Source organism: Agrobacterium sp., assembly GCF_059499945.1.
Genome location: NZ_JCABZP010000014.1, coordinates 1125122 through 1169098, shown reverse-complemented (window position 1 = coordinate 1169098; position 43977 = coordinate 1125122). Strand labels below are relative to the sequence as shown.

Annotated in this window: 45 protein-coding genes and 1 tRNA gene (1 of these 46 running past the window's edge); 22 read left to right on the top strand and 24 right to left on the bottom strand. The window is 58.0% G+C overall.

Annotated elements, in window-relative coordinates:
* Positions 1 to 153: 153 nt before the first annotated feature.
* Complete coding sequence (locus tag AC5I5B_RS17505) at positions 154 to 483, bottom strand: hypothetical protein (protein ID WP_162687144.1); 330 nt, start codon at positions 481 to 483, stop codon at positions 154 to 156.
* A 17-nt stretch (positions 484 to 500) separates the two neighbouring features.
* Between AC5I5B_RS17505 and AC5I5B_RS17500 the strand changes: the two genes are divergently transcribed.
* A tRNA-Val gene (locus AC5I5B_RS17500) sits at positions 501 to 576 on the top strand.
* A 20-nt stretch (positions 577 to 596) separates the two neighbouring features.
* Here the strand turns inward: AC5I5B_RS17500 and AC5I5B_RS17495 are convergent.
* From AC5I5B_RS17495 to AC5I5B_RS17480, 4 genes are read right to left on the bottom strand one after another with little or no spacing between them, the layout of a single operon-like run.
* A complete protein-coding gene (locus tag AC5I5B_RS17495; RefSeq protein WP_495752768.1) occupies positions 597 to 1736 on the bottom strand; it encodes a tyrosine-type recombinase/integrase in 1140 nt (379 codons plus the stop codon).
* Positions 1736 to 1990 (bottom strand): helix-turn-helix transcriptional regulator, encoded by a 255-nt coding sequence (locus tag AC5I5B_RS17490; protein ID WP_495752767.1) that lies wholly within the window; start codon positions 1988 to 1990, stop codon positions 1736 to 1738. Before AC5I5B_RS17490 ends, AC5I5B_RS17495 begins: the two co-directional genes overlap by 1 nt.
* A gap of 2 nt (positions 1991 to 1992) precedes the next feature.
* The gene (locus AC5I5B_RS17485; RefSeq protein ID WP_495752766.1) at positions 1993 to 2280 is read right to left on the bottom strand and encodes a hypothetical protein; all 288 of its coding nucleotides are present in this window, start codon (positions 2278 to 2280) and stop codon (positions 1993 to 1995) included.
* Positions 2277 to 2579, bottom strand: coding sequence for a hypothetical protein (locus AC5I5B_RS17480; protein ID WP_495752765.1), 303 nt, complete (start codon positions 2577 to 2579; stop codon positions 2277 to 2279). Before AC5I5B_RS17480 ends, AC5I5B_RS17485 begins: the two co-directional genes overlap by 4 nt.
* A 306-nt stretch (positions 2580 to 2885) precedes the next feature.
* On the opposite strand from AC5I5B_RS17480, the gene AC5I5B_RS17475 reads away from it, so the two are divergent.
* The 3 genes from AC5I5B_RS17475 (at position 2886) to AC5I5B_RS17465 (ending at position 4754) form a co-directional block, all read left to right on the top strand.
* Positions 2886 to 3434: an Arc family DNA-binding protein gene (locus tag AC5I5B_RS17475; RefSeq protein ID WP_129566831.1), complete on the top strand. Its 549-nt coding sequence runs from the start codon at positions 2886 to 2888 to the stop codon at positions 3432 to 3434.
* Between the two features lie 203 nt (positions 3435 to 3637).
* Positions 3638 to 4213 carry a HigA family addiction module antitoxin gene (locus tag AC5I5B_RS17470; RefSeq protein ID WP_495752764.1) on the top strand — a complete coding sequence of 192 codons (576 nt, stop codon included), beginning with the start codon at positions 3638 to 3640 and terminating at the stop codon, positions 4211 to 4213.
* Positions 4214 to 4283: 70 nt separating this feature from the next.
* Positions 4284 to 4754: a hypothetical protein gene (locus AC5I5B_RS17465; protein ID WP_495752763.1), complete on the top strand. Its 471-nt coding sequence runs from the start codon at positions 4284 to 4286 to the stop codon at positions 4752 to 4754.
* Here AC5I5B_RS17465 and AC5I5B_RS17460 read toward each other — a convergent pair.
* From AC5I5B_RS17460 to AC5I5B_RS17435, 6 genes are all read right to left on the bottom strand, one after another.
* Positions 4704 to 5411 (bottom strand): hypothetical protein, encoded by a 708-nt coding sequence (locus AC5I5B_RS17460; protein WP_495752762.1) that lies wholly within the window; start codon positions 5409 to 5411, stop codon positions 4704 to 4706. The genes AC5I5B_RS17465 and AC5I5B_RS17460 overlap by 51 nt on opposite strands.
* Positions 5408 to 7339 carry a tape measure protein gene (locus AC5I5B_RS17455; RefSeq protein ID WP_495752761.1) on the bottom strand — a complete coding sequence of 644 codons (1932 nt, stop codon included), beginning with the start codon at positions 7337 to 7339 and terminating at the stop codon, positions 5408 to 5410. Before AC5I5B_RS17455 ends, AC5I5B_RS17460 begins: the two co-directional genes overlap by 4 nt.
* Positions 7340 to 7496: 157 nt before the next feature.
* Positions 7497 to 8750 carry a phage major capsid protein gene (locus AC5I5B_RS17450; protein ID WP_495752760.1) on the bottom strand — a complete coding sequence of 418 codons (1254 nt, stop codon included), beginning with the start codon at positions 8748 to 8750 and terminating at the stop codon, positions 7497 to 7499.
* A 221-nt stretch (positions 8751 to 8971) separates the two neighbouring features.
* The gene (locus AC5I5B_RS17445) at positions 8972 to 9187 is read right to left on the bottom strand and encodes a hypothetical protein (RefSeq protein WP_495752759.1); all 216 of its coding nucleotides are present in this window, start codon (positions 9185 to 9187) and stop codon (positions 8972 to 8974) included.
* Positions 9184 to 9456 carry a hypothetical protein gene (locus tag AC5I5B_RS17440; RefSeq protein ID WP_495752758.1) on the bottom strand — a complete coding sequence of 91 codons (273 nt, stop codon included), beginning with the start codon at positions 9454 to 9456 and terminating at the stop codon, positions 9184 to 9186. The genes AC5I5B_RS17445 and AC5I5B_RS17440 overlap by 4 nt, the downstream gene beginning before the upstream one ends.
* Positions 9457 to 9580: 124 nt before the next feature.
* Positions 9581 to 10390: a helix-turn-helix domain-containing protein gene (locus tag AC5I5B_RS17435; protein WP_495752757.1), complete on the bottom strand. Its 810-nt coding sequence runs from the start codon at positions 10388 to 10390 to the stop codon at positions 9581 to 9583.
* A gap of 464 nt (positions 10391 to 10854) precedes the next feature.
* On the opposite strand from AC5I5B_RS17435, the gene AC5I5B_RS17430 reads away from it, so the two are divergent.
* Entirely contained in the window at positions 10855 to 10992 is a 138-nt protein-coding gene (locus AC5I5B_RS17430; protein ID WP_003502364.1) for a hypothetical protein, read from the top strand.
* 207 nt (positions 10993 to 11199) lie between these two features.
* On the opposite strand, the gene AC5I5B_RS17425 is transcribed toward AC5I5B_RS17430, so the two are convergent.
* The 5 genes from AC5I5B_RS17425 to clpP all read right to left on the bottom strand — a co-directional run bounded on the left by AC5I5B_RS17425 (position 11200) and on the right by clpP (position 19349).
* The gene (locus AC5I5B_RS17425; RefSeq protein WP_495752756.1) at positions 11200 to 13398 is read right to left on the bottom strand and encodes an esterase-like activity of phytase family protein; all 2199 of its coding nucleotides are present in this window, start codon (positions 13396 to 13398) and stop codon (positions 11200 to 11202) included.
* A 350-nt stretch (positions 13399 to 13748) separates the two neighbouring features.
* Positions 13749 to 14024 (bottom strand): DNA-binding protein HupB, encoded by a 276-nt coding sequence (gene hupB, locus AC5I5B_RS17420; RefSeq protein WP_003502360.1) that lies wholly within the window; start codon positions 14022 to 14024, stop codon positions 13749 to 13751.
* A gap of 289 nt (positions 14025 to 14313) precedes the next feature.
* The gene (lon, locus tag AC5I5B_RS17415) at positions 14314 to 16731 is read right to left on the bottom strand and encodes an endopeptidase La (RefSeq protein ID WP_111834306.1); all 2418 of its coding nucleotides are present in this window, start codon (positions 16729 to 16731) and stop codon (positions 14314 to 14316) included.
* 414 nt (positions 16732 to 17145) lie between these two features.
* Positions 17146 to 18423, bottom strand: coding sequence for an ATP-dependent Clp protease ATP-binding subunit ClpX (clpX, locus tag AC5I5B_RS17410; RefSeq protein WP_003496489.1), 1278 nt, complete (start codon positions 18421 to 18423; stop codon positions 17146 to 17148).
* 293 nt (positions 18424 to 18716) lie between these two features.
* On the bottom strand, positions 18717 to 19349 hold the full coding sequence (clpP, locus tag AC5I5B_RS17405) for an ATP-dependent Clp endopeptidase proteolytic subunit ClpP (RefSeq protein WP_003502355.1): 633 nt from the start codon (positions 19347 to 19349) through the stop codon (positions 18717 to 18719).
* Positions 19350 to 19801: 452 nt separating this feature from the next.
* On the opposite strand from clpP, the gene AC5I5B_RS17400 reads away from it, so the two are divergent.
* Together AC5I5B_RS17400 and AC5I5B_RS17395 are read left to right on the top strand one after the other, a co-directional pair.
* Positions 19802 to 21049, top strand: coding sequence for a GGDEF domain-containing protein (locus AC5I5B_RS17400; protein ID WP_087743807.1), 1248 nt, complete (start codon positions 19802 to 19804; stop codon positions 21047 to 21049).
* 72 nt (positions 21050 to 21121) lie between these two features.
* A complete protein-coding gene (locus AC5I5B_RS17395; RefSeq protein WP_162695517.1) occupies positions 21122 to 22375 on the top strand; it encodes a cytochrome P450 in 1254 nt (417 codons plus the stop codon).
* A 20-nt stretch (positions 22376 to 22395) separates the two neighbouring features.
* On the opposite strand, the gene AC5I5B_RS17390 is transcribed toward AC5I5B_RS17395, so the two are convergent.
* Positions 22396 to 23166, bottom strand: coding sequence for an SDR family NAD(P)-dependent oxidoreductase (locus tag AC5I5B_RS17390; RefSeq protein WP_162690818.1), 771 nt, complete (start codon positions 23164 to 23166; stop codon positions 22396 to 22398).
* Between the two features lie 89 nt (positions 23167 to 23255).
* On the opposite strand from AC5I5B_RS17390, the gene AC5I5B_RS17385 reads away from it, so the two are divergent.
* The gene (locus tag AC5I5B_RS17385) at positions 23256 to 23570 is read left to right on the top strand and encodes an ArsR/SmtB family transcription factor (protein WP_003502347.1); all 315 of its coding nucleotides are present in this window, start codon (positions 23256 to 23258) and stop codon (positions 23568 to 23570) included.
* A 20-nt stretch (positions 23571 to 23590) separates the two neighbouring features.
* Here the strand turns inward: AC5I5B_RS17385 and AC5I5B_RS17380 are convergent, their stop codons facing one another.
* The 4 genes from AC5I5B_RS17380 to AC5I5B_RS17365 form a co-directional block, all read right to left on the bottom strand.
* The gene (locus AC5I5B_RS17380) at positions 23591 to 23932 is read right to left on the bottom strand and encodes a cupin domain-containing protein (RefSeq protein WP_003502345.1); all 342 of its coding nucleotides are present in this window, start codon (positions 23930 to 23932) and stop codon (positions 23591 to 23593) included.
* Positions 23933 to 24100: 168 nt separating this feature from the next.
* Complete coding sequence (locus AC5I5B_RS17375; protein WP_087743804.1) at positions 24101 to 24613, bottom strand: hypothetical protein; 513 nt, start codon at positions 24611 to 24613, stop codon at positions 24101 to 24103.
* Positions 24614 to 24882: 269 nt separating this feature from the next.
* Complete coding sequence (locus AC5I5B_RS17370) at positions 24883 to 26166, bottom strand: O-acetylhomoserine aminocarboxypropyltransferase (protein ID WP_003502341.1); 1284 nt, start codon at positions 26164 to 26166, stop codon at positions 24883 to 24885.
* 73 nt (positions 26167 to 26239) lie between these two features.
* Complete coding sequence (locus tag AC5I5B_RS17365; RefSeq protein WP_175280564.1) at positions 26240 to 26674, bottom strand: CoA-binding protein; 435 nt, start codon at positions 26672 to 26674, stop codon at positions 26240 to 26242.
* 895 nt (positions 26675 to 27569) lie between these two features.
* Between AC5I5B_RS17365 and AC5I5B_RS17360 the strand changes: the two genes are divergently transcribed.
* The 6 genes from AC5I5B_RS17360 to AC5I5B_RS17335 all read left to right on the top strand — a co-directional run bounded on the left by AC5I5B_RS17360 (position 27570) and on the right by AC5I5B_RS17335 (position 32532).
* Positions 27570 to 28406 carry an EamA family transporter gene (locus AC5I5B_RS17360; RefSeq protein ID WP_060724089.1) on the top strand — a complete coding sequence of 279 codons (837 nt, stop codon included), beginning with the start codon at positions 27570 to 27572 and terminating at the stop codon, positions 28404 to 28406.
* A 252-nt stretch (positions 28407 to 28658) separates the two neighbouring features.
* A complete protein-coding gene (gene rplM / locus AC5I5B_RS17355; RefSeq protein WP_003502335.1) occupies positions 28659 to 29123 on the top strand; it encodes a 50S ribosomal protein L13 in 465 nt (154 codons plus the stop codon).
* A gap of 2 nt (positions 29124 to 29125) precedes the next feature.
* Positions 29126 to 29593 (top strand): 30S ribosomal protein S9, encoded by a 468-nt coding sequence (gene rpsI, locus AC5I5B_RS17350; protein WP_003496509.1) that lies wholly within the window; start codon positions 29126 to 29128, stop codon positions 29591 to 29593.
* 129 nt (positions 29594 to 29722) lie between these two features.
* The gene (gene speB, locus AC5I5B_RS17345) at positions 29723 to 30676 is read left to right on the top strand and encodes an agmatinase (RefSeq protein ID WP_020810818.1); all 954 of its coding nucleotides are present in this window, start codon (positions 29723 to 29725) and stop codon (positions 30674 to 30676) included.
* 70 nt (positions 30677 to 30746) lie between these two features.
* Positions 30747 to 31679, top strand: coding sequence for an N-acetyl-gamma-glutamyl-phosphate reductase (gene argC, locus AC5I5B_RS17340; protein ID WP_003502330.1), 933 nt, complete (start codon positions 30747 to 30749; stop codon positions 31677 to 31679).
* 7 nt (positions 31680 to 31686) lie between these two features.
* Positions 31687 to 32532 carry an aminoglycoside phosphotransferase family protein gene (locus AC5I5B_RS17335; RefSeq protein ID WP_112958568.1) on the top strand — a complete coding sequence of 282 codons (846 nt, stop codon included), beginning with the start codon at positions 31687 to 31689 and terminating at the stop codon, positions 32530 to 32532.
* Positions 32533 to 32637: 105 nt separating this feature from the next.
* On the opposite strand, the gene AC5I5B_RS17330 is transcribed toward AC5I5B_RS17335, so the two are convergent.
* Positions 32638 to 33741, bottom strand: coding sequence for a COX15/CtaA family protein (locus tag AC5I5B_RS17330; RefSeq protein WP_035212501.1), 1104 nt, complete (start codon positions 33739 to 33741; stop codon positions 32638 to 32640).
* Positions 33742 to 33883: 142 nt separating this feature from the next.
* Between AC5I5B_RS17330 and AC5I5B_RS17325 the strand changes: the two genes are divergently transcribed.
* Positions 33884 to 34096 carry a DUF2842 domain-containing protein gene (locus tag AC5I5B_RS17325; RefSeq protein WP_003502315.1) on the top strand — a complete coding sequence of 71 codons (213 nt, stop codon included), beginning with the start codon at positions 33884 to 33886 and terminating at the stop codon, positions 34094 to 34096.
* Between the two features lie 97 nt (positions 34097 to 34193).
* Positions 34194 to 35420, top strand: a complete 1227-nt coding sequence (gene uppA / locus AC5I5B_RS17320) for a polysaccharide biosynthesis GNAT family N-acetyltransferase UppA (protein WP_111834303.1) — start codon at positions 34194 to 34196, stop codon at positions 35418 to 35420.
* A gap of 7 nt (positions 35421 to 35427) precedes the next feature.
* Here uppA and uppB read toward each other — a convergent pair whose 3' ends face one another.
* On the bottom strand, positions 35428 to 37695 hold the full coding sequence (gene uppB, locus AC5I5B_RS17315) for a polysaccharide biosynthesis protein UppB (protein ID WP_111792354.1): 2268 nt from the start codon (positions 37693 to 37695) through the stop codon (positions 35428 to 35430).
* Between the two features lie 210 nt (positions 37696 to 37905).
* On the opposite strand from uppB, the gene uppC reads away from it, so the two are divergent.
* The 6 genes from uppC to AC5I5B_RS17285 all read left to right on the top strand — a co-directional run bounded on the left by uppC (position 37906) and on the right by AC5I5B_RS17285 (position 43694).
* Positions 37906 to 38478, top strand: a complete 573-nt coding sequence (gene uppC, locus AC5I5B_RS17310) for a polysaccharide export protein UppC (RefSeq protein WP_003502309.1) — start codon at positions 37906 to 37908, stop codon at positions 38476 to 38478.
* A 16-nt stretch (positions 38479 to 38494) separates the two neighbouring features.
* On the top strand, positions 38495 to 39637 hold the full coding sequence (uppD, locus tag AC5I5B_RS17305; protein ID WP_065694935.1) for a polysaccharide biosynthesis type 4 glycosyltransferase UppD: 1143 nt from the start codon (positions 38495 to 38497) through the stop codon (positions 39635 to 39637).
* A gap of 220 nt (positions 39638 to 39857) precedes the next feature.
* Complete coding sequence (gene uppE, locus AC5I5B_RS17300; protein WP_031233998.1) at positions 39858 to 41411, top strand: polysaccharide biosynthesis glycosyltransferase UppE; 1554 nt, start codon at positions 39858 to 39860, stop codon at positions 41409 to 41411.
* Positions 41408 to 42649: a polysaccharide biosynthesis O-antigen ligase family protein UppF gene (gene uppF, locus AC5I5B_RS17295; RefSeq protein WP_080866082.1), complete on the top strand. Its 1242-nt coding sequence runs from the start codon at positions 41408 to 41410 to the stop codon at positions 42647 to 42649. The genes uppE and uppF overlap by 4 nt, the downstream gene beginning before the upstream one ends.
* 78 nt (positions 42650 to 42727) lie before the next feature.
* Positions 42728 to 42877, top strand: a complete 150-nt coding sequence (locus AC5I5B_RS17290; protein ID WP_003496532.1) for a hypothetical protein — start codon at positions 42728 to 42730, stop codon at positions 42875 to 42877.
* Positions 42878 to 43049: 172 nt separating this feature from the next.
* Positions 43050 to 43694, top strand: coding sequence for a hypothetical protein (locus tag AC5I5B_RS17285; RefSeq protein ID WP_099085481.1), 645 nt, complete (start codon positions 43050 to 43052; stop codon positions 43692 to 43694).
* Positions 43695 to 43765: 71 nt separating this feature from the next.
* Here the strand turns inward: AC5I5B_RS17285 and AC5I5B_RS17280 are convergent, their stop codons facing one another.
* On the bottom strand, positions 43766 to 43977 hold the end of the coding sequence (locus AC5I5B_RS17280; RefSeq protein WP_003502301.1) for a DUF1269 domain-containing protein. The gene runs 325 nt beyond the window's last position; 212 of the gene's 537 nt are visible here — the last part of the coding sequence; the start codon falls outside the window, past its right edge; it ends in the stop codon at positions 43766 to 43768.

The window sequence follows — 43977 nt, the reverse complement described above, 5'->3', positions numbered from 1 at the left end:
CCCGCGACCTCCGGCGTGACAGGCCGGCACTCTAACCAACTGAGCTACACCCGCTTATCCTGACGGACAGGACCTTGTCCCGCCGTACGAACCAGCCTCGGCTGTTCGTTGAGCGGCTAACTACGGCGTTCGTGCGGGGGTGTCAAGCAGGTTTCACGACAAAAGAATAAGCTTTTTGATTTTGATCGGGAAAAACCCTGGGGCCTTTGATCGGCGTTCCAGCAAACGCCCTGTTTTGCGGGCTTTTCCCAACGAAAACAAAAAACTTGTCCACAGCGAGCGGCTTCCCCGACGGCATTTCCCCAGGGCCATCAAGGCGTCATTGGTTTCTGATTTCACCAAAAAGCCCGCAGTTCCCGGCTTTTTGCCCCTCCCCTTCGACGGAGGGAAAAGCCGCTCCGAAAAAAAACAAAAAAACTTCACAAAAGCCCTTGCGGTTTTTTTCCGATCCGAATACATCACGGCCACCGACGCGGCGGACATGATCCGCAGGACGCGAAGGGCGATTAGCTCAGTTGGTAGAGCGCCTCGTTTACACCGAGGATGTCGGGAGTTCGAGTCTCTCATCGCCCACCATTCCACAAATTCCCCCTTGATTACATTTCACTTTCTGCCCCTTTTGTCTCATGGCGCTTTTTCGTCGCTGATTTTGAGACACTTTGAGTTTTCCTGTGGGCCGCTAGGCGCTCTTGCGCGTTGGCTGCCATGCGCCGTTTATCGGCCTGCGCGATGTAGATTTGCGCTGTTTTCATGTTGCTCCAGCCGAACAGCGCCATAAGCTCCGGCGCGGTCGCTTGGCTCTCCGCATAAATCACGGCCGCCGCTTTGCGCAGACCGTGCGAGGAACATTCCAACAGCCCTGCTTTCACACACCAGCGCTTGAAGGCGTTGCTGAAGCTTTCCTTCGTGTACGGCCGGTTCAGCTCTGACATTATATATATGTCTTTGCCGTGAGGCGTTTTCTCAAGCGCCTCGATCAGCTCGGGAGTAAGCTGCGCATCAATCACTGTTGGGTACAGGTTGCGGCCCTTGTGGGCGGTGAAGCGTATCCAGCGATTTCCGTCGCGGCCGCGATATTCGTTGCTTGGCCCGATCCGGTGCGCGTCGGAACGCCGAGCGCCCGTGTTGATCATAACCTCCATCGCAAGGCGCGGTATCGATCCCAACGGCCAAAAGGCGCGGAACCGGTCAATCTCGTCCGGCGTCCACGTGTGAAAGCCTTCAGTGCTGCGATTGACCTTTGCAACCCGTGCGGCAGGGTTGAACGTCGCCAGCGGCGGGTTTTGCTCCATGGCCCAAGTGAACAGCGCTCGAATCACCTTCACCAGCTTATCGCCGGCTCCGGGCGTCCGCTTGCGCTGACTGGCCTCCATATCGGCCCGCTTATACTTCTTATATGGCAGCTTGCCCGCCGCCTCGCAGAAACGATCCAAAACGCTTCGCTTGTCGCGCTGGGTGTCCGGCTCATAGGACTTGAATTTCGCGGACCGGTAATACTGGTCGCAAAGCCAGTCCCAAGTTTCCTCACGCGGCGGCTCAACTGATTTTACGGCAGCTTCGCCGCGCAGCTCAGCCAGAGCTGCCCAGTAGGCATCCATGAAGTTTTTTGTAATTTCACCATTTGCATCCGTGAACGTCTCACGAATGCGCTTTTTCTTGCCATCAAGGCGCACGTAGAACCGATCCCTCCCCTTTCGGTCAGGATCGTTCAGGCAATAGCGAAGTCGGGTTTGCATCAGATAACAATACCCTCATACGGGTTATCGCTATCCGGCTGCTGGTCCTCGATCTCGGCAAGGCTTAGCCAGGCGCTCCGGATGCTCTCGGCATCCCAAAGCGTGACGCCGCCAATCTTGCGGCCCTTCGGCATTCTCCCCTCCCCGACCCAGTTATCGAAGGTCGAGGGCGAGATAGCGAGTGAGGCCGCAGCCTCATCCCGCCGAAGGGCAAAACGCGGTATGGAGAGTTCGCGAAGGCTCGCCGCACCCATAATTATGCATCCTTCAAGCACATGAATGACGAAAGCAGCATGCGAACCATATCCGACTCTTCGCCCAACCATTCCACGAGGAAGTTTTCCGAGAGAATGAAGCCGACCTTGCGAACCATTTCTTCCGGTGTCGCGCACGGATCCAATAAAATCCGGCCCACCACTTCACGCAAAACCAGAATGCCCGATGCCTCATCCGATACGGCGTGCTCGAAGTTATCTTGGTAGAACGCAGAAGCCGTCTTGTATTCTTTGATCAACTCATAAAATTCGGCGTGAGAGCGCGTCATGCTACACCGCCTTTCGCGGCCGCCGATTCCACGATGTCAACGATAGTATTCAGTAAAGCAATGGCTTCGGCTTGCTGCTTATGGGCAATGTCAAGAATGCAATACAGACCACTGGTGGCCACGTTGCGCCGGGCGGCGTCGTCAATGTCCGTCACAACATCCGCCAGAATTGTGGCGGCCTGTATCAGGGACGATCCCACAAGGGCGCTATCGTAAGCCGCCCGCAGTTCCACGCTTTCCAGCATTTTTTCGTGCGCGATGGAGCTTGCACAACCGTCGCGTTGTATTGTAAGTTTCATTCGCATAAGTTGACCTTTCACAGGGTTATGAAAAAGCCGACGCTGGTTCCTAGGCCAGAGCGTCGGCTTTTTCGGTTTCTCGGTCTATCTTCTCGCGAATCGCAAGAATTATCTCGGAAGTCTGAGAACGCAAATTTTGGCGGGCCTGCGCTTCAAGCCAACCCTTAACATCTGCCGGAAGATTGATCTTCAATTGGACTTTTTCACGGGCCACAGTGCGAATCCCTTAACGGACCTAATTGGTTCATTAATGGGTACCTATTAGGTCCAATTGCGTCAAGGACCTTTCTGGTTCATTGATAAAAAATGGCACCCAAGCAAACCGATCCACAGTTTAAATTACGCCTGACTCCCGAAATTAAGGATGCGGTCGAAAAGGCCGCCACCGCAAACGGGCGTTCAATGAACGCTGAAATACTGTTTCGGTTGGAGTACAGCTTTAAACTCGGGTTCGCTGGGATGAACGGATACTCGTTCTTTGGCGAAGTGACACACGATGACGGACTTCAGATGAGCGAGACGCTCAACGCGGAGCTGGCGAATGCTGCAGAGGCAAAAGGAATATCCGTCCGTGAAGAAATCGAAGAACGGCTGTGGTTTTCTTTAAAGCCGCAAAATGAGATCAACCAACGCTTAGCGGAACACCTGTTAGATAGCAGCATGGCGCTTCAACAGGCAAATTTTGATCTGGAGCAGGCGCGGCGGCTTTTAGATACACTGTCGCCACAAGAGAAACTTCTTTTGGAGGAGCGGGCAGAAATCATGGAATCGAAGGCCCCAACTTCCCAACGACAAAAAGCCCTCATCGAACACATTAGCAATTCGCCCCTCGCCTCCGGTAAAAGCGAAAAATGACCGACGATGTGTTCGAGGTTGGTGATATCGTTGCACTTCAGCACGATTTCAACTTTTCCATGACGGTATCCGACATTCGTCCAAACGGAGCAGTTGGCTGTATCTGGTGGGCTAACAGCCTACTTCAGTACCAGTTGTTTCCACCGAAGACATTGCTAAAGTTGAATGGTGCCCTCCGTCATACGTCGCAACAGTGAGATGAGATGAGAGACATTCGCCGCCAACCATCCCATCCCGGCGCGCTTCTGGCGGATATCTTGCCAGATACAGGCATGACGCTTGCAGAACTGGCGGATGCTACCGGCGTTCCCCTGCCCCAGCTTGAAAGCATCATGAAAGAAGAAGCGCCGATAACCGCGGATGTTGCCGAAAAAATTGGCGCGTACTTCGGGGACGGCCCGGGCATCTGGCTACGAATGCAAGTCGAACATAACGTGTGGGGAAAACTGAACGCGGCCGACCACGAAGCGGTTGATTTGGGGGAATATCCAACAATCAATGAACCACACTGCGAGAACGCCAGCTACCGATGCCCGTGCTGCAAATGCCTAACCCTTCAAGAGCGAGGCGGCTACGAAATATGCCCCGTCTGCTTTTGGGAGGACGATGGGCAGGATGACCCCTACGCGGACCAAATAAGCGGCGGAGCAAACGGAGAGACTTCCCTCACGCAAGGGCGAGCTAATTACGCCAAATACGGAGCCATGGAAGAACGGTTTATAAAATCCGTTCGCAAGCCGACCGAAGATGAAGCTGCACCACAAATTTCTGAAGAATAGACAGTGGGGAAATTCCCCACCGAAATCAACTGGGGATTTTCCCCAGTGCGGATAAATCAACGGGGTTCCCATGGCGAGCGTGAAGTACTTCTACGTCGAAGACGATACAGCAATTCTGTTCGGCGCGAACGGCACAGCACTAACGGCAACCTTAGCCGCCGTCGCCGGCATGATCTCCGATATCAAATTCGCGATTCCCACGTTTCCACTATGGGCATACTTCGCCGGGCTGATTTTCGCATTCATCTCCAAATCTGTGATCATGATCTATAACGGCGACGTAAAAGAGCGAGAAAAAAGCCAAGCCGTCCGCGATTTCCTACTCGAAGCTCTGCCTGAAAAAGAAGCCCTCGCAAAGGAGGGCTTTGATTGGGACAAAGGATGGGCGGATATGGTCGAAAGGCGAAAAACGCTTTTGTCGCTCAAAACCACCTATCGTCTGAATTACGTAAGAGCATATGCGTTTTTTGCATCCGCTATCTGCTTCGTCCTAGGCACCGGAAGCATACTTTGGTTCGTCGGCACCAAGGCTTCTCTGTGAGAAGGGGTCGATGACGTCCCCAATCACATCCGGCCAATAGTGCAATATGCTGCCGGCATGATGACCATCGGGACCGATCTCAATATGAAAAATCCCACCGCCGATGGAATATCCCATATTCGGGGTTTCGCGCTCCCCGCAATGCAGATCACAAACAGCCTCCCGGCCTCGCTGGAATGCCGCAATCGCATCTTCGGGAACGAAATCCGCAGGATCTGGCAACCCTTCCAGCTCGACGCCGAAAGCGATCATGCCGGCATCCCACTTGTAGCAGACGCCACGCGGCAAGCCGGCGTCGTCGCGGTGAGACTGTCGGGCATAAACTTCCGGTCGATTGCGGCTCTCTGACCAGCCCGCCACTACGATTTCCGAACCAGCCGCCCCTATCTCAGCCAAAAGCGCGTCATGCGCTTCCAGCACACCCGGAAGCGCCGAAACAACATCATCGAAAGTTGCGAAACCGAATTCGCGGCAAAGCTGCTCGAACAGCGGAAACGCGGCCTCGATTCCTCGGCTGGAATAGACCGCATTCACCCCAGGTATCGCCCGCACCTTGCAATCAGCGCCAGTTAGAACGCCGGTTTCCGGGTCATAGAACGCGCCATCCGCCATGACGTGCACGCGGTCTTTCTGAATTACTGCCAGTATCGCACTCATGCGTATATCTCCGCTTTGTGGGTTGATGTGATGAAGCCGACTGGGCCACCGTCAGCGAAACCTTTGCCGCCGCCGAACAACCCGCCGAAAAGGTTTCCGAAAATCCCGCCGCCCCCGGCGCTGTTGACCTTGAACATGCTGTTGAGAACGTCATCGATTAGGGCATCGCCAATCTTCTTGAGGCTGTTCACAAGGATGTCGGCGGCACTGGCCCCCTCAATAAGGCCGTCGATAACGCCGCGCGTAACGTCTTTCGCGGTCGCCATCGCCTCTTCCGCCCGCTCCCTGATTTCGTTCTGTTTTTCAGAGAGTTTTTCGGATTGAACAACGGCGTCAGCATATCCGGCCGCCAGTTTCTCAATCGAGGCGGTCAATTGCGGCGTGACCTTCACGCCGGCCTCTTTCGCCGCCGTCAGAAGCTCTTGTTTCGACCGAGCATACTCTACCGAATAGCCATAATCGTTCACCAGAGGATTGAGAGACGCGTAAGCCTGCGTTTCGGCATTCAGGGCGTCCGTGCGCTTCTGCATTTGCTCTACTTCGCGCTGGTACTCATTCAGGCGGGCTTTACTCCCCTTGCCGTCTTTGTCATCGGCAACCTTGTACTGCGCATCATTCAAATCAATCGGCGTGAATTTATTACCGTTGACGCTTTGTTTTGTCGGCGGCTTGAAGCGGTTATAGTCCAGCTCGCCGCCAACAATCGTCGGTTCGATCAATGCCGCCTTGTCGTTAAGCGCCCGGAGCTGACCTTCCAACTGGCGAATGCGCGCCGGCCCGAGAACATCCATCGGATTGTTGCGAGTCTCGGCAATTTCCTTTTCGATGGAAAGCCGCTGTTCAGCCAGCCTGTTGAGCTTGTCATTGTTCTTGACTGTCGACTCGATGTTGAGCGCGCCGCCAAGAAGCGAAATTTTGCCGTTTTCCCCGAGCGCGTTCACCAGCCCCGAACCGATATTCTCAAGCCCGCTTATCCGGCCGACCCATTCACCGAAATTCTGCGCGGCCGTAGCGCCCTCATTCAACAATTTGATGATGGCGCCGATGTCTGAGGCGAGGCCATCCATATTCACGCTGTTGATGAACGAAGCCACATTGTCGATTGAGGAACCGAAAGTGTTTGCCGCCTGCGAGGATGTATTGAACCGCCGCGCCGCGTCCGTGAGCGACGTTTTCAGATTTTCAAACCGCTGGTCAATGGTGAGAACCGCGCTCGATACCTTTTGCTCAATCACCGGAGCGCCAGCGCCGATACCATCGAAAAGCGCCTTCGACGACAATCCACCAGCCAGCATAATTTTGCGAAGCTCGGCAACCGAACCGCCGGCCTGCTTGATGCCGGCCGCCGCAGCTTGCAGGATCGTCGGCGCGCCTTCCTGAATTGAGTTGAATTCTTCGGCTCGCACGGTTCCCGACCCGAGCGCCTGCGACAGCTGAAGCAAAGCGCCGCTCGCCTCCTGAGACGACTTTCCGGACGCCCGAAGCGCAACAGCAATATTGTCGGTGAAGGAAATCAGCTCGTCACTCGAAACACCCAGCTCTTTTTGCACCAGCGAGGCGCGGCCGTACAATTCAACGAGCGTCTCCAATGGCGCGGCGTTCTTCTGCGCACTGACGAGAAGCTTTTGATAGACCGAATCCAGCTCTTGCCCGGAGAGGCCCGCCACCTTCAGCGCATTATCGATCCGTGTCGCACTGTCGGAAAGGGTTCGGAACCCCTGAGCGCCGCCAATGAGCGCAAACGCCTTCATGAAGCCCGCCGCAGCTTCCGACGCGCCTGTAGACAGACTCTTGTTCATTTTGGCAAAACGCGTCTCGATTTGCCGCATATTCCGGTTGGTCATGCCAACCGCTCGTTTCATGGCATTCTCATAGCCCTTTATGTCGGCCGAGAGTTGCACCAATAGCTTTTCAACATCCGTCGCCATTTGACACCTGTGAATGGAAGGAAAGAGGCCGCCGACCCGATGCGCATCGGATCGGCGGAGGACGCGGTTTTTCGGCATTCGCGTACCGGGACACTCACGCCTTGTCCCAGCCGGCCGAGGGCGATGGAAAACCCTCGGCCAGCCAAAAGGGGAACGATTATCCGGCGTTTCGGATGGCTGTGAGAATGGTATTGAAATCGCCCTTGATGAGGGCGGCCGCTCGTTTCACAGCGAAGGCAAGACGGCTCTCACCACGAATGGTCAGCATGTTTTTGATGAAGTTGTCTCGATCCTCAGAGGAAACGAGAACTTCGGGCTGCATCCGGTCGAAAATCTGCGTTGCGGTTTCGAAAGCACCAACAAGAAACTCACCGACTGGCATAGCGTTGGTGTAAACCACCGGGAGGCCCCAGATATCGGACGTATCAACGGGAAGAATGTAATTTCCATCGCCGTCTTTGATGCCCAGAAGGTTCCAGAAATCACGCGTGTTGAGGATGATACCAGATGACGGGAGGTCAGCCTCTGCCGCCTGCCCTGCAGCGTCCCTGAGAACATCAAGCCGGGTGTATTTTGTAGGATCACCCCCCGCCGTGGCGTTGATATCAACGCGGGCAGTGTCGAACGCCGTTGCCTGAGGCATCATGCCGTGCAGGTTTTGGCCCTGACCGTCGCCAAACAGGAACTGCTGTTCTTCCTTCAGCGCGAGGCCGTAACGCAACGAGCTGTCAACGAGTGTCTGAAGCTGGGGCGCATCGTCCATCAACTGGCGAGAAGCGGGAACCCAGTGCGCAATAGTGCGTACCGGCGCACTAGCCAGCTCGTAGGTGATTTCCGATTCCGGCTTCTCTGTCGTTTCAGCCACCATGCCGGCGTTGTTCACGAACGTCTTTTCCTTGAAGTATTCGACAAGGTTCGATCCGGTGGAACCCGCACCCAGCAGTGCGCGGATCGTCAAACGACGACGCGGAAGCATAACACCTTCAGCGCTGCGATCCGGACGAACAAGCGCCCCGCCAGATGCTCCGACTGACGTAAGCGCATTTTCAACCGGAATACGCTGAGAGCCTTTGCAGCTACTGGACACGAAATCCTTGTAACCGCTGCTGTGAACAACAGTTTCACCCCAGGACATCGAGGCAGCGCCACCGCCGCCGCCGCGCCGTTGGCGACCGGCGACGGATTGCTCTACATCGCTCTGACGCGTGGAAACCTGCTCGATCCGCTCCTCAAGCCGGTCGTAACGCGCCGATAGACTGGAATTCATATCCGTCACCGCCGATTTCACTTTAGTCAGAATGTCTGCGAAATCCGCTTCATTGCGAACCTGAGAGGAAAGCGCTTCGGGAGCCGAGGTAGCCAGCAAGGCTGCGATAGGCGCAACAGGCATAGAACGGGTAATATTTTTCATGATTTTGCCTCATGTTGAGGCGGCGCATATTGGTCGGGGAGTTTCGTAGCCGCACATACCAGTCCGCCGCCGTCGATTAAAACGGGTCATCACGCACTCAAGGTGCGATTTGAATTGCGACTGGTTCGGCTAGCGCTGAGCATAACCAAGGGGCCAGACGAAACCGGGGGAACCGATTTCTAGGCAGCGTTCCGCATACCGTGATTCCGAAATACGCCACGTCACTGATTTGCGCAAGTCTCATCCTCCAACAAATCCACAATCGATTGATCAGCGCCACCGCATTTGAGAGCGTTCAGCATCTTGCGGCGCGCACCCCTCGACCATCCCGCGACGGCAAGAGCGTCATCGACAACCCGGATGACAGGAGGAATTTTGCCGTTGAAGCTTGGCAATTCGAACCCGCCACTCACTTTTTGGCCGAGCTTGCGTTTCATTGAACCGGGCCTTTCGGCTCGACGGCGGCGAAGATGCCGTTGTCGATTTGCTCCGCGATTGCACGGAACGCAGCAGACGCGGCCGCACGGCCATCTGTAGCGCAACTCTGCGCGGCCGCGAAAGTCAGCATGCGATCCACCATTTGCGGGACCGTGATGCCGACTTCATGGACGATGATCCGAGCAGCGCCGGTGATAATTTCATCGCAGGCGTCGCGGCGAGCTGCCGGCAATGCTGGATGATCGCATGTGTTGTTGGTGATTTTCATGTGGCTTTTTCTCTCCAATTTCGACTTTGAACAAAGTAAGGGATGACGCCGGTGTGCGGTCGGGAGGGCGTCTGACTTTTGACCCGCCCCTCCCCGTCGCGGCGGCCCTCGAATGCGGCGCAAATCATGCATCGTGAGCCACCGAGCCATTGCGGGACCGCCATGAATTGGATTGAACACGGTCGATCAGGTACGGCAGGCCAGCGCCTTGCCGCTTCTGTTCCTCGATAACCGCCGCCTGCCGCATCGCCTCATCAACGGCTGCGGCCAGCATCGTCCGCATGGTTTCGCTCAAACTATCGATTTGCGCGGCAAGGCGATCAGACGCCGCCGCTGTGGCTGCTGCAACCGATGATGGCAATCGATAGGGATTGCGAGGCCGCCGCAAGCTGCCCCTCACAAGCCCATTCACCCTCTCGGCATCCACTGACGCCGGCTTGTCTTCCGAACGCTTGGAACGGACGTATCCGATAGCACCGTCGCTATCAGTGAGTTTCTTAGGTGAGTTTCTTATATGAGTTAGGGTGCACGGATTTGCACTGTCTAAGTGCACGTTATTGCACCGAGTAGATGCACGTTCTTGCACTACCTCGTCGTCATTCTCGCCGCTTTCAAAGTCAGCAACAAGCTGCCGGAAGCCGACCCAGTTCGGCTGGTATCGAGAACGGAAACCATTCCCACCGTGGTGTATCTTCACAATCAAACCGCGTGCGTGAAGCTCATTGGTGGCATTCACGACCGTTCGTTTGCTGACACCAGCCCGAGCCATCAGGCGGTCAGTTCCGGGGTCGCACTGGCCTGTCCTCGCATTGAAGTGCGAGAGGATAACCGCGCCCACAGTCTTAGCATCGCCCGACAACCCACGTGCCAGAGCAATCGCTTTGTACGCGACGGCGAAGTCTTTTTGGGAGGGAAGCTCAGGCTTGTCGTTCATGGCTCGACAACCCCATGAACGGCGCCTGAAAACGCGAGACACTCAAAATTACGAAACGTTGAATTTGCTCAACATTTGTATTTGTCTCAAGTCCGGCTATGTGTTTGGGATTGCTGCGTACTGGTGGGTTCTCATCGCCCACCATTTTCCAAATTTCTCAAATTCACATGTTATGAGCTGAATGTTCTTCAGCTGGCGCGGTCTTTTGTCCTGCATTTTCCGCATCTGGAATCAGCCGGCCCTGCCCCGCATCTCGTCGCTGGGCGTATCAATCCGAGCCCGGAACCACCGGAATCGTTTTCCAGCCCTCATCTATTCCAAATCGATACGTCCGTTTCGGATTCCGACAGCTTCACCGAATCCCTGTGCCACCGTGTAACATACCGAAAAATAAGCGGATTCAGACTTTTTAAAGAGATTTCGGGCATTGTTTGCGCACCGTTTCATGATGAACGGTTGAACTGATGGATGAAACCATGTCGATCGACGCGTTTGTAACACTCGCGCTTATTGCGCTGCCTGTTTATATTTTTTTCCGCTGGGTCCAGCAGGACTCAGAAAAACAAGATACTCCCAAAAGCAAAAATTCCATGGGGCGGTGATCCGTTACGGTCGACCCGCAGTATTTTCCCGGACGGTCTCCGGACGAAATCCTCCACAATCCGATATCCAAGCGGCAATGCTGATTTCAATAGCTAGCCATCGCCAGGAATCGCGCAAAATCGGGGAACCCGGCCCGGGGGGCCCTCGCCGCACAAAAAAGCCGGGCATAGCCCGGCTTTTCTCATTTACAGCGCCTTTCGGCTCGATCAGTTGATCGCCTTCATGTTGACGGTGAAGAACAGCGTCTCGCCGGAAGAATCGTCCACGCCGTCATTGTCGGTCACGGCATAGGCCGTTCCAGCCTTGTCGAAGGTGAAGCCTTCCAGCTTGTCAACGACGTAGCCGTTGGTCTGGGCCTTGAGGTCGGGCAGGAAGTCATGGGCTTCCTGCTTGGCCACCAGCGGCAGTTCGCCGCCGATCTTGCCCGGCTTCAGATCCGCGATCGCAACGCGGTAGAGCTTCTTGATCTTGGCCTTGTCGCCGATCTGGTTGTCGCGCTCGACGATATAGACATAGTCGCCCTGCGCGGTGATTTCGGAAAGGCCAATCCAGCCTGCCTCGGTCTTGTCGAGCGGATAACGCACGGTGCCCCACTCCTTGGACTTCGGATTGTAGGAGACGAGCTTGACGAAGCCCTTCTCATCCGTGCCCCACTCGCGTTGCACAGCCATCCACAGCGTGGCGTCGTCGCCCTTGCCGATCATGGTCACGCCTTCGAAACCGAAGCGGGTATCGCCGGAAAGGAGTTCCTTCGGCAGAGCGATCTCGGCCTTGATTTCGCCCTTGGCGTTGACGTTATAGAGCGCGTGCGGAACAAGCTTGGCGCTGTCGCCTTCAGAGGCCAGCCAGAAACCGCCCTTGCCATCAAGCGTGATGCCTTCGATGTCGAGCTTCTGAACAGCAATGCCGTCACGCTTGACGCGCAGCACGCTGGTGATGGTGGCAGGCTTCTTCGTGGCGTCGATGGTGAAGATCGACGGCTGGTTGCCATAGACCGAGTCGGAGACGGCATAGAGAATGCCGGGCTTCTCAGCATCGCCGACCAGGCCGGAAAGAGCGCCCCAGCCGATCGGCGCGCCGTCGACGGTGGCGGAAACGAGCTGCGGATAGGCAGGCTGGCCTTCGGCGCGCTCATAAAGCATGACATGCGAGCGGACACCGCCGTCTTCGATCAGATCGACCTCATTGGCCGTAGCAAGGAGATTGCGCGACGGAATGGCGACGGCGCCTTCCGGCGAGACGCCCGAAGGCAGGAGCTGCGTCAGCTGCGGCTCCGCACCGGTATCCTTGTAGACGGCGACCACCGAAGCGCGCTCGGCAAGCACGAAGAAATACTTCTGGCCATCGAAGGTCGCCGCTTCCAGACCTTCGGGCTCAATGCCCTTGGCCTTGGAGCGCTTTTCCGGATAGTGGCCGATGGCGGCAACCGCGCGCTCGAGCGAAGCACCGGCTTCATAGAGAAGCTTGCCGGTCTTGTCGAAAATGGTGAAGCCGCGCGAACCGCCCTGCCAGTCGCCTTCATTGGCGATGACGATACGGTCATTGTCCAGCCACTTTACAGCGTCCGGCTCGCGCTTGCGGCCTTCCTGCTTGTCGGTGAATTTCAGCTGACCGTCGGTCTTCGTGTCGACGCCTTCCAGATCAACCTTGCCGACGGAGAAATGCGTCTTCACCGTGCCGGTCTTGCCATCGATGATGACGATATGGTTGTTTTCCTGCAGCGTCAGAGCGATCTCGCCATTGGCGTTGATCGAGACGAATTCCGGCTCCGGATCCTCAGGGGAAATTTCGGCGAGACCGGTAACGTCAATCTTCTTCAGCGTCGCGCAGTCGGCCACGCCGTCCTTCAGGCCGACCGTTACCAAATAGCCGGCGGGCATCTGCGGCAGTGCGCCTTCGTTCACATCTTCATCACGCTCGTTTTCGATCGCGATGGCGGCAAAGGTTTTATCAGGGGAAACGGCGACGGAATCGGGCTGGCCGCCGAGATCACAGCTTGCCTCGATCTTCTTCGTGGCAATATCGACTGTCACCAGCTTGCCGGACGGGTTGGCGCGGTTTTCCGACGTATTGACGCCGGCGAGAACCTTAAGGCCAGCAACGGCAACAGAGGTCGGCTCGCCTTCCAGCAGCAATGCGCCGCCGGCCTTGGGGGCCTTCGCGTCGGTGATGTCGATGAAACCGATGCCGCCGAGCGGGCTGTCCGAATAGATCAGCGTCTTGCCGTCTTCACTGGCGGTGATGATTTCAGCCGAGGTGACGGACTTGGCGTCCTTGTCCGCGGGAAGGTTTTTCGCCACCGGGAAAGACGCGATGCGGTTGAAAACCGGCTCGGCAGCGGCCGGCAAGGCCACGGACGTGAGCAGAGCAGCGGTCAAGGCCATTTGAGAAAATCGGAACGCCATTTTAATCCCCCTTGGGTCCAGAAATACCCCATGGCTTCTGCGTCAAAGACATGACAGTGGCATGACATTTCCTGTCGGGAATCAAAAAGCCCGGCCATGGAGACCGGGCTTTCTTGTTTCTGCGCACATTCCGCGTATCGGAGCACCGTGTGACCGGATGGAGGCTGCACAGGCGCGCTCCCTACTTTCGTTTACATCCTGCCGGATTGAGAACCAGGCTGTCCGAAAAGCATTTCGAAAAACCGCCCGGTTTTGGGCCGGCATGATGGCGTCAGCGCGTCAAAACATGTTTCCTCGTGAACCTGAAAAGCCGCCCGCCCGCCGCCGGGCGTTGCGGCTTTCCGGAAACCTTACGAGTTGACGGCGTCCTTCAGGCCCTTGCCTGCGGAAAACTTCGGTACGTTGCGAGCCGGGATATCGACTTCAGCACCCGTAGAAGGGTTACGGCCCTTGGAGGCTTCACGGCGGCTAACGGAGAAGCTGCCGAAGCCAGCGAGGCGAATGTCGCCACCGTTCTTCAGTTCGCTCTGTACGGTTTCGAATACGGCATCAACAGCGGAAGCAGCATCTGCCTTCGTGAGACCAGCCTTTTCGGCAACAGCAGAGACGAGCTCGTTCTTGTTCATGTTTCCACCCCTTTCAATGGTTTGAAACGACTCAAATTAAGCCGGCGCAGAATACGTTTGCATCCGCGCGCAGCAACCCAAAAGCGCTGGAATCGCCTGAAAAACAAGGGGTCTGCGATTTTTTTCACAAAAAAGGCCGACATTTCTGCCGGCCTTCCACATATTCGTGCCAAATTCGCATCACTTGCCCGGAGCTGAGCGCAGAATGCGCCTTCCGACACCTAACATATTGAATCTATGCAGCACCCGTCGCGAAAGGCGATTCCCGCCCCTCGCGACGAAGCACGTATCAATGTGCGATGGTCTGGCTGCCGTCGTCGACGCCTTCGACCGTAGCGATAACAGGCGTCTCGATGCTGCCGTCCCACTCGATGGGCTCCGGCTGGCGCAGAAGGGCGTGCCTGATGACCTCGCCCATGCGCGAAACCGGGATGATTTCCATCTCGTTCTTCACATTGTCCGGAATCTCCGCCAGATCCTTGGCGTTCTCTTCCGGGATCAGTACCTTCTTGATGCCGCCGCGAAGGGCTGCGAGCAGCTTTTCCTTCAGGCCGCCGATCGGCAGCACGCGACCACGAAGCGTGATCTCGCCCGTCATCGCAACATCCTTGGAGACCGGAATGCCGGTCATGATGGAGACGATGGCGGTTGCCATGGCAACACCGGCGGACGGTCCGTCCTTCGGGGTTGCCCCTTCCGGAACGTGAACGTGGATGTCGCTCTTGTCGAAACGCGGCGGTTCGATGCCGAAGTCCACGGCGCGCGAGCGGACATAGGATGCCGCTGCCGAAATGGATTCCTTCATCACTTCCTTGAGGTTGCCGGTGACCGTCATGCGGCCCTTGCCCGGCATCATCACGCCTTCGATGGTGAGCAACTCACCGCCGACTTCCGTCCATGCCAGACCGGTGACAACACCAACCTGATCCTCACGCTCGGCTTCGCCGTGGCGGAACCGCGGAACGCCCAGATAATCCGGAACGTTGGCTGCTGTGACTTCCACGGACTTGACCTTGCCCTTGATGATCTCGGTCACGGCCTTTCGCGCAAGCTTCATCAACTCGCGCTCGAAGCTGCGCACGCCCGCCTCGCGGGTGTACTGCTGGATCACGATCATCAGAGCGTCATCGCTGACCGAGAACTCTTCCGGACGCAGGGCATGTTCCTTGATCGCCTTCGGCAACAGGTGACGCTTGGCGATTTCGCGCTTTTCGTCTTCGGTGTAGCCGGCGATGCGGATCACTTCCATACGGTCCATCAGGGGACCCGGAATGTTCAGCGTGTTGGCCGTGGTCACGAACATCACGTCGGACAGGTCGTATTCCACTTCAAGATAGTGGTCCATGAAGGTGGAGTTCTGTTCCGGATCGAGAACCTCCAGCAGTGCGGAAGACGGATCGCCACGGAAATCCATGCCCATCTTGTCGATCTCGTCGAGCAGGAAGAGCGGATTGGACTTCTTGGCCTTCTTCATTGACTGCACGATCTTGCCAGGCATGGAGCCGATATAGGTACGGCGGTGACCGCGGATTTCCGCCTCGTCACGCACGCCGCCCAGCGCCATGCGCACATATTCGCGGCCGGTCGCCTTGGCGATCGACTTGGCGAGCGAGGTCTTGCCGACGCCGGGAGGGCCGACGAGGCACAGGATGGGGCCGCGAATCTTCGAGGCGCGCGCCTGCACGGCCAGATATTCGACGATGCGTTCCTTGACCTTGTCGAGACCGAAATGATCCTGATCGAGGATTTTCTCGGCCGCGTTGAGGTCAACCTTGACCTTCGACTTCTTGCCCCAGGGCAGACCGAGCAGCCAATCCAGATAGTTGCGCACGACGGTCGCTTCCGCGGACATCGGGCTCATCTGGCGAAGCTTCTTCATTTCCGCTTCGGCCTTTTCCTTGGCCTCCTTGGAAAGCTTGGTCTTGGCGATGCGCTCTTCCAGTTCGGCCATCTCGTCACGGCCGTCCTCGCCGTCGCCGAGTTCCTTCTGGATCGCCTTCATCTGCTCGTTCAGGTAATATTCGCGCTGGGTCTTCTCCATCTGGCGCTTGACACGCGAGCGGATACGCTTTTCGACCTGCAGCACGGAAATCTCGCCTTCCATGAAGCCAAGCGCCTTTTCAAGCCGCTGCTTCACGCTGACGGTTTCCAGCATTTCCTGCTTTTCGGTAATCTTGATCGACAGGTGCGAAGCGACCGTATCAGCGAGCTTCGAATAATCGTCGATCTGGCCGGCAGCGCCGACAACCTCGGGCGAAATCTTCTTGTTGAGCTTCACATAGCTTTCGAATTCCGAAACGACCGAACGCGACAGCGCCTCGATCTCGACCGGATCTTCGGCAGGCTCCTGCAACGGCGTCGCGGTGGCTTCATAGAAGTCTTCACGGCCGGTGTAGCTGTCGATCTGGGCGCGGCCCTTGCCTTCCACCAGCACCTTCACGGTGCCGTCGGGAAGCTTCAGAAGCTGCAGGACATTTGCGACCGTGCCGACCTTGTGGATGGCTTCGGGAGCCGGATCGTCATCGCTGGCGTTGATCTGGGTGACAAGCATGATCTGCTTGTCCGAACCCATGACTTCCTCGAGCGCACGAATGGATTTTTCCCGCCCGACGAACAGGGGAACGATCATATGCGGGAAAACGACAATGTCGCGCAGGGGAAGTACCGGATAGGTACCACCAGATGCCGCAGACGTGATGTTCGTCATATCATTTCCTTTCATGGTCCCTTTCGGGACACTTTGCCGGACAGCTTGGGGCATCCGGCACATTCATTTCTCGAGACTGAAAATGGAGTTTCGAAACACCGATTTCAAGTCGCCGGAACAGACGATCCCGCTGAGCGGCAAGACCGTGAAATTCAACAAAACCCAGCGCCGGCTAGTACTCCCGACATTTCCGGTTATCCTTGAAGGTCAGGAACCGGGTCGCCGACGGGAATTCACATTTCCGTCATATCGCGCTGCAAATCAGTTGTAAGACTTTATCAGCAAAGCGCAATCCGCTCCAAACGCAAAATCGGGCTTCGCCAAGTTAGGCGCAAGTTTCACGCCCGGCCACAACAGAAAAGGCCCGCACGGGATGCGGGCCTTTTGATTTCATCAAAGTACCGGATCGGTCGATCAGGCCGAAACGTTGGTCTTTTCTTCCTGACGATCCGCATAGATGTAGAGCGGACGGGCGACGCCGCTGACGACGTCGTTGGAAATGACCACTTCGCGTACGCCTTCCAGCGTCGGCAGTTCGAACATGGTATCCAGCAGGATCTTCTCCATGATCGAGCGCAGGCCGCGGGCGCCGGTCTTGCGGGTGATCGCCTTGCGGGCGATTTCGCGCAGAGCGTCCTCGTGGAAGGTCAGTTCCACATCTTCCATCTCGAACAGGCGCTGATACTGCTTGACCAGCGCGTTCTTCGGCTCGGACAGGATCTGGATCAGCGCATCCTCGTCGAGGTCCTCCAGCGTCGCCAGAACCGGCAGACGGCCGATGAATTCCGGGATGAGACCGAACTTCACCAGGTCTTCGGGCTCCAGTTCGCGCAGAACCTCGCCAACGCGGCGATCGTCTTCCGCCTTGACGGTCGCACCAAAGCCGATCGAGGTCTTTTCACCACGGGCCGAGATGATCTTGTCGAGGCCGGCAAACGCGCCGCCGCAGATGAACAGGATGTTGGTCGTATCCACCTGCAGGAATTCCTGCTGCGGATGCTTGCGGCCGCCCTGCGGCGGAACGGAAGCGACCGTGCCTTCCATGATCTTCAGAAGCGCCTGCTGAACGCCCTCGCCCGACACGTCGCGCGTGATGGACGGGTTGTCCGACTTGCGGGAAATCTTGTCGACTTCGTCGATATAGACGATGCCGCGCTGGGCGCGTTCGACATTGTAATCCGCAGACTGCAACAGCTTCAGGATGATGTTTTCCACGTCCTCGCCGACATAACCGGCTTCGGTCAGCGTCGTTGCGTCCGCCATGGTGAAGGGAACGTCGATGATGCGGGCGAGCGTCTGGGCAAGATAGGTCTTGCCGCAACCCGTCGGACCGACGAGCATGATGTTCGACTTCGCAAGCTCGACATCGCCGTTCTTGGAGGCGTGCGCGAGGCGCTTGTAGTGGTTGTGAACGGCCACCGACAGGATTTTCTTCGCCTGCTTCTGGCCGATGACATATTCGTCGAGGATCTTGATGATGTCCTGCGGGGTGGGAACACCCTCGCGCGACTTCACCATCGACGTCTTGTTCTCCTCGCGGATGATGTCCATGCACAATTCGACGCATTCATCGCAGATGAATACCGTCGGTCCGGCAATGAGTTTCCGGACTTCGTGCTGGCTCTTGCCGCAGAATGAACAATAGAGTGTATTCTTAGAGTCGCCGCCGTTGCTGCCGCTGACTTTGCTCATATCTCTTTCCTTCCAGCACGCCGCAGGTCCGCCAAACGGATCGCGGTCAACTTACCGCCCGCCGATACGGCAGCCCTTGGGGTGCATCGCCGTATCCGCCTCGTTTCCCGGGGTACTAACCGGTATCAGATACATGAGCTGACAACCGGCTGCAACGAATTCCCCATCAAACCAAAGGCCACGTCATAAAAATTCAACATAGCCTTTATATATACTAATATCGCTTTCTGTTGCGGTTGAAAGCCCCGAAATTACTTTTGCGGGTTCAAACAAACGTCAAAAAGCGGCGCGCCTCAATTCGCGGCGGCGCCTTCGATTTCCTGGCGCGAGGTCAGGATCTTGTCGATCACGCCCCATTCCTTCGCCTCGTCTGCATCCATGAAATGGTCGCGATCAAGGGTTTTTTCAACCTCTTCGAGCGTGCGGCCAGTATGCTTCACGTAGACTTCATTCAGGCGACGCTTCATCTTGATGATGTCACGGGCGTGGCGCTCGATATCCGATGCCTGGCCCTGGAAACCGCCGGACGGCTGGTGAACCATGATGCGGGCGTTCGGGGTGGCGAAACGCATTCCCTTTTCACCGGCAGCCAGAAGCAGCGAGCCCATGGACGCGGCCTGACCGACGCAGAGCGTGGAAACCGCAGGGCGGATGAACTGCATCGTATCGTAGATCGCCATGCCGGCGGTCACGACGCCACCCGGCGAATTGATGTAGAGCGCGATTTCCTTCTTCGGGTTTTCAGCCTCGAGGAAAAGAAGCTGCGCGCAGACGAGCGACGCCATCTGGTCTTCCACCGGGCCGGTAAGGAAAATGATGCGTTCCTTGAGAAGACGGGAAAATATGTCGTAGGAGCGTTCGCCGCGATTGGTCTGCTCTACGACCATCGGCACCAGAGCCATGGCGGTATCAACTGGATTTTTCATGTCCGTCCTTTGTCAAACTCTGCCCTTCGCGGAAAACCGCTCCGGAATCACTTCTAACCTTCATACTCCCTACATAGAGTGTCCCTGCCCCGTACTTCAAGACACGAAGCCGCATATCCTTAACGGCTCAACAGCGTTTGCAGGCCGTCGAGGGCCGACTTGGCAAGGGTTTCGAACCGGGCGGGGCCGGCCGGGCCTCTTTCCCTCACCGCCACCATTTTTTTACTATGGCGCGCGGCGGGGGCAAAAATCGTCCGCCATACACAGATATAACTTCTCACCGGCAAGAACTCGTTAGTATTTGCTGCTGATACTGGCCAGCGAATTTCCGGTTCCCGTTGGGGAATGGGCCCATCCGGGCGAAATGGCAGCTCAACAATTCCAGCGGGCATAACGCACCTTGTGCGAGATGGCCCGCTTTTACCGCATGATGGCGCAGATAGGATTTTGCAATGCTGGATGCAAAGACGAGCACGCTACTGTGGGCGGCGGAAACGTTCACCCTTGCCGTGCTTTTGGGAACGCTGTGGCTGCACCGCCCTTCCCGCCGGCATAATCTCTATTTCGCCGCAGGTTTCCTCACCACAGGCATCGGCACTGTCATGGTGGCGTTTCGCGGCGATATTTCCAGTTTTCTGTCCATTCAGGTCGGCAATACGTTGGCGCTTTCCGCCTTTGGTTTCTGGCTGGCTGGCCTGCTCTGCTTCGAGCAGCGCAAACTCGGCGGCTGGGTTGCTATTCCGGCCCTGCTGTGGATCGCCGGAATGTTCGTGCCGCCCGTGCGCGAAGACATGGTCGCCCGCATCCTGCTTTATCATGCCAGCGCGGCCACGGGCTATTTCATGCTCGCGGGCGTGCTTCTGGCCAGCAGGGCGCGCGCATCTCGCAGCCGAAAGGTTCTGGCCACGATCCTGATCCTGCAGGCTTTTGCCGGAGCGATCGTCGCATCCATCGTCATCCCGGCCAATGCCGCAATCCCCAATGCCATTCCCATGACATCGGCGCTCTCCATTTCCGGCATGCTCGGCTTCACGGCGATCATCATGATCAGCGCCAAGATCATCATGGAAGACACGGAGATTCGTCTTCACCGGCTCGCCATGACCGATCATCTGACCGGCGTTCTCAACCGGCGCGGTCTGCTGGAGGAGTTCGAGCGCATCAAGAAAAGGTCGCCGGCCTCCAGCCGTTATGTGGCGTTGGTGCTGTTCGACATCGACCATTTCAAGAAGATCAACGACAGATACGGCCATCAGTCCGGGGATGCGGTCCTCGTGCATTTCTGCAATATCGCCCAGCGTGTGATCGGCGATCGCGGCCTTTTCGTCAGAATGGGAGGCGAGGAATTCGCGCTGGTCGCCGAAGTCGAAAGCCCTTCCAGCACAGCGACGCTTGCAGAAGCCATCCGCGGCAATCTACGCCTGTCGAAGATCAGTTCGCGTGGTGAAAGCATCGAGGTGACCACCAGCGTCGGCATCGCCGAAGCCATGATCAGGGATGCCGACCTCAACACAATGATGACGGAAGCCGACCGTGCGCTCTATGCTGCCAAGAAGGCCGGGCGCAACCGGACCGTCATCCACGTCAATTCGGCCAATGTCGTCGTGCCCGCCTCGGACCGCGACGAAAACCCGATGGACAACAATGCCGACCGCCAGGTTGCGGCGCTGAACCGGATATCCGCCATCGCCAGTCGATGACGATGTAACCATCCAGTGACAGACGGAGGGGAGTTCCCCTCCCTTCCCAAAGCGCCACGCGCGGAATAAACCATGGGCATGACAGCGACATTTCCCTTTCTCAAAATCGATCCCGCCACCCGCCGCGTTTCACTCGACGCCCGCGACCCGGCCTTCTACAACGATCCGAACCCGGTTTATGCCGCCCTGCATGGGCAATGTCCCACCTTTTACTGGGAGGAGCAGCGGCAATGGTTCTTCACCGGTTACGACCATGTCAGCGCACTTCTGCGCGACCGCCGCTTCGGACGGCAGATCCTGCATGTGGCTAGCCGCGAGGAAATCGGCCTGCCGCAACCGCTGGAACATGTGAAGCATTTCGACGCCGCCGAGCAGCATTCGCTTCTGGAGCTGGAGCCGCCGGAACACACGCGGCTGCGCACGCTCATCAACCGCGCCTTCGTCTCTCGGCATGTCGACAAGATGAAACCGGAAATCGAGGAACTCGCCAACCGCCTGATCGATGCCTTCGAGAGCAAGGGCGAAACCGAGCTGCTCTCCTCTTATGCCGATATCATCCCGGTGACGATGATCGCCCGCATGATCGGCATTCCCGAAGAGATGGGGCCGCAGCTTCTGAAATGGTCGCATGCCTATGTCGGCATGTACATGTTCAAGCGCACGCCCGAGGACGAGCTTCTGGCCGACAGGGCCGCGCATGAATTTTCAGAGTATGTGCGCAGCGTGATCGCCGAGCGGCGGGCGGAGCCGAAGGATGACCTGCTGAGCCACATGATCCATACGGAGCACAAGGGCCAGTACCTGACCGACGACGAGCTCATCTCCACCACCATCGTGCTGCTGAATGCCGGGCACGAGGCGACCGTGCACCAGATCGGCAATTCCGTGCGCATCATTCTGGAAAGCGGCATTTCTCCGGAGACCCTGTTCCACGACGAGGCCGCCACGGAACGCACGGTGGAAGAAACCCTGCGCATCTGCGCCCCGGTTCATATTTTCCAGCGCTGGGTTCTGGAACCGGTCGAAATCGACGGCGTCGCATTCAAGCGCGGCGACAAGGTCAGCCTCATCCTGGCAGCCGCCAATCTCGACCCGGCAAAATTTTCCGATCCGCTGACCTTCCGGCCGGACCGGAACGAAGGCGCCAACGTCTCTTTCGGCGCCGGCATCCATTTCTGCATCGGCGCACCGCTTGCACGGCTGGAGCTTAATCTCGCCTTGCCCCTGCTTTTCAAACGCCTGCCGGGCCTGAAGATTGCCGAGCCGCCCAAGGTCAAGGATGTCTATCATTTCCATGGCCTCGAGCGGCTCGATCTCAGCTGGTAAGGCAGAGGGAGGATTCGGCCTTAAATCTGGGCCAGACCGCCATCAACCGAGAGCTCGACGCCGGTGATATAGCTGGCCTTGGAAGATGCCAGAAACAACACCGCCTCGGCGATTTCGTCGGGGTCGGCCATACGGCCGATCGGTGCCGCATCCTTCAGATAGGCCTTGAAACCGGCGATCTTCTCATCGTCCATCTTCAGGCCATTTTCCATGATCGGCGTGCGGGTAACGCCCGGGCTCACCGTATTGACGCGGATTTCCCGCGCTTTCAGATCATTGGCAAAACTGCGGGCGAATGAGCGAACCGCCGCTTTCGAAGCATTGTAAGCGCTCAGCTTTTCCATACCCTTGTTGCCGACGATCGACCCCGTCAATACGATCGAACCGCCGTCCTTCAGCACCGGCAACAACGTCTGCACCGTGTAAAACACGCCCTTCACGTTGATGTCGAAAATCCGGTCGTAGAGCGCCTCATGGGTCGCACCAAGATCGTTGTTCTCGGCGATGCCGGCATTGGCGACCAGCACATCCACCTTTCGCCCGTCGGCTTCAATGCGAGCCTTGAGCTGTTCCAGATCCGAAAGCTTGGCAACATCGGAAACGAAGCCGATTGCCCCTTCCCCGAGCTTGGCGACGGCGGCGTCGAGATTGGCTGAATTGCGGCCCGTCACATAAACCGCAGAGGCGCCGCCCTCCAGAAACAACCTGGCGACTGAAAAGCCGATGCCTGTCGATCCGCCCGTGACGACGACCACCTGTCCGCTGAATAGTCCAGACATTGCAAACTCCATGAATATCGTAATTTCCGAATTACCATAATTCGGTATTTCGGTTTTATTGAAATATTGAAGCTTGTCAATCCATATGCTACAGGCGGTCCATGGTTCAGTTTTTTCATCCCGCTCGCGAGGACATATCGCTTACCGCCGTGCTGTCCGCCCTTGGCGAGCCCGCGCGCATGGGCATCATCCGCAAATTATGGGGGTCGGAGGCCGGGCAGAATTGCGGTGCGGCAGCGCCCTGTCAGGATATGCCGCGCTCCACCCTGTCCAGCCATATGCGAATCCTGCGTGAGGCAGGATTGATCCGCACCCATAAACAGGGCGTCGAAAATATCAGCGTTGTGCGCATTGAGGATATGGAAGCCCGCTTTCCCGGACTCCTTCCATCGATTCTCAAATTCGATGAGCAGTAAGCACCAAACCGCATCCGGCCTCAGAGCCGGATGACGTAGTCTTTGCGCGTCGTTTCCACGACCTCCCACGTGCCGGCAAAGCCCGGACGCAGGATAACGCGGTCACCGGGTTTCAGATCGCGTGGCGCACCGCCATCTTCGGTCAGGATGGAATGGCCTTCGAGAATGTTGAAATATTCCCACTCGTCATAAACAACCCGCCATTTGCCGGGGGTGGACTGCCAGATGCCGGCATAGATGCCGCCGGGAGCCTCCTCGATATTCCATGTGGTGAATCTCGGATCGCCGGAGATCAGCCTTTCCGGCGCAGGCGCGCCATGCTCCACCTCGGTAACATCATCAAAGGACAGAAAATTCGCCATGACATCCAGATCCATCAAATGTGGTTGGTAAAATAGCTTTGCTCATTTGTGAGCGCTTCGTCAAACGTCTTCAACTTCAAATACAACTTAAAATTGATTTCATGGGCAGCGAACGCTTGCTCGTTGCCCCGTTTCCCGTCGCGGCCTTGCAGCGGGAGAAGATGCGGTTCACTCCATCCTCGTCCAGCCAAAAACCAGCCAGGTATATTTCGACTTCTTGTCGGGTTCGGCGGTGTAGGTCATCTGTATATCGCCGTCCTTCGCATAAATATCGAGCCTGGGCGCCGTATCCAGCTTCAGCCAAAGCGAACTCTTGTTGAAAGACCATGTTCCGCACCAGACGCATGAACCCGCGGGATCACCGGCCTGATGGAAATTATAACGACCGTCCGCCGTGATCTCCAGATAGTCGAACGCCGAGTAAAATGTCGTTACCGTCTCCTGGAACAGTGTCGCATCCGCTTCCTGCTGCGAGGTGGGCGCGGTCTTCATATCGCGCGGCGGGCGGCTGGTCGCACCGCTGAGTTTCCACTTTCCGACAAAATCCTTCTGAGTCGGGAAATATTCCGCCTCCGCCTTTGCCGGCGAAACCGAAGCGACGACAGGTATATCAGCCATACCTGCGACCCCGATCGCAAGGAGAAGGGTGACGATGCGGAGCATTCCGGTTCGGTTTTTCATATGGCCTATCTTTCGCAATGGGAGTGCAAGGGCCTGTTCTAGGCAGATTCGATGCTTTGAGTAAGATGGTAACCGATGAACGGAAGCGGCGCGCCAATCGTCCATCAGGCTCACCAACTGCCTTCCGGCACTGACACCAAAGTTTTATCCACAAACCGAAGTGACAACCTCAGTTTCCCGCTGATTTCACCCGCGCAATGAACGGGAATATCACCGCAGGAAATTCGAAGGGGAGTCACGCGAGTACCAAACTCGCGTGACCAACCACGTCACAGCTTGGCAAGCGATTGTTCGAGATCGGCGATGATGTCCTTGACGTCCTCGATGCCGATCGACAGGCGAACCACATCCGGCCCTGCACCGGCGGCCGTCTGCTGTTCCGGTGTCAATTGCGCATGGGTGGTGGAGGCCGGGTGGATGACGAGGGAGCGCGTATCGCCGATATTGGCGAGATGGGAGAAGAGCTGCAGCCCTTCCACCAGCGCCTTGCCGGCCGCATAACCGCCCTTGACGCCGAAAGTGAAGACGGAGCCTGCGCCCTTTGGCGAATATCGCTGCTGGAGGGCGTAGTTGTCGCTGTCCTCCAGCCCGGCATAATGCACCCAGCTGACTTTGGGATGCGCCTTCAGCCATTTCGCGACGGCCAGCGCATTGTCGGAATGGCGCTGAACGCGCAGCGGCAGTGTCTCGATGCCCGTCAGGATGAGGAAGGCGTTGAAGGGCGAAATGGCCGGTCCGAGGTCACGCAATCCCAGAACGCGGCAAGCGATGGCGAAGGCGAAATTGCCGAAGGTCTGGTGCAGCACGACGCCGGAATACTCCGGCCGGGGCTGCGACAGCGCCGGATATCTATCCGTCGCCGACCAGTCGAAGGTCCCGCCGTCAACGATGATGCCGCCCATGGAATTGCCGTGCCCGCCAAGGAATTTCGTCAGCGAATGCAGCACGATGTCAGCGCCGTGTTCCAGCGGCCGCAGCAGATAGGGGCTCGCCATGGTGTTGTCGACGATCAGCGGCAGGCCGTGCCGGTGGGCGACATCGGCAATCGCGGCTATATCCACGAAAGTACCGCCGGGATTGGCAAGGCTTTCGATGAAGACGGCGCGTGTGCGGTCGTCGATCTGCGCCTCGAAGCTGGCCGGATCGGTGGCGTCAGCCCAGCGCACCTGCCAGTCGAAGCCCTTGAAGGCGTGACCAAACTGGTTGATCGAGCCGCCATAAAGCTGACGAGCGGCGACGAAATTGTCGCCGGGCTGCAGGAGCGTATGGAAGACCAGCAATTGCGCGGCATGGCCGGACGCCACGGCAAGCGCCGCCGTGCCGCCTTCCAGCGCCGCCACGCGCTCTTCCAGAACAGCCTGGGTGGGGTTCATGATTCGCGTGTAGATATTGCCGAACTCTTTCAATCCGAACAGGGCGGCGGCGTGATCGGCGTCGCGGAAAGCAAAGGCCGTCGTCTGATAAATGGGTGTCGCACGCGCGCCGGTGGTCGGATCAGGTTGTGCGCCCGCGTGGACGGCCAGCGTTGAAAACCCGGGATTGCTGCTCGGCATGATGTTTCCTCCAATGGAATTTTGAAGGGATCATAATGCCTTGCCGCCAAATGATAAGTCCGATCCGTACCAACTATCGCACAATATTGAGACGCGGATACTCAATTGCAGGGCAACGGTCCATCACAACCTCTATGCCATAGGCTTCCGCCTTGGCGGCGGCATTGTCATCGCGAACGGAAAGCTGGCCCCAGATCACCGATGGTCGCTCGGGCAGCAATATCGCCTCTTCGACGATTGCCGATAAATATTCCGGCGCGCGGAAAACATCGATCATGTCCACCGGCTCGGGAACATCGGCGAGCCTGGCGTAGACCTTCTGTCCCAATATCTCCTTGCCTGCCTGGCCGGGATTGACCGGAAACACGCGGTAACCCTTGGACAGCAGGAAGCGCATGACGCCGTGGCTCGGCCTGTCCGGGTTGGGCGAAGCGCCGAGCAGCGCGATGGTTTTGACGTCAGTCAGAATTTTTCTGAGGTAGTCGGGCTCGTAACTATCATGCTGCATGTCAACTTATCCCTCTTGGAACGTCACATGGTTTGAAGAATACCAATGCAGATGCGCCATTTGAAAGCTGCGCGAGCATAGCCTCGTCTGCATAATTCCACCGACGCATTCCTGACACTGCCGAATGCGCCTGCCCTTCCCATCTAGGAAGCTTCCCTGCTGTCTTGAACCCTTGCCCGGCCGAAAATCGCTGCCACGACAGACCTATCGTCGCGCAGTGGCACGTTTTCGTCCACGCAAAATGATTTCACCAAAATACCAGAATCCCGGTTCTATTGACTAATTTTGTCCAGTTTTCAAAATGGCGCAAACCGGCACAAAAGCGGCTCAAACAACATTAGCGTGCAAGTTATGCGCCCTTCGTCTCCTGTTTGTTTTCATTCCGTTCGCAGGTGAATTAGAGTTATCTAATTTTCAGAAAGTTATTCTGTAAATCAATCTACAAACAAACCTGCAACGTTACAGCAAGCCGTTCATAGCAGATATGAAATTTCTTTTCATGTACATCCCATCCAATTGATATACCTTCCGACCGAAGCGCCCAGCGGAGCTATTTGACAAAACAGGTAGTATTATGGGCCAAAACACGCTCCGAATCGAAACCACAAGCTGTGCGCCCAGCGCTCATGCCACCATCTGACGGATGAAATCCTGAGCAGAATACCATATCGCGCCGGAGCAAAATCATTCCGCGCGCGCCTGACATGCACAAAGCAAGAGTTTTACGCGTGTTGCAATATCAGCCGCAGTCACATGTCGTTTGTGGGTGGTTCCACCGGCGCAAAACGCTCACTCGAACAATTCGCAGGGGCGTGTCGCCCTCACCGAAAATCGATTCCGGTTTTCAGGCCGATGCTGTAGGTTGCCCAAAGTAGCCCGCGAGCGAGTCTCTATTGTGACATTTGACATTCTTCTTCTGGTGCTCCTGGGCGCGATGCTGCATGCCGGATGGAATGCGCTGGTCAAATCCGGATCCGACAAATCACTGGACGCCTCACTGATTGCGGCGGGAGCTGCGGCCTGTTCACTGCCGTTTCTGCCTTTCCTGCCCTTCCCCGCACCGGTCGCCATTCCCTTCCTGATCGCTTCGGCCGTTCTACAATTCGCCTATTTCCGCCTTGTCGCCGCCGCCTATACGATCGGCGATATCGGCCTTGTTTATCCCGTCATGCGCGGTGTGGCTCCCTTGATCGTCGCGGCGACGAGCAGCCTGTTCCTGAGCGAGGTTTTGAGCCCGCTGGCCCTTGCCGGGATCGCGATCATCTCCGGCGGCATCCTGACACTCGTATTCGAGGCAAGGCGTGGCGGCGGAAAGGCTATTCTAGTCGCGCTGCTCAACGCCTTCGTGATCGCGTCCTACACCTTCGTCGACGGCGTCGGCGCAAGACTTTCCGGCAACGCCATCTCCTATACGCTCTGGATGTCGCTTTTGCCGCCGGTGCTGCTTTTCGGTTTTGCCTTTTTCCAGCGCGGCGTCGGCCCTGTCGTCCAGCATGTCCGACGCAACTGGTGGCGCGGCCTGATCGGCGGCGGCGGCTCCATTCTGTCCTACGGACTTGCGCTTTACGCCATGACCAAGGCGCCCGTCGCCGTCGTCGCGGCGCTGCGGGAAACCTCCATTCTCTTCGCGTTGGTAATCTCCGTGGTGATCCTCAAAGAACGCGCCAGCATCTGGCGTTATCTTGCCGGAGGCATCATTGCAGCGGGCGTTCTGGTGATGCGACTGGGGTAAAACGGGTTTGTTTGGTGAGGTAAAATAATACCCCATTATCAAGTCATTGTTTTTACTATATTATTTTTACGACCTCCAAAATCCGTCATATTGACGCTTTCGCTCGCGCACCGTATAAGCGCGCCAGATCGGATTCCAGCCGGAATAGGGTCATTTGCGGTTGTCCTTGATGGCAACCAAACCAAGCAACAAGAAACGCCCGTATGCTCTTTCATGAAGAGGATGACGGGTCCACGTTAGAAAGTGAAATCTATGTCTACTTTCGTTCAGAAGCCCGCTGAGGTGGAGAAGAAGTGGGTCATCATCGACGCCGAAGGCCTCGTTGTTGGTCGCCTCGCCACCATCGTTGCAACCCGCCTGCGCGGCAAGCACAAGGCTACCTACACCCCCCACGTTGATGATGGCGACAACGTCATCGTTATCAACGCTGAAAAGGTTGCCTTCACCGGCAACAAGTACTCCGACAAGAAGTACTACTGGCACACCGGTCACCCGGGTGGCATCAAGGAGCGTACGGCTCGCCAGATCATCGAAGGCCGCTTCCCGGAGCGCGTCGTTGAAAAGGCCATCGAGCGCATGATCCCGCGCGGCCCGCTCGGCCGTCGCCAGATGAAGAACCTGCGCGTTTACGCCGGCTCGAACCATCCGCACGAAGCACAGCAGCCCACCGTTCTCGACGTGGCCGCGCTTAACAAGAAGAACGTAAGGAGCGCCTGATAATGGCCGATCTTTCCTCTCTGAAAGACCTCGCCCCGGCATCGGAAGCTTCGGCTCCCGTGCACGTCCGCAAGGTTGATACCCTCGGCCGCTCCTACGCGACCGGCAAGCGCAAGAACGCTGTAGCCCGCGTATGGGTGAAGGCCGGTTCTGGCAAGATCATCATCAACGGCCGCGATTTCACCACGTATTTCGCACGTCCGGTTCTGCAGATGATCCTCCAGCAGCCGCTGGTCGCAGCTGCCCGCTCCGGCCAGTTCGACATCATTGCAACGGTTGCAGGCGGCGGTCTTTCCGGCCAGGCCGGCGCCGTACGTCACGGTGTTTCCAAGGCGCTCACCTACTTCGAACCGGGCCTGCGCTCCGTTCTGAAGAAGGGTGGCTTCCTGACCCGCGACAGCCGCGTTGTCGAGCGTAAGAAGTACGGTAAGGCCAAGGCCCGCCGTTCGTTCCAGTTCTCCAAGCGCTAATCGCTTCTCGGAACGGTTCGCTCAGAACTTCGAAAGGCGGGGCTTTGGCTCCGCCTTTTTTCATGTCTGCTCCCTTGTTTTTTCGGCGCGAAGACAGCACCTTCAGCGCAAAACGCGATGGGGTGACATATGCCGGCCAAAACAATCGACCATGCCATTACCGCCACGACGCTGACATCTGCCGCCACCGACCCGACCCATGCGGGTGTCCTCTCCTTCATGCGGCGCAAATACACCAAGAACCTCAAGGGCGTATCGACTGCCATCTGGGGCATTCCCTTCGATGCAGCAACCTCCAACCGGCCGGGCGCGCGCTTCGGGCCGCAGGCGATCCGCCGGGCTTCGGCGATTTTCGACAACGACCCGCAATATCCCTTCGCGCACGATCTCTTCGCCCATATGCCCACCATCGATTACGGCGACTGTCTGCTCGACTATGGCAACCACTGGAAAACGCCTGACACGATCGAAAAGGAAGCGCGCCGGATCATCTCCAAGACGGATTATCTGCTGACGCTCGGCGGCGATCATTTCATTACCTGGCCGCTCCTGAAGGCGCATGTCGCCAAACACGGGCCGCTGGCGCTGGTGCAGTTCGATGCGCATCAGGACACCTGGTTCGATGACGGCAAGCGCATCGACCACGGCTCCTTCGTGGCGCGCGCCGTGCGCGATGGCCTGATCGATCCCGACCGTTCGATCCAGATCGGCATCCGCACCCATGCGCCTGACGATTTTGGCATTCGCATTCTCCATGGGTACGAGGTGGAGGAAATGCGGGCGAGCGATATCGCCTCGCTGATCGTCAAGCACACGGCCGGCATGCCCACCTATCTGACCTTCGATATCGATTGCCTCGATCCAGCCTTTGCGCCGGGAACCGGCACGCCTGTCGCCGGCGGGCCGACCAGTGCGAAAATTCTCTCCGTTCTGCGCGGGCTTGGCCAGCTGGATATTCGCGGTTCCGATGTCGTGGAAGTCGCCCCCGCTTACGACCACGCTGATATTACCGCCATTGCCGGAGCCACCGTTGCAATGTATATGCTTGGCCTGCGTGCCGAACGGCTGGCGAAGGCTGGCTGACAAAGAAAACGGCGCTTACCGAACTGATTCCGAATACCCTCGCAACCCTTTGAAAAGTCAGGACAAGGACATGACAGCGAAGATCTTCATCGATGGCGAACACGGCACCACGGGTCTGCAGATCCGCACGCGCCTTGCCGGTCGCCGCGATATCGAGCTGCTGTCCATACCCGAAGCCGAGCGCCGCAATGCGGCGATGCGCGAGGACATGCTCAACAACGCCGACATTTCGATCCTCTGCCTGCCCGACGATGCCTCGAAAGAAGCCGTCTCCATGGTGGCCGGCAACAATAATGTCCGTATCATCGATACCTCGACCGCCTATCGCGTCCATCAGGACTGGGCTTATGGCTTTGCCGAAATGGATAAGGAACAGGGCGAAAAGGTTCGTTCCGCCCGCCTCGTCGCCAATCCGGGCTGCTACCCGACCGGCGCGATCGCCCTTCTGCGCCCGCTGCGCGCCGCAGGCCTCCTGCCGGACGGTTATCCGGTCAGCGTCAATGCGGTTTCCGGCTACACCGGCGGCGGCAAGCAGATGATCGCACAGATGGAAGACCAGAGCCGCGATGACTCAATCAGCGCCAATAATTTCCTTTATGGCCTGACGCTCAAGCACAAGCATGTGCCGGAGATGACCATTCACGGTCAGCTCGACCGTGCACCGCTGTTTTCGCCCTCCGTCGGTCGTTTCCCGCAGGGCATGATCGTGCAGGTGCCGCTGTTTGCCGCTGACCTGAAGGAAGGCGCGACCATCGAAACGATCCATGCGGCGCTGAGCGCCCACTACGCGGGACAGGACATCGTCAGCGTCGTGCCGCTGGCCGAAAGCAAGGGCCTCGCGCGCATTGACGCCGAAGAACTGGCGGGCAAGGACACGATGAAGCTCTTCGTTTTCGGCACGCCGGGCGGCGAGCATATCAATCTCGTCGCGCTGCTCGACAATCTCGGAAAGGGTGCGTCTGGCGCGGCCGTCCAGAACATGGAACTGATGCTTTCCGCATGAGACTTGCATGAACAGCACCACGCCATCTTTTCCGGCCTCGTGGAATATCGAGGCCGCAAAACGCATCGCCGATACACCAGCCGGCATCGTTTACGAACTGACGCGCAAGGACGGTTCCCTTGCCGTTGCCAAGGTCCTGAAAAAGAAAGTGCTGAAAGACAGCCTTCGCGGTGCGGATTTCATCGCATGGCGCGCAGGTGTCGGCTGCGTGGAGCTGCTCGACCGCTCGGACGACATTCTGCTGATGGAGCATGCCGGAACCGAGACGCTGCGCGACGTGCTGTTCCGCGACGGTGACGACGATGCCACCACGGAAATCGCCGCTAACGTTCTGCTGGAATATCATCAGCCATCGCAGCAGACGCCGCCCTCAAGCCTGCTGACGCTGCCGCTCTATTTCGAAAGCCTGTTCCGCAAGGCCGAACAGGGCCGCACTGACGGCGTGGAAAGCCCCTATATCGAGGCGGCCACGCTTGCGCAGGAACTGATCGGCAAGCAGCGGGATATCAAGCCGCTGCACGGCGATCTGCACCATGAGAACATCATGCGCAGCGAACGCGGCTGGATCATCATCGACCCGTCAGGCCTGATCGGCGATGCGGCATTCGACGTCGCCAACATGTTCTCCAATCCGCTGGACCGTTTCGACCTCACCCGTAGCGAGGCGCGCATCGCCTCCATGGCGGCGATTTTCGCGAAGACGCTGCAACGGGATGAACGGCTGTTGCTGCAATATGCCTTCGCCTATGGCTGCCTTTCGGCCACGTGGCACGAAGAGGACGATAATGCGGAAGAGCGCGACAACGAACTCGCCGTCGCGGCAACCATCAAGGCCGTCCTGAAACAGTTCTGAGCAGGCTCAGAGTTTGTCAGGGAAAAGTGGAACCCGGTTTTCCCGAAAAGACAAACGAAAACAAAAGAATCTAGAGTATGCAGGTTCAGAATGAACCTGCATACTCTAGTCCCTGATTTCGACCGAAACCGGCGCAGGATATTCGCCGATGAACCCGCGCCAGTGGGCGACGGAAAAACCAAGCACGATCAGCGCCATGCCCTGATGGGCAAGCGCAACATGAATATCCACATGCATCAAAAGCGTGGTGATGCCGAGCGCCGCCTGAATGGAAACCAGCACGAAGAACAGTACGGCGCGGCGGGCGTGTGGCGTATTCGGCAGCGCGCGCGCCATCGACACCATATGCCACAGCGTGGCGGCAAACAGCGTATAGGCGCCGAGGCGGTGGATGAACTGCACCGTCTTGGGGTTTTCGAAGAGGTTGATCCACCAGGGCTGTTGCAGGAAGAGATCGCCCGGCACCAGCGAGCCGTCCATCAGCGGCCAGGTATTATAGGAAAGGCCGGCATTCAGCCCCGCAACCAATGCGCCGAGATAGATCTGGAACAGACAGAGCACCGTCAGCAACGCAGCAAAGCCCCTGCCCGTCTTTTCGTCGGCGGCGTCGGGCGAATGATGCGACAGGCCGCGCAATATCCACATGCAGCCCGCGAAGATGAGGCAGGCGATGGTCAGATGCGTGGCAAGGCGATATTGCGAGACATCCGTGCGGTTGACGAGGCCTGACGATACCATCCACCAGCCGATGAAGCCCTGAAAGCCGCCAAGCGCCAGAAGGCCGACCAGCGGCAGGCGCAGACGCTTTTCGATGCGGCCGGTCAGCCAGAAGAAGGCGAGCGGCAGTGCGAAGATGATGCCGATGGTGCGGGCAAGCAGGCGATGCGCCCATTCCCACCAGAAAATCGTCTTGAACTCGTCAAGCGACATGCCCTTGTTGATTTCCTGATATTGGGGAATGCGCTTGTAGAGCTGGAACTCTTCTTCCCATTCAGCAACGGAAAGCGGCGGGATGGCGCCATGGATCGGCTTCCATTCGGTAATCGACAGGCCGGATTCGGTAAGCCGCGTGGCGCCGCCGACGAGGACCAGACAGACGAGCGTGAAAAGCACGACGCGCAGCCAGATGCGCAGCAGGCGGCGGTCCTTCTCCTGTTTCTGCAGGGCAGCCTCCACCACCATTTCCGCAGAACCATTTGCCATCGTCATGCCGCTCGAACGCATCTTTCAGGTCTCCCTCATACAGTCATGTTGATTAGCCCCAACCGGCACCACAAAACAAGACCTCAGGGTTTGCGGCATGCGGTCGCGGCGGTATAGTCGCAACAGCTGTTCAATCACGGAAGATTTCATGCATCCTCGCCTCAGATCGCTCATCGGCACCGTCGTCATCATCTGCCTCGTCGTCGTTTACGCCGTGGTGGCGACGGCCATTGCATCGGCGACTCTGGCGCAATCGCCCTGGTGGGTGCATCTCGCTTATTTCGTGTTCACCGGAATTTTGTGGATTTTGCCGGCGATGCTGATCATCAAATGGATGGCCGGACCTAAAAAACAGGGCTGAGCGCCAGCCGTTGTATAACATCCACAGGTCGCAATATTATAAACCGATTGTTTGCCGCTGAACGATATAGTCCGACCGAAACAACCGGAGAGAGTGGATGGCGGCTGAGGAGCCGGTCTTTATCAGCGACAAGCAAGCGCCGACCGCCGTGCAAAACGAGCGGCGGAGTGCTGATCGTCTGTTGATCGATCTCGTCGATGACGCCGCAACCATCCGCTCCGACTGGGAGCAGCTGGAAGGCGACCCGCTCAATTCGCTGCATCAGGGTTTTGGCTGGTGCTCCATCTGGGCGCAAACGCAGGACAGCGCGCTCCTGACACTTCGCGGCCGGCAGGGCGGCAAGACGATCTTCCTGCTTCCGCTCGAAATCGTGCTGGAAGGCGGCATCCGCAAGGCACGTTTTCCCGGCGGCCGTTTCAACAATATCAATACGGGGCTTTTCGACCCCGCCTTTGCCGAACAGGCCGGACAGGAAATCGCGGCGGCAATTGCCCGCGAGGCGCGGAAGCTGCTGCATGGTCGGGCCGATATTCTGGCTTTGCAGAACATACCGCTGACGTGGCGCGGCAGGACCAATCCCCTCTCGCATCTTGCTTCCGTCGAAAACCAGAATCCGGCCTTCCAGCTTCCCCTGCTCGAGAGCTTCGAGGCCACGCTTCGGCAGGTCAATGCCAAGAGGCGACGGAAGAAATTCCGCATCCAGAGCCGAAGGGCCGAGGAAATGGGCGGTTACAGCCATGTGATCGCGCGTTCGCCACAGGAAAGATGCGAATTGTTGCAGGCGTTTTTCCGCCAGAAGGCCGCCCGTTTCGCCTCGCAGGGCATTCCGGATGTCTTTCGCAATCAATCGGTGAAGGATTTCTTCTACGATCTCGCCAATTTTCCCGAGACGGGCACAGGCAGCCTGCTGGAACTGCATGCCATTCGCCTGCATGGGGAAAACGAGGGCGTCATTGCCGCGATAGCCGGCCTTTCGCGCAAGCAGGATCACATCATCTGCCAGTTCGGCTCGATTGACGAGTCCGTTTCGGAACTCAGCCCCGGCGAATTGCTGTTCTGGCTGATGATCGAAAGGGCGTGTCGCGAGAAGGCGGCGATCTTCGATTTCGGCGTCGGCGACCAGCTCTATAAGCGCAGCTGGTGCCCGCTTTTTACCGTGCAGCACGATATATTCCTACCGGTGACATTGAAGGGTCGCGCAGCGGCCTCGGTCTATGTCGCCATTGCCCGGACGAAGAGCCTGATCAAATCCAATCCGGCGCTTTATGCGTTGATTCAGCGTTTTCGTGCCGGACGGCCGAAGACGGACATCGCTGCCGACTGAGCGCAGATCACGCCGCGCTCAGACGGTCCGGCTTGCGCATACCGGTCATCGGCAATGCCTGTTCATAGCCTTGGGCAACCAGTTCACCGAGCGTCTTTTCCAGCAATTCGCTATCCTTGCCGGGCACCGAGACGATGATTTCCGCCGGCAGGTTGCGCAGCATTTTCCCAAGGCTCGAAATCTGCACCGCGCCGCATTCGACGAGAACCGTATCATAGGCGTCGGAGAGCGCGCCGAGGATCATCGTCAGGCGATCTATCGCGCGCATGGCCTCGCGCGGCTGCGCATTGCCGCGCGGCACGATATGGGCGTCGGACAGGCGGTCACTGTGAATGGTTTCACCGAAGGCGGCCGCACCCGCCAGAAGGTCCATGACACCGGGAAGCCCGGCTTCCGGCGCCATCAGCCGCGTCGGACAGGCAGACGCCGTCATGTCAACGAGAACGACCGAACGGCCCATCTCGGACAAAGCGCGCGCCAGCATGACGGTCGTTGTCGAACCGCTATCACCGGCTGGAGATACAATGGCGGCAACCGGTTTGGCAAGACGGCTGGCCAGGAAACCTGCGACAGCATCGATCGAGAAATCGTCAGAAGTGTCGACGTCCTCTTCCACTGCCTCTTCCTTCGCAGCCGCGACAGCTTCCACCGGCGGGGCCAGCGTGGCGGTAGCGGCTACAGCCGGCAGGTGCCGTTGCTCCTTTTCGGCAGCGGGCTGGTATGCCGCAACCGGCATGGCCCGCGCAGCAGACGGTATGCTCTCATGATGCACGGCAACAGGCTGTTCCGGCATATCCGTTGCCTTGTCCGGATCGGCTGGAGCACGCGAAGGGGAAGGCGGATCGGAGAGCGGCGGAACCTGCTTCCGGCCCATCGGCTTCAAGGCCCGGCCGGTGAAAAGCTCCACCAGCATGACCACGATGCAGGACAGCAGAAAGGCCGCCAGAGTAACGACGATGGTAATGGCGCCGGTCTTCGGGAAATAGGGTTCGCGCGGCTCCACCGCCGTCGAAATGACACGAGCATCGGCCGGCGTGGAATCCACCGAGCCGGCGCGCGACGTCGCTTCCCGATAACGAGCAAGATAGGTTTCCAGAAGTTGCCTCTGCGCCGAAGCTTCCCGCTCCAGATCGTTGAGGCCGACCTGCTGTTCACCCGCACGCACGCTTTCCGATTTCAGCATGTTCAGTTGCTGGATCAGCTGCCGTTCCCGCAGACGCGAAACATTGGCCTCGTTTTCGAGACTTGCCAGCACCTTGCGGGTTTCCTCCTGAATCTGCCGCTGTATGCCGTCGAGCTGGTTGCGCAGCGCCCGGATGCGCGGATGGCCTTCCAGCATTGAAGACGAGAGATCGGAAATCTGGCTGCGGATCGTGGTTTCGTTTTCCTTCAGCCTCTGGATCGTCGGGGAACCGACGACATCGGGGAAAGTATCAAGCGGACGGCCGGTAGCAAGCGCGTTGCGCACGCCTTCCGCCCGCGCCTCCGCATTGGCGCGCTCTCCGCGGATACGGCCAAGTTCGGTGGAGATATCGCTGAGCTGGCGGGTGGCGAGGGTTTCGCCCTGCCCCGCCGAGAGAAGATCGGACGAAGCGCGGTAATCTGCGACCTTCCTGTCGGCGTCGCGCACCTTTTCGCGCAGACTGGCGATTTCCGGTTCCAGCCAGCGCGCCGCTTCCGTGCTTGTATCCAGTTTCGCGCCGCTCTGCAGGGCGATATAGGCCTTCATCATCTCATTGGGGATGGCGGCGGCAAGCTTGGGGTCCTGCGAGGAGAACTCGACGGTGATGACGCGCGAGCTTTCGACCTGATAGACCTGCAGCTTCTCCCGGAAGGCCTTCAGCACCCGTTCTTCGGGCAGCACCTGAAGCGGGTCCTTCTTGACGCCGACGGCGACCAGCAGCTGCGAAATGAGCGAAGGATGGGCTTCAGGATCGAATTCATCCAGCTCGTAGAGCTTCATGTCTTTGGCGACCTGCTTGATGAGATCGACCGACTGCAGGATCTGCACCTGGCTGGAAACGGTCAATTCATCGAGCACGGGCTCGGCGGGCGCATTGGACTGCTGCGAAGCGCCGAAGGAGGCGGTGCGGGATTCGATGAGCACGCGCGCCTCGCCCTTGTAGGCAGGCGACATCATGCTTGATATCACGAAGGCGGAGCCTCCGGCCAGAAGCGTGATCGCCGCGATCCGTCCCTTGCGCTGCCATATGGCTGCGACAAGCTGCGCAAGATCGATATCCACATCCCTGTCGTCAATGCGATCGCCGTTCATGCAGGCTCCGTAACCGAGACAAACCTCGGGCGCTCAAATATAGATGGCCAATTTTCGCGAAGCTTAAGTCTTGCCGGTAACACAACAGTTAATCCCGGAGAATCCGACGAAATAAAGCTGATATTACCATCGCTCGCCCGGGTTGTTTACCGCACATTAACCCTAACAGAACGATAAGAATGATCAAAGATCGACTCGGAGCCAGATCAGATGCCGCTCGCCGGATCACGACATGTCACCGCACTGACGCTTGCCGTTCTGACGGCCCTTTCCGGCTGCGCGGCATATCAACCCGCGCCGAGGTCCTTCAATGAGGCTGCCCTGCAACCCTATCATGTCGATAGCGGCGACAGGCTGCGCATCAACGTGTTCGAGCAGGCCGGACTGACCAATACCTATACGGTCGATCAGGCCGGCTATGTCGCCTTCCCGCTCGTCGGCCAGGTTCCTGCCCGCGGCAAGACGCTGCCGCAGCTCGAAGCGGCCATTGCCGCCAAGCTGCGCCAGGGCTATCTGCGCGATCCCGATGTGACGATCGAGATCGACCGTTATCGTCCGGTCTTCATCATGGGCGAAGTTGGCCGTCCCGGCCAATATTCCTATGTGCCTGGTATGACGGTCCAGAACGCCATCGCCATTGCCGGCGGCTTCACCCCGCGCGCCAACCAGGCCGATGTCGACATCACCCGCAAGATCAATGCCGAGGTGATGACCGGCCGGATCGGGATTACCGCCCCCATTCTGGCGGGTGACACCGTCTATGTACGCGAACGCTTCTTCTGAAAACGGAGCGGCGAACGTGTCGGATGACGGCCCACCCCTGCGCATCATTCACTGCTTCCGCTCCCCGGTGGGCGGCGTTTTCCGCCATGTACGTGACCTTATCGAGGAACATGTCAAACAGGGCCACAAGGTTGGCATCGTCTGCGACAGTTCCACCGGCGGTGCGCATGAGGAACGGCTTTTCGCACAGATCACCCCGATGCTGGAACTTGGCCTCACCCGCCTGCCCATCCGGCGGTCCATCAGCCCCGGCGACCTCATGGCGCTGTGGAAATCCTACAAGCACATCAAAAGTTTGCGGCCGGACATTCTGCACGGGCACAGCGCCAAGGGTGGCGCTCTTGCCCGGCTGATCGGCTCACTCCTGCGGGCGAACAGGTATCGCGTAGCCCGCCTCTATTCCCCGCATGGCGGCAGCCTGCATTATGCCAGAAACAGCCTGAAGGGGCAGCTCTTCCTGCGGCTGGAGCGGTTTCAGGAGCATTTCACCGATGCGCTCTGTTTCGTCTGCAATTTCGAGCAGACGACTTACGAAGCCAAGGTCGGCAAGCCGCGCACCCACACCGCGATGATTTATAACGGCGTGCAGGAAAGCGAGTTCGAAACCGTCCCCGCCCGCGATGATACGGCCCGTTTCCTCTACATCGGCATGCTCCGTGATCTCAAGGGACCGGATGTCTTCATCAGGGCATTCGCGAAAATGGAACGCAGCCTCGGCCAGCCCATGTCCGGCGTGATCGTCGGCGATGGACCGGACAGGGACAAATATGCCGCGATGATCGACAAGGCCGGGCTTTCCCGGCGGATTTCCATGCATGCGGCCATGCCCGCCAGACAGGCTTTCGAACTGGCGACGACGGTGGTGGTGCCTTCGCGCGCCGAAGCCATGCCCTATATCGTGCTGGAAGCGCTTGCGGCGGGAAAGACGGTCATTGCCTCGCATGTCGGCGGCATTCCCGAAATCCTCGGAGAAGACAGCGAGGCGCTCGTCCCGGCGGGCGATGCCGATGCGCTGGCGCGGATCATGGTCAAGGATGCCGAGGATGCCGACTGGGCGCAGCGGGTCATGCCGCACCCCGACAGCTTCAAGGCGAAATTTTCAACCCCTGTTATGGCCGATGAGATGATGAAGCTCTATCGCGACCTGCTGACGAGCTAAAGTTATTTAAAAACACGATTTTTAATTGTATATTCCAGCCGTCCTGTAGAAACTGATCATAAACGTTTCTTAGCATGTTTCGGCTAGTTTTCTGCTCGTAGAGCGCGGCCATCCACCCGGATGCACAAAGGGCGCTCTACCACTTTGAGGTTGCGTATCGTTCCGGTTGAAAATCTGTGCGGTTTTCAGGTCGATGCGCTGGAGGGTGCGGACCAAAGCAATGACCAAGACTGACAAGGACAGACTGCAATTCGATCTGGCGTCATTGCGCAAGAAAATCTCCGAGCGTCAAACCGGAGAATCCTCCGCATCCGAACCCGTCGTTCTCAATCCGCTTGCTCGGCAGATCGCCAACCAGCTTCGCGCCGGCAATCATTCGCCCAATATGGTGATCGGGCAATTGCGGCTTCTCGAATTTACGATGCTCGTGGTCATCGCCGCCATCGTCAACGGCATCGCGGCCGATCGCGGTCTCGAAACATTTCTGGCGGTTTTCGGCGGCGGCGTGCTGGGGGCGGCGCTCTGCGTCTTTCTTCTGCAGGCGGGTGATTGTTATCAGCTTCCGACACTGCGCACGCCGCTGAAGATGTTCGCCCGCATTCAGGGCGCCGTCTGTCTCTCCTTCGTGGGAATTGGCTGTTTCCTTCTCCTCTTCTTTCCCGATGCGCTGCACTCCTGGCAAGCCTTCGGCATCTGGTACGCAACGGGTGCGATCGCGATCTTCGCCGGTCGACTGATCCTCGGTTTTGCCATTCGCCACTGGGGCCGCAACGGCGTCATGGAGCGCCGCGCCGTCATCGTCGGCGGTGGCGATACCGCTAAGGACCTTATCCGCTCGCTGGAGCAGCAATCCGATAACGATATCCGCATCTGCGGTATCTTTGACGACCGGAAAAGCGCCCGCTCTCCCGAAGTTGTCGCCGGTTATCCCAAACTTGGCACCTTTGCTGAACTGGTGGAGTTTGCCCGTCTGACGAAGCTTGACATGCTGATCATCGCCCTGCCGCTCAGTGCCGAGGCGCGCATTCTCCAGCTCCTGCACAAGCTCTGGATACTGCCAGTCGATATCCGCATCGCGGCGCATGCCAATAAATTGCGTTTCCGTCCCCGCGCCTATTCCCATGTGGGCAAGGTGCCGATGCTCGATGTGTTCGACAAGCCGATCCGTGACTGGGATTCGGTGGCGAAACGGGTGTTCGACATTACTTTCAGCCTCATCGGTATCGCCATTTTGTGGCCGGTGATGCTGGGGGCGGGAATTGCGGTGAAAACGACCTCGAAAGGCCCTGTTCTCTTCAAGCAGAAGCGCCACGGCTTCAACAATGAAACGATCAATGTCTGGAAGTTCCGTTCCATGTATACGGAACTCAGCGATCCGACCGCCAAAAAAGCCGTGACGAAGAACGACCCCCGCGTCACACCGGTCGGCCGCTTCCTGCGCAAATCCTCGATGGACGAGCTGCCGCAGCTCTTCAACGTTCTCTATGGCGATCTTTCGCTCGTTGGGCCGCGCCCGCACGCCGTTCATGCCCAGACGGGCGATCTGAAATATACCGAGGTGGTGGAGCATTATTTCGCGCGCCACAAGGTGAAGCCCGGCGTTACCGGCTGGGCGCAGATCAACGGCTGGCGCGGCGAGATCGACCACGGCGACAAGATCAAGTTCCGCACCGAATATGATCTCTATTACATCGAGAACTGGTCACTGTTCCTCGATCTGAAGATCCTGTTCCTCACGCCGATACGGCTGCTCAAATCGGAAAACGCCTATTGACCCACACCGGTTACCAGCACGCGGCGAATTTCGACGCACCGTTGGCCACCATGCGGCTCATCGGATCGTTCTTCATCGCCTTCGGCGTGTTCCTTTCCGGCTTCGTCATCTCCGAACCGGCCCCTTATGAATTGATGATGGTGGGACAGGTGGCCGTGTGGTTCCTGCTTGGCCTTCGCCTTTCGCGCACCGTCGTCCTGCTTCTGTGCCTGCTGCTTGCCTTTAATGTCGGCGGTTATCTTTCGCTCACCACCATGGCCGATCTGGATGAGGGACCGCTCTATCTCGCCGTCTCGACCTTCCTGGCGCTGACCTCGGTTTTTTATGCGGCGATCGTGGAGGACAAGTACCAGCGGCTGCTTTTGATTTTCCGAGCCTGGCTTACGGCAGCGCTGATCACAGCGCTGCTCGGCATCATCGGATATTTCCACGCCATCCCGGGTTTTGAGGTCTTCACTCTTTACGACCGCGCAAAAGGCGCTTTTCAGGACCCGAACGTCTTCGGTCCCTTTCTGGTGACACCGTCGCTTTACCTGATCTACGGCCTTCTCACCGGCAAGGCGATGCATGCGCCCTGGCGGATCGCCGGGCTGCTCATCCTGTCGCTTGGCGTGTTCCTGTCGTTCTCGCGCGCGGCCTGGGGCCTGTTTCTGTTCGCCACCATCCTCCTCGTCTTCGTCATGCTGCTGAAGGAACGGACGGCTGCGTTTCGTCTGAAAATCCTCGTGCTGTTTCTCGTCGCCGCCGGGCTGATGGTTGCGGCGGTCATCATCGCGCTGCAGTTCAAGCAGGTGGCGGATCTATTCTCCAGCCGCGCTTCGGCGGTGCAATCTTATGATGGCGGCCATCTCGGGCGTTTTGCACGCCACTATCTCGGCTTCCTGCTCGCCATGGAACACCCGCTCGGCATCGGCCCCATGGTGTTCGACAATATCTTCCCCGCCGCCGAACATAATATCTGGCTGAAGAGCCTGACCACGCATGGCTGGTTCGGTTTCGTCATCTATCTGGTCCTGATCTGCTGGACCATTGCCGCAGGTTTCAGGCATCTGCTGCGGCCACGCCCGTGGCAGCCGTTCCTGATCATTTCCTGGGTGACCTTCGTCGGACACGTAATGATCGGCGCCGTCATTGATACCGACCACTGGCGGCATTTCTTCCTGCTGCTGGGCATATTGTGGGGATGCATGGCGCTTGAGAAGCGCGAAAGCCTGCGCCGCCGCGCGCGGGCCGCCTAAAACGCTTCACCTTACGGAACCTTACGCCATTTCATGCGTTTAGCCCCCGATTCTGACTGTCAAACGGGGAGACATCTTATGACGCAGACCAATAATCTCTATCTCATCATCGGCGCACTCCTGGTGGTCCTTGTTGGCCTTGGGGCTTATGTCTGGCACGAGGAAAGCAAGCCGAAGGGGATCGAGATGAATATCGGCCCGAACGGCGTTTCCGTTCAGGAGAATTGATCCGCAAGCGTCGCGCAAAGTCCGGCCATTAAGACCGGGTGCATCCCACGCCGAACACGGCCGGGATGTACCCGGTCTTCTTATGAGAGAGGACGAAAGGCGGGATCGATGCCCGCTGCGCCGGTTCGGTACGAATGATCCGTATCGCCCGATCAAGGAAACAGCTAGCGCAATGGTCTCCTCCATCGACCTGTCCACACGCCTCACCGCCACCAGGCTCGCCCTCAAGGCCATCAAGGAGCAGGAAGACAATTCCCCTGCCACATCCTCCTCGACGCGGGCGGCTCTCATCGATTCCTACGGGCTCGACACCTCATCTTCTTCCACCAATACGCGCCTCACCCAGCTTCTGGCGCAATATTCCCAGACCTCGAGCGAAGACACGCAGACCGACGATACCGATACGCAGCTTTCTTCCGGCGATATTAGCAAGGCCGATTTCATGAAGGAGCTGAAGGAGATGCTGGAAGAACTGACCAGGGACCCGGACAAGGCTTCGCAGGCCAAGGCCATGCTGGAGGCTTTGACAACAGGCACGCTGACGGTCTCCGATCCCGCCGAGGGCGCCCAAATCAAGGCGTGGGACGTGGCCTCCGATACAAAAACCACCTCCAAGCCGACGACGGAGATCACCACGACGGGATGGAGCGACTTTCTGAAAGACCATCTCAAACGCGACGGCTCGGCTTATGCCAGAAGCGAGACCGGCGCCTATGTCGACACTGTTTCCGGCGACAACGCGTTTTTCGGCAGCGTCGGCAGCCGTTATTATTATCTCACCTGGCCACAGGCGAAAAACGGCACCCTGACCGTATAAAGCCAGATTTCCCGAGGACTGAACGGATCGCTGCGACATGGAACATGCCGCAGCGTCGCTTTTTCGTCTGCTCAGACGGCAGGCGCGGTGGCCGGTTCGGTTCCACCAGAGAGCGCCTTTTGCAGCTGCGCTTCCTGCGCCGGCGACAGCGAGGTCTTGATGACCCGCCCGCGCAGGCCTTCGAATTCTGCCAGCACCTTTTCCGGCTGCACCTTGCGGATCAGCACGAATAGCGCCGAAGAACCATTGGGAATGGTCTCGCCGAGTGATTTGATGAAATCAT

What these genes read in the sequence shown, in the direction of transcription:
- AC5I5B_RS17460 (WP_495752762.1), bottom strand. Translation starts at nt 5,411, where the DNA reads ATGAGTGCGATACTGGCAGTAATTCAGAAAGACCGCGTGCACGTCATG.
- lon (WP_111834306.1), bottom strand. Translation starts at nt 16,731, where the DNA reads ATGACGAACATCACGTCTGCGGCATCTGGTGGTACCTATCCGGTACTT.
- AC5I5B_RS17400 (WP_087743807.1), top strand. Translation starts at nt 19,802, where the DNA reads ATGCTGGATGCAAAGACGAGCACGCTACTGTGGGCGGCGGAAACGTTC.
- uppC (WP_003502309.1), top strand. Translation starts at nt 37,906, where the DNA reads ATGCCGCTCGCCGGATCACGACATGTCACCGCACTGACGCTTGCCGTT.
- uppB (WP_111792354.1), bottom strand. Translation starts at nt 37,695, where the DNA reads ATGAACGGCGATCGCATTGACGACAGGGATGTGGATATCGATCTTGCG.
- AC5I5B_RS17375 (WP_087743804.1), bottom strand. Translation starts at nt 24,613, where the DNA reads ATGAAAAACCGAACCGGAATGCTCCGCATCGTCACCCTTCTCCTTGCG.
- AC5I5B_RS17475 (WP_129566831.1), top strand. Translation starts at nt 2,886, where the DNA reads ATGGCACCCAAGCAAACCGATCCACAGTTTAAATTACGCCTGACTCCC.
- AC5I5B_RS17490 (WP_495752767.1), bottom strand. Translation starts at nt 1,990, where the DNA reads ATGGGTGCGGCGAGCCTTCGCGAACTCTCCATACCGCGTTTTGCCCTT.
- AC5I5B_RS17330 (WP_035212501.1), bottom strand. Translation starts at nt 33,741, where the DNA reads ATGACGATGGCAAATGGTTCTGCGGAAATGGTGGTGGAGGCTGCCCTG.
- clpX (WP_003496489.1), bottom strand. Translation starts at nt 18,423, where the DNA reads ATGAGCAAAGTCAGCGGCAGCAACGGCGGCGACTCTAAGAATACACTC.
- AC5I5B_RS17380 (WP_003502345.1), bottom strand. Translation starts at nt 23,932, where the DNA reads ATGGCGAATTTTCTGTCCTTTGATGATGTTACCGAGGTGGAGCATGGC.
- rplM (WP_003502335.1), top strand. Translation starts at nt 28,659, where the DNA reads ATGTCTACTTTCGTTCAGAAGCCCGCTGAGGTGGAGAAGAAGTGGGTC.
- AC5I5B_RS17285 (WP_099085481.1), top strand. Translation starts at nt 43,050, where the DNA reads ATGGTCTCCTCCATCGACCTGTCCACACGCCTCACCGCCACCAGGCTC.
- AC5I5B_RS17455 (WP_495752761.1), bottom strand. Translation starts at nt 7,339, where the DNA reads ATGGCGACGGATGTTGAAAAGCTATTGGTGCAACTCTCGGCCGACATA.
- argC (WP_003502330.1), top strand. Translation starts at nt 30,747, where the DNA reads ATGACAGCGAAGATCTTCATCGATGGCGAACACGGCACCACGGGTCTG.
- speB (WP_020810818.1), top strand. Translation starts at nt 29,723, where the DNA reads ATGCCGGCCAAAACAATCGACCATGCCATTACCGCCACGACGCTGACA.
- hupB (WP_003502360.1), bottom strand. Translation starts at nt 14,024, where the DNA reads ATGAACAAGAACGAGCTCGTCTCTGCTGTTGCCGAAAAGGCTGGTCTC.
- AC5I5B_RS17435 (WP_495752757.1), bottom strand. Translation starts at nt 10,390, where the DNA reads ATGAACGACAAGCCTGAGCTTCCCTCCCAAAAAGACTTCGCCGTCGCG.
- AC5I5B_RS17430 (WP_003502364.1), top strand. Translation starts at nt 10,855, where the DNA reads ATGGATGAAACCATGTCGATCGACGCGTTTGTAACACTCGCGCTTATT.
- uppE (WP_031233998.1), top strand. Translation starts at nt 39,858, where the DNA reads ATGACCAAGACTGACAAGGACAGACTGCAATTCGATCTGGCGTCATTG.
- AC5I5B_RS17440 (WP_495752758.1), bottom strand. Translation starts at nt 9,456, where the DNA reads ATGAAAATCACCAACAACACATGCGATCATCCAGCATTGCCGGCAGCT.
- AC5I5B_RS17385 (WP_003502347.1), top strand. Translation starts at nt 23,256, where the DNA reads ATGGTTCAGTTTTTTCATCCCGCTCGCGAGGACATATCGCTTACCGCC.
- AC5I5B_RS17290 (WP_003496532.1), top strand. Translation starts at nt 42,728, where the DNA reads ATGACGCAGACCAATAATCTCTATCTCATCATCGGCGCACTCCTGGTG.
- AC5I5B_RS17480 (WP_495752765.1), bottom strand. Translation starts at nt 2,579, where the DNA reads ATGAAACTTACAATACAACGCGACGGTTGTGCAAGCTCCATCGCGCAC.
- AC5I5B_RS17445 (WP_495752759.1), bottom strand. Translation starts at nt 9,187, where the DNA reads ATGAAACGCAAGCTCGGCCAAAAAGTGAGTGGCGGGTTCGAATTGCCA.
- AC5I5B_RS17425 (WP_495752756.1), bottom strand. Translation starts at nt 13,398, where the DNA reads ATGGCGTTCCGATTTTCTCAAATGGCCTTGACCGCTGCTCTGCTCACG.
- AC5I5B_RS17390 (WP_162690818.1), bottom strand. Translation starts at nt 23,166, where the DNA reads ATGGAGTTTGCAATGTCTGGACTATTCAGCGGACAGGTGGTCGTCGTC.
- AC5I5B_RS17370 (WP_003502341.1), bottom strand. Translation starts at nt 26,166, where the DNA reads ATGCCGAGCAGCAATCCCGGGTTTTCAACGCTGGCCGTCCACGCGGGC.
- AC5I5B_RS17470 (WP_495752764.1), top strand. Translation starts at nt 3,638, where the DNA reads ATGAGAGACATTCGCCGCCAACCATCCCATCCCGGCGCGCTTCTGGCG.
- AC5I5B_RS17495 (WP_495752768.1), bottom strand. Translation starts at nt 1,736, where the DNA reads ATGCAAACCCGACTTCGCTATTGCCTGAACGATCCTGACCGAAAGGGG.
- clpP (WP_003502355.1), bottom strand. Translation starts at nt 19,349, where the DNA reads ATGAAAAATCCAGTTGATACCGCCATGGCTCTGGTGCCGATGGTCGTA.
- AC5I5B_RS17505 (WP_162687144.1), bottom strand. Translation starts at nt 483, where the DNA reads ATGTCCGCCGCGTCGGTGGCCGTGATGTATTCGGATCGGAAAAAAACC.
- AC5I5B_RS17450 (WP_495752760.1), bottom strand. Translation starts at nt 8,750, where the DNA reads ATGAAAAATATTACCCGTTCTATGCCTGTTGCGCCTATCGCAGCCTTG.
- AC5I5B_RS17485 (WP_495752766.1), bottom strand. Translation starts at nt 2,280, where the DNA reads ATGACGCGCTCTCACGCCGAATTTTATGAGTTGATCAAAGAATACAAG.
- AC5I5B_RS17325 (WP_003502315.1), top strand. Translation starts at nt 33,884, where the DNA reads ATGCATCCTCGCCTCAGATCGCTCATCGGCACCGTCGTCATCATCTGC.
- rpsI (WP_003496509.1), top strand. Translation starts at nt 29,126, where the DNA reads ATGGCCGATCTTTCCTCTCTGAAAGACCTCGCCCCGGCATCGGAAGCT.
- AC5I5B_RS17335 (WP_112958568.1), top strand. Translation starts at nt 31,687, where the DNA reads ATGAACAGCACCACGCCATCTTTTCCGGCCTCGTGGAATATCGAGGCC.
- uppA (WP_111834303.1), top strand. Translation starts at nt 34,194, where the DNA reads ATGGCGGCTGAGGAGCCGGTCTTTATCAGCGACAAGCAAGCGCCGACC.
- AC5I5B_RS17395 (WP_162695517.1), top strand. Translation starts at nt 21,122, where the DNA reads ATGGGCATGACAGCGACATTTCCCTTTCTCAAAATCGATCCCGCCACC.
- AC5I5B_RS17365 (WP_175280564.1), bottom strand. Translation starts at nt 26,674, where the DNA reads ATGCAGCATGATAGTTACGAGCCCGACTACCTCAGAAAAATTCTGACT.
- AC5I5B_RS17465 (WP_495752763.1), top strand. Translation starts at nt 4,284, where the DNA reads ATGGCGAGCGTGAAGTACTTCTACGTCGAAGACGATACAGCAATTCTG.